Annotated in this window: 51 protein-coding genes (2 of these 51 cut by a window edge); 30 read left to right on the top strand and 21 right to left on the bottom strand. The window is 42.4% G+C overall.

The features are described 5' to 3' along the window. The 7 genes from infA to rplQ all read left to right on the top strand — a co-directional run. Window positions 1-99: the final stretch of a translation initiation factor IF-1 gene (infA, locus tag GPM24_RS01840; protein ID WP_022833270.1), read on the top strand. The gene continues 120 nt to the left of window position 1, outside the view; only the last 99 of its 219 coding nucleotides appear in the window; its start codon lies beyond the left edge, outside the window; it ends in the stop codon at window positions 97-99. A 7-nt stretch (window positions 100-106) separates the two neighbouring features. Continuing rightward, complete coding sequence (gene ykgO, locus GPM24_RS01835) at window positions 107-223, top strand: type B 50S ribosomal protein L36 (protein ID WP_120181030.1); 117 nt, start codon at window positions 107-109, stop codon at window positions 221-223. A gap of 75 nt (window positions 224-298) precedes the next feature. After that, a complete protein-coding gene (rpsM, locus tag GPM24_RS01830; RefSeq protein ID WP_158825034.1) occupies window positions 299-676 on the top strand; it encodes a 30S ribosomal protein S13 in 378 nt (125 codons plus the stop codon). A gap of 116 nt (window positions 677-792) precedes the next feature. Beyond that, entirely contained in the window at window positions 793-1,182 is a 390-nt protein-coding gene (rpsK, locus tag GPM24_RS01825) for a 30S ribosomal protein S11 (protein WP_158825033.1), read from the top strand. Between the two features lie 67 nt (window positions 1,183-1,249). Continuing rightward, complete coding sequence (gene rpsD / locus GPM24_RS01820; protein WP_158825032.1) at window positions 1,250-1,858, top strand: 30S ribosomal protein S4; 609 nt, start codon at window positions 1,250-1,252, stop codon at window positions 1,856-1,858. A 117-nt stretch (window positions 1,859-1,975) separates the two neighbouring features. Beyond that, a complete protein-coding gene (locus tag GPM24_RS01815; protein WP_158825031.1) occupies window positions 1,976-2,968 on the top strand; it encodes a DNA-directed RNA polymerase subunit alpha in 993 nt (330 codons plus the stop codon). A gap of 136 nt (window positions 2,969-3,104) precedes the next feature. Beyond that, a complete protein-coding gene (gene rplQ, locus GPM24_RS01810) occupies window positions 3,105-3,653 on the top strand; it encodes a 50S ribosomal protein L17 (protein WP_158825030.1) in 549 nt (182 codons plus the stop codon). 64 nt (window positions 3,654-3,717) lie between these two features. On the opposite strand, the gene GPM24_RS01805 is transcribed toward rplQ, so the two are convergent. The 3 genes from GPM24_RS01805 to GPM24_RS01795 form a co-directional block, all read right to left on the bottom strand. Beyond that, window positions 3,718-4,158 (bottom strand): carboxymuconolactone decarboxylase family protein, encoded by a 441-nt coding sequence (locus GPM24_RS01805; RefSeq protein ID WP_158825029.1) that lies wholly within the window; start codon window positions 4,156-4,158, stop codon window positions 3,718-3,720. Window positions 4,159-4,265: 107 nt separating this feature from the next. Further along, on the bottom strand, window positions 4,266-4,835 hold the full coding sequence (locus GPM24_RS01800) for a Crp/Fnr family transcriptional regulator (protein ID WP_158825028.1): 570 nt from the start codon (window positions 4,833-4,835) through the stop codon (window positions 4,266-4,268). Between the two features lie 27 nt (window positions 4,836-4,862). Next, entirely contained in the window at window positions 4,863-5,417 is a 555-nt protein-coding gene (locus GPM24_RS01795; protein ID WP_158825027.1) for a GNAT family N-acetyltransferase, read from the bottom strand. 205 nt (window positions 5,418-5,622) lie between these two features. Between GPM24_RS01795 and dnaK the strand changes: the two genes are divergently transcribed. Further along, the gene (gene dnaK / locus GPM24_RS01790) at window positions 5,623-7,533 is read left to right on the top strand and encodes a molecular chaperone DnaK (protein ID WP_158825026.1); all 1,911 of its coding nucleotides are present in this window, start codon (window positions 5,623-5,625) and stop codon (window positions 7,531-7,533) included. A 110-nt stretch (window positions 7,534-7,643) separates the two neighbouring features. Here dnaK and GPM24_RS01785 read toward each other — a convergent pair whose 3' ends face one another. From GPM24_RS01785 to GPM24_RS01775, 3 genes are all read right to left on the bottom strand, one after another. Further along, window positions 7,644-9,914 carry a glycoside hydrolase family 31 protein gene (locus GPM24_RS01785; RefSeq protein ID WP_158825025.1) on the bottom strand — a complete coding sequence of 757 codons (2,271 nt, stop codon included), beginning with the start codon at window positions 9,912-9,914 and terminating at the stop codon, window positions 7,644-7,646. Between the two features lie 170 nt (window positions 9,915-10,084). Continuing rightward, window positions 10,085-11,440, bottom strand: coding sequence for a BamA/TamA family outer membrane protein (locus GPM24_RS01780; protein WP_233268708.1), 1,356 nt, complete (start codon window positions 11,438-11,440; stop codon window positions 10,085-10,087). Window positions 11,441-11,605: 165 nt separating this feature from the next. Continuing rightward, entirely contained in the window at window positions 11,606-13,996 is a 2,391-nt protein-coding gene (locus tag GPM24_RS01775) for an ATP-binding protein (RefSeq protein ID WP_158825024.1), read from the bottom strand. A 281-nt stretch (window positions 13,997-14,277) separates the two neighbouring features. Between GPM24_RS01775 and GPM24_RS01770 the strand changes: the two genes are divergently transcribed. After that, the gene (locus GPM24_RS01770) at window positions 14,278-14,907 is read left to right on the top strand and encodes a TlpA family protein disulfide reductase (protein WP_158825023.1); all 630 of its coding nucleotides are present in this window, start codon (window positions 14,278-14,280) and stop codon (window positions 14,905-14,907) included. Window positions 14,908-14,954: 47 nt separating this feature from the next. Here the strand turns inward: GPM24_RS01770 and GPM24_RS01765 are convergent, their stop codons facing one another. The 3 genes from GPM24_RS01765 to GPM24_RS01755 all read right to left on the bottom strand — a co-directional run bounded on the left by GPM24_RS01765 (window position 14,955) and on the right by GPM24_RS01755 (window position 17,692). Beyond that, a complete protein-coding gene (locus tag GPM24_RS01765) occupies window positions 14,955-15,854 on the bottom strand; it encodes a nucleotidyltransferase family protein (protein ID WP_158825022.1) in 900 nt (299 codons plus the stop codon). Window positions 15,855-15,936: 82 nt separating this feature from the next. Beyond that, entirely contained in the window at window positions 15,937-17,052 is a 1,116-nt protein-coding gene (locus tag GPM24_RS01760; RefSeq protein WP_158825021.1) for a M42 family metallopeptidase, read from the bottom strand. A gap of 217 nt (window positions 17,053-17,269) precedes the next feature. Beyond that, window positions 17,270-17,692, bottom strand: a complete 423-nt coding sequence (locus GPM24_RS01755; protein ID WP_158825020.1) for a GNAT family N-acetyltransferase — start codon at window positions 17,690-17,692, stop codon at window positions 17,270-17,272. Between the two features lie 219 nt (window positions 17,693-17,911). Between GPM24_RS01755 and GPM24_RS01750 the strand changes: the two genes are divergently transcribed. From GPM24_RS01750 to GPM24_RS01735, 4 genes are all read left to right on the top strand, one after another. After that, window positions 17,912-18,130 carry a hypothetical protein gene (locus GPM24_RS01750; RefSeq protein ID WP_158825019.1) on the top strand — a complete coding sequence of 73 codons (219 nt, stop codon included), beginning with the start codon at window positions 17,912-17,914 and terminating at the stop codon, window positions 18,128-18,130. Window positions 18,131-18,508: 378 nt separating this feature from the next. After that, the gene (locus tag GPM24_RS01745) at window positions 18,509-19,267 is read left to right on the top strand and encodes a YoaK family protein (RefSeq protein ID WP_158825018.1); all 759 of its coding nucleotides are present in this window, start codon (window positions 18,509-18,511) and stop codon (window positions 19,265-19,267) included. A 39-nt stretch (window positions 19,268-19,306) separates the two neighbouring features. Beyond that, complete coding sequence (gene can / locus GPM24_RS01740) at window positions 19,307-19,963, top strand: carbonate dehydratase (RefSeq protein WP_233268707.1); 657 nt, start codon at window positions 19,307-19,309, stop codon at window positions 19,961-19,963. 185 nt (window positions 19,964-20,148) lie between these two features. After that, complete coding sequence (locus GPM24_RS01735; protein ID WP_158825016.1) at window positions 20,149-21,183, top strand: threonine aldolase family protein; 1,035 nt, start codon at window positions 20,149-20,151, stop codon at window positions 21,181-21,183. Window positions 21,184-21,390: 207 nt separating this feature from the next. On the opposite strand, the gene pruA is transcribed toward GPM24_RS01735, so the two are convergent. Together pruA and GPM24_RS01725 are read right to left on the bottom strand one after the other, a co-directional pair. After that, window positions 21,391-23,022 carry an L-glutamate gamma-semialdehyde dehydrogenase gene (gene pruA / locus GPM24_RS01730; RefSeq protein WP_158825015.1) on the bottom strand — a complete coding sequence of 544 codons (1,632 nt, stop codon included), beginning with the start codon at window positions 23,020-23,022 and terminating at the stop codon, window positions 21,391-21,393. Window positions 23,023-23,113: 91 nt separating this feature from the next. Continuing rightward, window positions 23,114-23,749, bottom strand: a complete 636-nt coding sequence (locus GPM24_RS01725; protein WP_158825014.1) for an immunity protein Imm33 domain-containing protein — start codon at window positions 23,747-23,749, stop codon at window positions 23,114-23,116. 177 nt (window positions 23,750-23,926) lie between these two features. On the opposite strand from GPM24_RS01725, the gene GPM24_RS01720 reads away from it, so the two are divergent. From GPM24_RS01720 to GPM24_RS01700, 5 genes are all read left to right on the top strand, one after another. Then, window positions 23,927-24,487, top strand: coding sequence for a hypothetical protein (locus GPM24_RS01720; protein WP_158825013.1), 561 nt, complete (start codon window positions 23,927-23,929; stop codon window positions 24,485-24,487). A gap of 62 nt (window positions 24,488-24,549) precedes the next feature. Next, window positions 24,550-24,804, top strand: coding sequence for a hypothetical protein (locus GPM24_RS01715; RefSeq protein ID WP_158825012.1), 255 nt, complete (start codon window positions 24,550-24,552; stop codon window positions 24,802-24,804). A 213-nt stretch (window positions 24,805-25,017) separates the two neighbouring features. Beyond that, entirely contained in the window at window positions 25,018-26,082 is a 1,065-nt protein-coding gene (gene lpxK, locus GPM24_RS01710) for a tetraacyldisaccharide 4'-kinase (protein ID WP_158825011.1), read from the top strand. Then, a complete protein-coding gene (locus tag GPM24_RS01705) occupies window positions 26,045-26,872 on the top strand; it encodes a purine-nucleoside phosphorylase (protein ID WP_158825010.1) in 828 nt (275 codons plus the stop codon). Before lpxK ends, GPM24_RS01705 begins: the two co-directional genes overlap by 38 nt. Window positions 26,873-26,917: 45 nt before the next feature. After that, complete coding sequence (locus GPM24_RS01700) at window positions 26,918-29,050, top strand: putative porin (protein WP_233268706.1); 2,133 nt, start codon at window positions 26,918-26,920, stop codon at window positions 29,048-29,050. Between the two features lie 89 nt (window positions 29,051-29,139). Here the strand turns inward: GPM24_RS01700 and GPM24_RS01695 are convergent, their stop codons facing one another. Next, window positions 29,140-30,399, bottom strand: coding sequence for an asparagine synthetase B (locus tag GPM24_RS01695; RefSeq protein ID WP_158825009.1), 1,260 nt, complete (start codon window positions 30,397-30,399; stop codon window positions 29,140-29,142). Between the two features lie 146 nt (window positions 30,400-30,545). Here GPM24_RS01695 and GPM24_RS01690 point away from each other — a divergent pair, with 146 nt between their 5' ends. Continuing rightward, on the top strand, window positions 30,546-30,983 hold the full coding sequence (locus tag GPM24_RS01690) for a peptidylprolyl isomerase (RefSeq protein WP_158825008.1): 438 nt from the start codon (window positions 30,546-30,548) through the stop codon (window positions 30,981-30,983). An 85-nt stretch (window positions 30,984-31,068) separates the two neighbouring features. Next, window positions 31,069-31,509 carry a DUF5606 family protein gene (locus GPM24_RS01685; protein WP_158825007.1) on the top strand — a complete coding sequence of 147 codons (441 nt, stop codon included), beginning with the start codon at window positions 31,069-31,071 and terminating at the stop codon, window positions 31,507-31,509. A 19-nt stretch (window positions 31,510-31,528) separates the two neighbouring features. On the opposite strand, the gene GPM24_RS01680 is transcribed toward GPM24_RS01685, so the two are convergent. Beyond that, a complete protein-coding gene (locus GPM24_RS01680; RefSeq protein ID WP_158825006.1) occupies window positions 31,529-32,464 on the bottom strand; it encodes a cation diffusion facilitator family transporter in 936 nt (311 codons plus the stop codon). A gap of 69 nt (window positions 32,465-32,533) precedes the next feature. Beyond that, complete coding sequence (rlmH, locus tag GPM24_RS01675) at window positions 32,534-33,007, bottom strand: 23S rRNA (pseudouridine(1915)-N(3))-methyltransferase RlmH (protein WP_158825005.1); 474 nt, start codon at window positions 33,005-33,007, stop codon at window positions 32,534-32,536. A 67-nt stretch (window positions 33,008-33,074) separates the two neighbouring features. Here rlmH and GPM24_RS01670 point away from each other — a divergent pair, with 67 nt between their 5' ends. Continuing rightward, entirely contained in the window at window positions 33,075-34,988 is a 1,914-nt protein-coding gene (locus GPM24_RS01670; protein ID WP_158825004.1) for a MutS-related protein, read from the top strand. Window positions 34,989-35,062: 74 nt separating this feature from the next. Here GPM24_RS01670 and GPM24_RS01665 read toward each other — a convergent pair whose 3' ends face one another. Both GPM24_RS01665 and GPM24_RS01660 read right to left on the bottom strand, forming a co-directional pair. Next, window positions 35,063-37,633 (bottom strand): TonB-dependent receptor, encoded by a 2,571-nt coding sequence (locus tag GPM24_RS01665; RefSeq protein ID WP_158825003.1) that lies wholly within the window; start codon window positions 37,631-37,633, stop codon window positions 35,063-35,065. Between the two features lie 307 nt (window positions 37,634-37,940). Next, window positions 37,941-40,901: a leucine--tRNA ligase gene (locus tag GPM24_RS01660; protein WP_158825002.1), complete on the bottom strand. Its 2,961-nt coding sequence runs from the start codon at window positions 40,899-40,901 to the stop codon at window positions 37,941-37,943. 544 nt (window positions 40,902-41,445) lie between these two features. On the opposite strand from GPM24_RS01660, the gene GPM24_RS01655 reads away from it, so the two are divergent. From GPM24_RS01655 to GPM24_RS01615, 9 genes are all read left to right on the top strand, one after another. Further along, window positions 41,446-42,723 (top strand): dicarboxylate/amino acid:cation symporter, encoded by a 1,278-nt coding sequence (locus GPM24_RS01655; protein WP_158825001.1) that lies wholly within the window; start codon window positions 41,446-41,448, stop codon window positions 42,721-42,723. Between the two features lie 88 nt (window positions 42,724-42,811). After that, a complete protein-coding gene (locus GPM24_RS01650) occupies window positions 42,812-43,378 on the top strand; it encodes a PPC domain-containing DNA-binding protein (RefSeq protein WP_158825000.1) in 567 nt (188 codons plus the stop codon). Between the two features lie 83 nt (window positions 43,379-43,461). After that, window positions 43,462-44,340: a succinate--CoA ligase subunit alpha gene (gene sucD / locus GPM24_RS01645; protein ID WP_158824999.1), complete on the top strand. Its 879-nt coding sequence runs from the start codon at window positions 43,462-43,464 to the stop codon at window positions 44,338-44,340. A 254-nt stretch (window positions 44,341-44,594) separates the two neighbouring features. Then, window positions 44,595-45,167 (top strand): hypothetical protein, encoded by a 573-nt coding sequence (locus tag GPM24_RS01640; RefSeq protein ID WP_158824998.1) that lies wholly within the window; start codon window positions 44,595-44,597, stop codon window positions 45,165-45,167. A gap of 383 nt (window positions 45,168-45,550) precedes the next feature. Next, window positions 45,551-47,764, top strand: coding sequence for a putative Ig domain-containing protein (locus tag GPM24_RS01635; protein WP_158824997.1), 2,214 nt, complete (start codon window positions 45,551-45,553; stop codon window positions 47,762-47,764). A 178-nt stretch (window positions 47,765-47,942) separates the two neighbouring features. Continuing rightward, complete coding sequence (locus GPM24_RS01630; protein WP_158824996.1) at window positions 47,943-48,323, top strand: methionine-R-sulfoxide reductase; 381 nt, start codon at window positions 47,943-47,945, stop codon at window positions 48,321-48,323. A 557-nt stretch (window positions 48,324-48,880) separates the two neighbouring features. After that, window positions 48,881-49,855 (top strand): ribonucleoside-diphosphate reductase small subunit, encoded by a 975-nt coding sequence (locus tag GPM24_RS01625; RefSeq protein WP_158824995.1) that lies wholly within the window; start codon window positions 48,881-48,883, stop codon window positions 49,853-49,855. 63 nt (window positions 49,856-49,918) lie between these two features. Further along, the gene (locus tag GPM24_RS01620; RefSeq protein WP_158824994.1) at window positions 49,919-52,297 is read left to right on the top strand and encodes a ribonucleoside-diphosphate reductase subunit alpha; all 2,379 of its coding nucleotides are present in this window, start codon (window positions 49,919-49,921) and stop codon (window positions 52,295-52,297) included. Window positions 52,298-52,374: 77 nt separating this feature from the next. Beyond that, window positions 52,375-52,587, top strand: coding sequence for a cysteine-rich CWC family protein (locus GPM24_RS01615; RefSeq protein ID WP_158824993.1), 213 nt, complete (start codon window positions 52,375-52,377; stop codon window positions 52,585-52,587). 150 nt (window positions 52,588-52,737) lie between these two features. Here GPM24_RS01615 and GPM24_RS01610 read toward each other — a convergent pair whose 3' ends face one another. From GPM24_RS01610 to GPM24_RS01590, 5 genes are all read right to left on the bottom strand, one after another. Next, window positions 52,738-55,593 carry a S9 family peptidase gene (locus GPM24_RS01610; protein WP_158824992.1) on the bottom strand — a complete coding sequence of 952 codons (2,856 nt, stop codon included), beginning with the start codon at window positions 55,591-55,593 and terminating at the stop codon, window positions 52,738-52,740. Window positions 55,594-55,680: 87 nt separating this feature from the next. Then, a complete protein-coding gene (locus GPM24_RS01605; protein ID WP_158824991.1) occupies window positions 55,681-56,502 on the bottom strand; it encodes an energy transducer TonB in 822 nt (273 codons plus the stop codon). 8 nt (window positions 56,503-56,510) lie between these two features. Next, a complete protein-coding gene (locus GPM24_RS01600) occupies window positions 56,511-56,909 on the bottom strand; it encodes an ExbD/TolR family protein (protein WP_158824990.1) in 399 nt (132 codons plus the stop codon). Beyond that, complete coding sequence (locus tag GPM24_RS01595; RefSeq protein WP_233268705.1) at window positions 56,906-57,619, bottom strand: MotA/TolQ/ExbB proton channel family protein; 714 nt, start codon at window positions 57,617-57,619, stop codon at window positions 56,906-56,908. Before GPM24_RS01595 ends, GPM24_RS01600 begins: the two co-directional genes overlap by 4 nt. After that, on the bottom strand, window positions 57,616-57,671 hold the end of the coding sequence (locus GPM24_RS01590) for an HU domain-containing protein (RefSeq protein WP_158824989.1). Its footprint extends 1,261 nt past the window's final position; only the last 56 of its 1,317 coding nucleotides appear in the window; its start codon lies beyond the right edge, outside the window — the gene reads right to left on this strand; it ends in the stop codon at window positions 57,616-57,618. Before GPM24_RS01590 ends, GPM24_RS01595 begins: the two co-directional genes overlap by 4 nt.

The raw sequence follows: 57,671 nt of genomic DNA, 5'->3' as shown, positions 1-57,671 counted from the left end.
CGTATGCACTACATTAAAATCTTACCTGGTGACAGGGTTAAGTTGGAAATGAGTCCGTATGATTTAACCAAAGGTAGAATAACTTACAGATATAAATAAACAAGCGATGAAAGTTAGAGCATCCATCAAAAAACGTAGTGCTGATTGCAAAATCATCCGCCGCAAAGGTAAGCTTTACGTTATTAACAAAAAGAACCCTAAGTTCAAGCAACGTCAGGGTTAATTAAAAACATTGGAACGTTATCCGTACAACGGTGGCCCGCCGTTCGGTCGTTCATCTTAAAAACAATTTACAAACATGGCAAGGATTTCAGGTATTGATTTACCAAGAAACAAAAGAGGAGAGATTGGTCTTACTTACATTTATGGTGTTGGCCGCTCAACTGCACAAGCAATTTTAGATCAGGCTGGTATCTCTCGCGATACTAAGGTACAAGATTGGAGCGACGATCAGTTAGCTGCCATTCGTGGTATTATCAACGATCAAATCAAAGTAGAAGGTGCTTTACGTTCAGAAGTTCAACTGAACATTAAACGTTTAATGGATATCGGTTGCTACCGTGGTACCCGTCACCGTAAAGGATTACCTCTGCGTGGTCAGCGTACCAAGAACAATTCACGTACCCGTAAAGGTAAACGTAAAACAGTTGCTAACAAGAAAAAAGCTACTAAGTAATAAATGATTAATGACTGGAGTTTGCTCCGGTCATTAGGAATATAACAATTATCCAACGATCAATGAGTCCTGATTATTCGCTAATCCAGTAATTCATTGAGTCAATAATTAAAAAAATGGCTAAAGCTAAAAAAGTAACCAAAAAGCGTATTGTGATTGTTGAGCCTGTGGGTCAAGCACACGTAAACGCTACTTTTAACAACATTATCATCACTTTAACCAACAGCCAAGGTCAGGCAATATCTTGGTCTTCAGCTGGTAAAATGGGTTTCAAGGGTTCTAAAAAGAACACTCCATATGCTGCTTCACAAGCTGCTGCCGATTGCGGTAAAGTTGCTTATGACTTAGGCTTACGTAAGGTAGAAGTATTTGTTAAAGGCCCGGGTGCTGGTCGTGAATCAGCTATCCGTACACTGCAAACTTCAGGTATCGAAGTTACTACTATCCGCGACATCACACCATTGCCACACAACGGTTGTCGTCCGGCTAAAAGAAGAAGAGTTTAATTAATATATTTTTTAAAGCTAAGATTCTGCAACTACAGGTTGTATGATACTTTAAAAACACAACAAAATGGCTAGATATACCGGACCAAAGTCCAAAATTGCACGTAAATTCAGAGAGCCGATCTTCGGTCCTGATAAAGTGTTAGAAAGAAAAAATTATCCTCCAGGTATGCATGGCGTGTCTAAACGTAGAGGTAAACAATCTGAGTACGCTGTTCAGTTACAAGAGAAGCAAAAAGTTAAATACACTTATGGTGTATTAGAGCGTTACTTCGAAAACTTGTTTCACAAAGCTTCTGCTCGTGAAGGCATTACTGGTACTAACTTGCTTCAATTATTGGAAGCTCGTTTAGATAATGCTGTATACCGTTTAGGTATTGCGCCTACACGTTCAGCTGCACGTCAGTTGGTAGGTCACAAACACATTACAGTAAACGGCGAAGTGGTGAACATTCCTTCATACACTTTGAAAGCTGGTGACGTAATTGCCGTTCGTGAGAAATCAAAATCTTTAGAGGCTATCAGTAATTCAGTGGCTGGCCGTAAAATAAACAAATATAGCTGGTTTGAATGGGATGCAGCTGCGCTAAGCGGTAAGTTGCTTAACTATCCTAACCGCGATGAGATTCCTGAGAATATCAAAGAAAACTTAATCGTCGAGTTATACTCTAAATAACAATTTGGATTTGAGATATGGGATGTTAGATTTGGGAATTTTCCGAAAGGAAGCCTCATATCTGACATTCCATGTCTTATATCTGTTTAATAAGTAACCAATAAACAAAGCATATAAATGGCAATATTAGCATTCCAAAAACCTGACAAGGTTATCATGCAGAAGTCGACTGACTTTGAGGGTACGTTTGAGTTCCGTCCGTTAGAACCAGGCTTCGGTGTAACCATAGGTAATGCTTTACGTCGTATCTTACTGTCATCACTGGAAGGTTATGCTATTACTTCTGTTCGTTTCTCAGGAGTAACTCATGAGTTTTCAACTATCAAAGGTGTGGTTGAAGACGTAACCGAAATCATCTTGAACCTGAAACAGGTTAGATTTAAAAAGACTGGTGAATCAGGCGATTTAGAAAAAATCTTTGTAATTATCAATGGTCAGGATACATTCAAAGCCGGCGATATTACTAAGTTCTCTAACAACTTTACCGTATTGAACCCAGATTTGCTGCTTTGCAACATGGATCCTTCAATCACATTAGAAGTTGAGCTGACTGTTAACAAAGGTCGTGGTTACGTACCGAGTGAAGAGAACAAAAACCCGGATGCTGCTTTAGGTGTAATTGCTGTAGATTCTATCTACACGCCAATTAAAAACGTAAAATATACCATCGAAAACTATCGTGTTGAGCAAAAAACTGACTATGAGAAATTAGTTCTGGATATTGCTACTGATGGTTCTGTTCATCCTGAAGACGCTTTGAAAGAAGCTGCTAAGATCTTGATTCAACACTTCATGTTGTTCTCTGATGAGAACATGATGCTGGAAGCTCAAGCTAAGGAAGAAACCAAAGAAGTTGATGAAGAGATTCTGCATATGCGCAAAATCTTGAAAACTGAATTAGTTGATCTTGATTTATCAGTTCGTGCGTTGAACTGCTTAAAAGCAGCCGATATTCGCAGCCTAGCTGATTTGGTTTCTTACGACGTGGCTGATATGTTAAAATTCAGAAACTTCGGTAAAAAATCACTGACAGAGATTCAAGACCTGGTTAAATCAAAAGGCTTATCTTTTGGTATGAACCTGTCAAAATACAAACTCGACGAAGAGTAATCACTTGGTGAGTAGCGAAGGCAACATGAGGTTGTTTTTCACTACTCACTTTTTATTTCTATAATCTGGCGTAATTCCGCGGGCTTGACGATAATACGCCGCCCAACGGTATGCACGTGCCACAACAAACAAAACAATGAGACACGGTAAAAAACACAACCACTTAGGCCGTACAGACAGTCATCGTAAAGCGATGATGGGTAACATGGCTTCATCGCTTATCTTGCATAAGCGTATCACTACAACACTGGCAAAAGCAAAAGCACTGCGTGTTTATGTTGAGCCTTTGTTAACCAAATCTAAAAGCGATACTACTCACTCACGTCGTACTGTATTTAGCTATTTGCAAAACAAAGACGCGGTTACTATTTTGTTCCGTGAAATTGCAGAGAAAATCGCTACCCGTCCAGGTGGTTACACTCGTATCATTAAATTAGAAAACCGTTTAGGTGACAACGCTGAGATGGCGATCATCGAGTTGGTAGACTATAACACTGTATACGGTGCTAACGCTGCTGCGGCTCCGGCTGCAACCCGTCGTTCACGTCGTGGTGGTAAAGCTAAAGTTGCTGCTCCAGCTGCAACTGCAGAAGTTACTCCAGCTGATGACGCAGTTGTTGCTGATGATACTACAACTGTAAATGCACCTGCACAAAATGAGGAAAACGCTGAAAAAGGCGAGTAATTTTTAGATTACACAAACAAAAAAGCCCTGCTCAAACGAGCAGGGCTTTTTTGTTTGTACCGTTTTACGCTAATGCCGGTTGTAATTGCGTTGTGATAGCAATGCGATTCCAGGCGTTGATAGTTACTGCTGCCATGATTACCTGAGCGGTTGTATTTTCACCTAATACTTTTACAGCGTTGCTGTAAGTTTCCGCGCTTACACCGTTCTGTATTTTTGTTATTTCTTCAGTGAGTGAAAGAATTGCTCGTTCTGTTTCTGTAAAAAGCGTCGTTTCGTGCCATGCGTTAAGTAAATAAATACGCTGTTCGCTTTCACCTAATTTGCGCGCGTCTTTAGTATGCATATCCAGGCAAAAGGCACAGCCATTTATTTGTGAGGCTCGTATTTTAATGAGTTCGTAATGGTTGCGGTTCAACCCGCTTTTATGCACATAAGTTTCTAAAGTCATCATAGCTTTGTAAGCCTCGGGATCTACCTGGTTAATATTGATTCTGGTTTCCATGATTTTTGATTTGTTGTATTAATTGATCAGCTGGCCAGCCATTGTATTAGCAAATGTCAACATACAACGGCACAAAAATCTTGATCATGATCAAGAAACGATATAAGCTACTGTTTTGCCCTTAAACGACTTAGAAACTCTGGCGAGAAGCCTAAGTAGGATGCGAGCATGTACTGCGGTACACGCTGCACAAATTCAGGAAATCGGCTGGCAAAATGGTGATACTTTTCTTCACCTGAAAGGTCTGTAAAAAAGATTAACCGGGTTTGCGCCGCGGCATAAGCACGTTGATATATACGCCTGAAATAATGTTCCAGCTTAGGCAATATGCTCAGTAATTCTTCTTGCTTATCCTGCTTAAGTATTATTAGTTTACTCTCTTGTACCGCTTGCAGGTAAAATGCTGTAGGGGTATGTGAAGTAAAACTAGTATAATCGGTTATCCACCAGTTATCGATACCAAACTGTACAATTTGTTCTGTACCGCTTTTTTTAACGAAATACATTCTTACACATCCTTCAATTACGAAGTATTGTGCATTGCACTTGTCGCCTTCGCTAAACAAATAATGCTTTTTATTTATCTCCTCATATTTAAGATAACTTATAACAAGTTTTTGCTCATCATTAGTGAGTTGAACAAACTTTTGAATATGGTTAAGCAGTGCATTGTACATATGTAAATTAGAGTTTTTTAGTGCGAGTTACAGAGCTTTTAAAAAGTCCTTTAGAAGCAATTGGCGTTTCTGTAGTTTATAAAACAGCAATTTCGTTCCTGCTCTTACTTGTTTAAAACCAACCTTTAATAATACTTTTTGTGATGCGATATTATCAACTGATGTATCAGCAACAATCGTTTTCAGCACACTAAAAGAAAACCCCCATTGTAATATAGTAAGTAATGCCTCTGTAGCATAACCTTTGCCCCAGTGGTGCTGGTCTATCATATAACCAACGGATGTTTCGCCATAATCATCAGGGTAACCGCCAAATCCAATACTGCCTACGGCTGTATTAATGCTTTTATCAATAATTTCCCAATTGGTATACCAGGTATACAGGTCAGGATATCTTAAGGTATCAGGCAGCCATATATTTTGCATGGCTTCGGCCATTTCCCTTTGAAATAGGATCGGGACCTTCAAGTTCGATTGCTTTAAACTCAGCGATTTTTCAAGCGCAGCCCGATTAGCCCGGCACAGTAATAACTGCTGGTGGTTTAAGGCTATCAATTTCAATCTGGCCGATTCTAAGAACATGTCTAAAGTTATAAAGTTATATGCTAAGGCATCTAACAATCACGTCATAATCTGCCAAGCTGTCATCGGATTGTCTGCCTGCACTGACGAAAGTATAACCTGTGTCTGATTTTAAATAATATTTTCTGCCATTAGCGCCTTGGCACAAGGGTTGATAAATAAGAGTAGTTAATCACAAGGTTTAATCAAAGGAAAAATCAATCATATGTCTAAAATCATTGGAATCGACTTAGGAACAACAAACTCCTGTGTGTCCGTAATGGAAGGTAACGAGCCGGTAGTTATTGCCAACAGCGAGGGTAAACGCACTACACCATCCGTAGTTGCTTTTGTTGATAATGGTGAACGTAAAGTAGGTGACCCTGCTAAACGTCAATCTATTACCAACCCTAAAAAGACAATTTATTCAATTAAGCGTTTTATGGGTAACCAATTTAGTGAGGTTACCACCGAAACTGGTCGTGTGCCTTACGCTGTAGTAAGAGGCGACAACAATACTCCACGTGTTGAAATTGACGACCGTAAATATACGCCACAAGAAATCTCAGCAATGATTCTTCAAAAAATGAAGAAAACTGCCGAAGACTTTTTGGGTACTGAAGTAACCGAAGCGGTTATTACCGTTCCGGCTTACTTTAACGATGCTCAGCGTCAAGCTACTAAAGAGGCTGGTGAAATCGCCGGCTTGAAAGTACGTCGTATTATCAACGAACCTACTGCTGCTGCTTTGGCTTACGGGTTAGATAAAGCGCACAAAGACATGAAAATCGCAGTATTTGACTGTGGTGGTGGTACACATGACGTGTCTGTATTAGAGTTAGGTGATGGCGTGTTTGAAGTAAAAGCTACCGACGGTGATACACACTTAGGTGGTGACGACTTTGACCAGGTTATTATCGACTGGCTGGCCGACGAATTTAAAAGCGATGAAGGTGTTGACCTGCGCCGCGACCCAATGGCCTTACAGCGCTTAAAAGAAGCTGCTGAGAAAGCTAAAATTGAGTTGTCAAGCTCTACTCAAACCGAGATCAACTTACCATACATTACTGCTGCCGATGGTATGCCTAAACACTTGGTTAAATCATTAACCCGTGCAAAATTTGAGCAATTGGCTGACAGCTTAATTAAACGTACTATTGAGCCTTGCCGCACTGCATTGAAAAATGCTGGTTACAGCACTTCAGATATCGATGAGATCATTCTGGTAGGTGGTTCAACCCGTATTCCTGCTATTCAGGAAGCGGTACAAAAATTCTTCGGTAAAGCGCCTTCAAAAGGTGTTAACCCTGATGAGGTCGTAGCTATCGGTGCAGCTATTCAAGGTGGTGTATTAAGCGGCGACGTAAAAGACGTATTGCTGTTAGATGTTACGCCTCTTTCATTAGGTATCGAAACTATGGGTGGTGTGATGACTAAGCTTATCGAGTCAAACACTACTATCCCAAGCAAAAAGTCAGAAACTTTCTCTACTGCGTCTGATAACCAGCCATCTGTAGAGATCCACATTTTGCAAGGTGAGCGCCCAATGGCTTCTCAAAACCGTACCTTAGGTCGCTTCCACCTGGATAGCATTCCGCCAGCGCCTCGTGGTGTGCCTCAAATCGAAGTAACTTTTGATATTGATGCTAACGGTATCCTGCATGTATCAGCTAAAGATAAAGCTACTGGTAAAGAGCAAAAAATCCGTATCGAAGCTTCATCTGGCTTAACTGATGCCGAGATTAAGAAAATGAAAGAAGAAGCTGAAGCTAATGCTGATGCTGACAGAAAGGCAAAAGAAGAAGTTGAAAAACTGAACTCTGCTGATGCCCTGATCTTCTCAACTGAAAAACAACTGAAAGAATACGGTGATAAAATCCCGGCTGACAAAAAAGCACCTATCGAATCTGCTTTAGAGCGTTTGAAAACTGCTTACTCAGCTAAAAACCTGCCAGATATTGAAGTAGCTCAAAGCGAGCTGAACAACGCCTGGAGCGCTGCTTCTGAAGACATGTACAAAGCCACTGCCGATGGCCAGCCACAAGGCGGTCAGCCAGGTGCTGATGCCGGCGCAGGTGCAGGCACTCAAAACGGTGGTGATGCCGTTACTGATGTTGACTTTGAAGAAGTAAAATAAGTAATAGTTTTGTAATAGATGAAAGCCTCTGACCGTTATGGTTAGAGGCTTTTTTGTTTTGAGGCTTTCAGTGTTGTTGAGAAGAGGAAAATACTGCCAAACAAATAGCACTACTGTATTTTATAAACAATCACAATCTTATCTTGAACATTATCCACTTCCTGAATAGCAATTCTGTTATCAAACCCATGCCAAACCATGGTTATCTTATTATACTTTGATACAAAAGAACCTTCAACAGCACATATCGTAACCTCTTGATTAGCCGGATCAAAACTGATAGTACGTTTATAAAAAGCACCATGCTCATAATCATACGTATTACCATCATCTTCGTAATATATAAAGCTGGTAGGTTTGTCACCCTGCCATACATGCAGTTGCATTACGCCATCGCCAGCATCAGCGGTACTTTGTACAATATTTTGCATGGGGATGATGGCACCGGCTTTTACAAATACCGGTAAGTCGGTCAAAGGAGCATCAACTTCATATGTGTTTCCTCCAGTGTAACGCTCGTCACTGCTTAAACGGTACCAAGCACCTTGTGGCAAATAGACTTTTGCTGTATGGGCATAGCTTACAACCGGTGCAACCAATAAAGCATCACCAAACATAAACTGGTTTTGATAATCTTCAAAATACACACTTTTATCATATGTATAATCTATGGCCAATGTACGGCTTACCGGCATACCGGTTTGGCTGGCTTCATAAAATGTTGAATACAGGTAGGGTAGCAGGCGATAACGCTGCTCAATATCCTTTTTAATAATGGCTTCATTTTCGGGCCCGAAGCGCCAGGGCTCACGCATATCAGCCTCTTTCATGGCATGGTTACGGAACATAGGTGTATAAGTGCCTAATGAGTTCCAGCGAACCATCAGTTCGGGCGATGGGTTGCCGGCAAAGCCACCAATGTCTACGCCTACAAAGGCCATCCCGGTAAGTCCTAAACTGTTCACCAGGCGATGGCCTAGCAATAGATGTTCATCAGTAGCGGCGTTATCACCCGTCCATACGGCCGAGTAGCGTTGCATGCCTGAATATGCCGCACGGGTAAGCACAAACGGACGCTTGTTGCCTAAGAGTTTGCGCGTACCTTCATAAGTAGCGCGCGCCATTTGCATGCCATATGCATTGCGTACCTCGGGCATGAATTGATCGCCAAATTTTACAATTGGGGGAATGTTCTGGTTCCAGGCCGAAGGTTCGTTCATGTCGTTCCAAAAACCGTCTACACCAGGCTCGGTCAAAGTATTGAATGATGTTCCCCACCATTCGCGCACGTCCTCTCTAAAAAAGTCGGGGTAATGGCAGCGGCCGGGCCATACTTCGCCTACATAATTTTCGCCATTAGGGTAAGTGGCAAAGTAACCCTTTTCAACCCCTTCATCATATTGCTGATAGCCTTGCTCCACTTTAATACCGGGATCAACAATAGTTACCAGTTTAAAGTTGATGTCTTTTAGTTGGTTGATAAAATCTTTCGGCCTTGCAAAGGTTTCTTTATTCCAGGTAAAAATTTTAAAGTCCTGCATGTAATCAATATCGCAGTAAATTACATCGGCAGGTATTTGCCTGTCCCGAAAGCCCTGTGCTATTTCCAGCACCTCATCGGCACTCATATAACTCCATCGGCATTGCTGATAACCCAGGCTCCATAACGGCGGCATTTCCATTCGGCCAGTAAGCCAGGTGTAATCTTTAATAATCTCGGCTACGGTTTGAGCTCCAAAAAAGTAATAGTTCAGGTCACCAGCATCAGCGCCAATCCACATAAACTGATTGTCGGTAGACGCCGCAAAGTCAAAATAAGAGCGATGCGTATTATCCAGAAACAAACCATAAGTTAATCCGCTGTGAATGCCTATGTAAAATGGGAAGGTTTTATATAACGGATCGGTTAAGAGTTGATAATCTGCAGCGTCGGTATTCCAGTTTACGTAAGCACTACCTCTGCGATTGAGGTTACCTACTTTTTCGCCCAAGCCAATAAATTTTTCGTCGGGTTGTACAGAACGGTGGTTTATTACTTTGGCATCCTGCCAAGCGGTAGCAAAACGGTCATCATCTTTGCTTAACAACACACCATCAGCCGTATAAAAAGCAACGCGGAGCGGGTCTTTTTGAATACGAACCTGTAAGGCAGTGGTGTTGATAACAATCTCTTGCAATGTTTCCTCATAGCTCAAATCAGGTAACGGTTCGCGAATAACTGCAAAAGAAGTATCCGGTTTATTAGCTTGTGTAGTGATGTTTACCCGTATTACCGTAGAACTGTAAACACTTACCTGTACCTGCGCTTCGGCAGTGTTCAGCAATAAAGTGTCGTTGTGCTGATTGATGCTTTGGGTGTTACTAATAATCTTAAATTCCATAAGGGTGTTATATTAACCTCGCTTAATAACCTTTTAATTAGTTAGGGAACAGTTACACAATTTTATAGTTTGCCGTTACTTGCTTTGTGAGTTAGTAAAAGCATAGTGTACTGACACGGATGGTAGTATCCACAGTTTTTAATTAATTTTATGCGTAAGTAAAAGGGTTTTTAAAAAGCCTCATTCAATCCCAAAAAGAAGCCTTTTGCACCATATCGGCCAAAGGCATAATCCAGGCATAAATTGGTGCGGGTTGCTTTGTTAAACAACACCCTTAAACCACCGCCGGCCCCAGGCTGCCATTGCTGAAATATTTTAGTGCCGGTTTCATCATTAGCAGTTTGCACATTAGCGAAAGTTACGCCGCTTAAAAATTTGTTGCGGGTGATAGGAAAGCGGTATTCCAGTTCAGAATAATAAAATTGCGGCGCCTTAAAATAGCCAACGGTATAGCCCCGGCCACTTCGCAAACTAGGGTCTTTAGCAGTACCCGGTAATTCCAGGTAAGGCATTGCCCCGCTTAATACGGCGGCTCCCCAGTTCCAGAAGGCTAATACGTGTTCGGGGTTGCGTCTTGATAGGCTCCAGTATTTTCGCATGTCTGCTGTAAATACGGTAGCGTTGCGCGTACTGCCCAGCCAGGTTTGGTTAATACGTATACCCGCATCAGCATAAATGCCTTTATAAGCACGGTTCTGATTGTCACGGGAAGTATATTCTACGTTAAACATTAATCCGTTTGATGAATAGCTATTGGGATTAAACCCATACCTTTCGCTGTAAATATAATAGGGTGTAGATGGCACCGACTGGTCGCCAGCGGCACGATCTTCAATTTTTCGACGGATATCAAAAGACACCCCGGCACCTACAAAAAGATCATGCGCTACCTGCTTATACACTCTTTCCCTAAAATTATAATACTGTGAATGTAATGCGTAACCTTTGCGTTGCGGATCGTTTAAAATCTGGTCGGTGGGGTTGTTGCTGGGGCTGCGGCCAATACCCAATCCAAAATCAGGTGTAACGGTTTTGGCAGCCACTAAGCTGCCTTGCAAATTCCATTTATTGCCGGGCGTAAAAACATTATGATTTACATAAAAGTAAATAATGCCTTTGGTGGTGATGGAAGCAGATGTAGCAGCCACCGACATGAGTGTATTAGGCGTACTACCCAGCACTCTTCCGGCTACCGCTTTAATGCCGATTTGAAACCCAATACTAGGGTTGGCCCCTACGTTGGGGATAACGGTAATGCCCGAAGGTTTTTTTTGAACAGAATCGGCCTTACGGTGCGGATGAAAAATATCTTTGAACAAATTACCTATGTCATACTGGTTCTGCAAAGAATCGGTACGTGGCCTTACGGGTTTAGGCTTTATCCGTAACGAATCTTCTTTCAAAGAATCAGCAGGCGCGGCCACTTGACTATATACATAGCTAGGTAAGCCTGTCAGTAAAATGCCTGATAAAAGAATCCCCCAAAAAGTAAATTTACTACAGGTGGTATGATGCTTTTTTGCCACGGTACAAGTGCTTAATTTGGGGATATGAAATCGTTTATATCCTCTAACACTGAACTATCAATTACTCAAAATGTTTGAAGTATAACGTTAGCACAATTTTGCATAGTAACGCCAGCGAGCCTATATGTTACCAGAATGAGTATGGGCAATGTGAAGCCTGAAAATTTAAATGATTACTTCAGGCGGACTATTAAAAATGTATTGATATACCTTGCTGTACAGTTCATCGGGCAAAAAGGGTTTTACAATAATATCATCCATGCCTGCCAGTTCTACCTGTGTTTCTATTTCAGACGGAAGGGCTGCAGTAAGGGCAATAATAGGGGTGTTGATACCTTTAGTACGCATGGTTCTGGCCGATTCGTAGCCATCCATCACCGGCATATGAATATCCATTAGTACCAGTTTGTGAATAGCGGTATCAATTTTATTTAAAGCTTGTTGCCCATCGGTAGCAACATCAACCAATGCCCCCCAGCGCTTTAGAAAAGATTGAGCCACCATAATGTTCATCGGGTTGTCGTCTACCACCAACACCCGTAAACCGGTGAACGGTTTTTCGTCTTTTAACTTATTGGGTTCTATTGAGGGCAGCTTAGATAGGTTGCCACCTTTTTCAAAAGTTTGTACAAAACAAAAAGTAGACCCCCGTCCTTCTTCACTTTTTACCCGCAACGTAGAGTGCTGTAGCTCCAGTATTTTTTTACAGATGGCCAGGCCCAATCCGGTACCACCAAAGCCCCTGGATATAGAAGAATCGGCTTGTGTAAAGCGGTCAAAAATTAAAGCCTGCTTTTGAGCCGAAATGCCAATCCCTGTATCGCTCACCTCAAATAACAAGGTAACAAAATTTGCATTTTGCTCTTGCACCCGGATAGTAACCTTAACCTCGCCAACCGATGTGAATTTAATGGCGTTGTGAACCAAATTAGTTATCACCTGCGATGTACGGGTTGGATCGCCCAATATTTTGTTTTGTAGCGCTGTATCTGTCGCAAAGTTTAATTGAAGGCCCTTATCTTGTGCCGAACTAAGCAGGCTGGTAACCACGCTTTGCGCAATACCCATTACATCCATCTCGATGTTTTCCAGCTTGATCATACCTGCTTCAATTTTACTGTAATCCAGTATGTCGTTAACAATGTTAAGCAGGTTGTTGGCAGAAAAGATCATAGCGTTCAACTGCTCGCGTTGATCGTCGCGCGGATTGTTTTTCAGCAACAAGTGGCTCATGCCCACTACCGAGTTCAATGGCGTTCTAATTTCATGGCTCATGGTGCTCAAAAACTCCGACTTGGCTTTCAAACCCTCTGCAGCCTGCTCGCCTGCTTTTTTGAGCAGATAGGCTACCCGACCAGACAGGATCATGGATTGTAAAAAGAAAAAAGCGATGTAGCCTGCAAAGCTAAAAAGGGTAAAGGAAGAAATGATTGCCCAGTAATGCAGCAAGCTGATCGTAAACAACACCATCAGCACCAAAGCACTTGCCAATGAATACACTGAACCTTGGCGTTTGTTACGATAGGCCTTGATGTATAAAAATGGTACATATGCAATGCAAAACACCGCCACAAGTAGAAAAGGATCCATTAGTTGTGTAAAGTACAACGGAGGAAGCAGGAGTGTAGCAACTGAAAAAAGAAGACTAATGCCGCCTACTGTAAAAACAATACGCGTGTTCTGATCTTGCGGATACAGGTAACGACAATAAAAACCAAACAGGCCAATGCTGGCATATAAGCTGATGTATTCCAATCGTGCCGCTAGGTCCCAGTCAAAATTGGGCAATATGGTGTGTAGCTCATAATTACCTGACCCTATAATACGGTAGCTATAGGCAAGGGTAAACAAGGCAAAAAACAGAATAGCTTTATCGCGGTTGCCAAACAGGTATAAACCAAAAAAGAACAGGCCGCCCATCATCAAGCATCCGGCCAAAAGTAGGTCGGCTGCATATGCACGCTTTTGCTGTAATTCGATAACCTCTTTTTTGCCGATAACAATAGGCTGGTTAATGCCACCTTTTGAATGGACAAAGTTGGCCACTTGCAAAATAAGTTTCAAAGTATCGGTATGTAGCGGTACATCAAAGGTTTTGCTTTCCCAATGCGGTTTAAAGCCTTTTGCCGAAGTGCTCACTTTGCCGTTTTCGGCTACTATTTTTCCATTAGCATATAAACGATATGCACAGTATACATCAGGCACTATCACTTGAAGCGGGCCGGCAGTTTTAGGCAATAATACGGTGGTGCTATAACTGGCGTAACCAAAGGCAGGTAACGGTTTATTATTGAGCAAATGACCATTCCATAATTGAGGAAATTGTATAAGCTGACCTGTTTGTTTGTCAGAACTTTCGGAGTTTACCAACTGCCCCCAGGTAAACAACCACCTGCCGTTTAGATTGATTTTGGTTGCGAAGCTTTGCTTGCGCAGGTCTAAAATGCTTTGCGGCGTTTTATTTGCGTGGCTACTGCCTGATGCCGCACAATAAGCCGGAGAGCTGTTGAGCAGCAAAATAGTAATAAGCCAGAACAAGGGCCGAAAGAAGTTCATGAGTATCAATCAATAGTTACACCTCCGTATCTGGTGGGTTTATGGGTGATGCTACAATAGCTGTTGCAGCCCTATCCAATAATTAAACCAGAGCCGGAAATTAAATCAGGATAAACAAAATTACGCCATATTACAATGAATATGAAATATAATGGCTTGAACGTAAATACTTAATAAAAAGTTAAGCTAGTCAACTTATAAAATATCTTTAATGCAATAACTGTTAATTGGTAGTAATGTATTTGTTAACCAAAGGTTATCTTTAGTTAACTAAGTAAACCATGAAAAACCTTTTGCACATTACGTTCTTTTTAATTGCATCTATTTTAGGTGCTCACGCGCAGCCAAAACGGCAGCATAATACACTGAAAATCCCCAACCTTCGGGTGCTTGACTTGAATGGGAAGTATGATAATTTGAAAAGTATGGCAGCTGGTAAAATCACGGTGCTTGATTGCTGGTTTATTCCATGCCCGCCTTGCTTTCGTGAATTAGGAATGTTGCACAAATTATATTTTAAGTACCGCAGCAATTCACGAATTAATTTTGTTACCCTGTGTCGTACCGATCCCGCCTTGGTTAAAGATTTTTTGGCAAAAGATGCGTCCATGAGCAAGTATCAGGCTATGTATGAAAATTTTAGCGGACGTAAAGATTTTAAAATGCCTGTTTATTTTATTCCTGGCTGCAATCAAAAAATATATAACGGTAAGTTTTTTGCAAGTTATAAGCCGGATAATGAGCGTGCCTGCCCTAATGTTTTATTTAATTTTAAAGGCTATCCAACACTGATGATTTTCAATCAGCAAGGAAAATGCATTTTCTTTAAAACTGGTTACGATGCCAGTGAGGAAAAAGCGTATTTAGGTAAACTGGAAAAAATATTAAATCAAGAACTTCGTAAAAAATAAAAAGCCTGCTCACAAGAGCAGGCTTTTTATAATGGGTGATTAAAAGCTTATGACCACAAGTTGCTTGGGTAAGTGCCATTTTCAACCAGTTCAGAAATGCTTTGCTGCACAATTGGCTTATCTTCTTTGTAAGTAACACCAAACCATTTGTTGCCGGTTGGAATTACTTTGAATGAAGCCGTACCGGTTTTAATCAGTTCGTCTGCCACCAGCGGAATAAAGAACTCAGCTTTAGGGTTGTTTTCGTTAGCTTCAACAAAACGTTTGAACATAGCTTCGCTTTGTTTGAAAACAGCAGGAGTAAAGCCCCAGAAATTCATCGATACACGGGTATCAGGCGCTAATTGGTGTTCACCTTCAGTATCTTTGTAAAATACATCGCCGTCTTTGAAGTAAACTTCAGTACGTTCGTTGATTTCAACCATATTACCGTTTTCATCTACTTTACATACACCGCGAGATACAGAACCGTAGTCAGATAAAGTACGGTCAATCTGGTAACCCATTAATGAATAATTATCATCGGCAACTTCAGTAGTTAAAAACTGAGCCATTTTTTCAAAGGCTTCGTAACCATAAAAGTCATCAGCGTTAATTACACAAAAAGGCTCATTTACTTGGTTGCGGGCTGCTAAAACAGCATGTGCAGTACCCCAAGGTTTAGCACGATCAATAGTTTTGTCTATACCAAACTGGGTTAAATCGTAGCTTTGAAATACGTAATCGGTTTCTACCCGACCTTGTAGTTTAGGCTCAAATTTAGCTTTAAAAGCCTCCGCAAATTCTTCGCGAATGATAAAGCTTATTTTACCAAAGCCAGCTTTAATAGCATCATATATAGAATAGTCAATGATGGTTTCGCCATTTGGGCCAAAGCCATCCACTTGCTTCATACTTCCGTAGCGGCTGGCCATACCAGCGGCCAGGATAAGTAGTGTAGGTTTCATATTAAATTGTTAAAGTAAGCGAATATAAGCTTAGTGGAAAGCCTATAAACATGTTAAAGGTTGAATTGTTTTGGATTGCGTATTATTTGATATACCTGAAATCTTGTCCGGCTTCTAAGTTCAGCAAAGTTTCATAAATCAGGCGAATCACATTGTCTACATCTTCTTTATGAATCATCTCTACTGTAGTATGCATGTAGCGTAGCGGCAAAGAAATAAGGGCAGATGGTACCCCATCATTTGAATATGCAAATGCATCAGTATCTGTTCCGGTTGAGCGTGATGACGCCTGGCGCTGGAACGGAATATTTGCTTTTTGAGCCGATTCGATCAACAAACGGTTTAAATTATTTTGAACAGCAGGTGCGTATGATACCACCGGACCACGACCGCAAGCCAAATCGCCTTGCACTATTTTATTGATCATTGGTGTTTGTGTGTCATGCGTAACATCTGTTACAATAGCTACATTCGGTTTAATGCGATGTGCAATCATTTCGGCACCGCGTAAGCCTATTTCTTCCTGAACGGCATTTACAATATATAAGCCGAAAGGTAATTGCTTGTTGTTTTCTTTCAGCAAACGTGCTACCTCGGCAATCATAAAGCCGCCAGCACGGTTGTCCAAAGCACGGCCAACATAATAGCGGTCGTTCAGTACGGTAAACTCATCTTCATAAGTAATTACGCAACCTACATGGATACCTAATTTTTCTACCTCTTCTTTGGATGTACAACCGCAATCCAAAAAGATATTTTTAAGGGTAGGTGCTTCTTCCTTTTCGCCACCCGAACGTGTGTGAATAGCAGGCCAGCCGAACACGGCTTTTACAACGCCATTATCAGTATGGATGTTTACGCGTTTGGATGGTGCAATTTGATGATCGGAGCCGCCATTGCGAATTACGTAGATCAGGCCATCACTGGTGATGTAATTTACAAACCAAGATATTTCATCAGCGTGGGCCTCAATTACTACCTTGTATTCGGCCTGTGGATTAATAACGCCTACGGCAGTGCCATAGTTGTCTACAAAGTATTCGTCAATATAAGGCTTTATGTATTCCAGCCAAAGTTCCTGACCTTTCCATTCAAAACCGGTAGGCGAGGGGTTATTGATGTATTTCTCGAAAAATGCAAGAGAGCTGTTTGTTACCACGGCCTGGTGCTGTGGTTTTTCATTTTCTTGTTCAGCCATATTCAATTATAAAATAAAGATGTTTTTGATAAGCATGATGAGCAAATATAATAAAGCTGCTGTAAGTGCAATATTTTATCCCAGCTTTGTATCGGATAATTATAAAGTTGTTAATGCTTTAATATAAAGTTCATATCAGAAGCCTTGTTTTGGGTAAGTAAAATTTTTTCAAGAGTTAATGACTGAACCGGTTTTGGGGAAAACCGGTTCTTTTATTTTACAGCTCTTTTTCAAAAACCTCAAAGGTAATATTGTTGCGGGTAAAAGTATTGCCCGTGGTGCGGAAGCCGGCTTTCTGATAAAAGTTTACAGCAGACAGGCGTGCGTTGCACCATAACCGTGTACCGCCCTGTAATTGCGCAAATTCTGTAATGTATTGCAGCATCAGTGCACCGATGCCTTGGTTTTGAAATGCAGAAGAGATAGCGAATTTTCGGAACTGAAAATCGTTTGCCTTTTGAAAAAGTGAAATAACGCCCACCAGTTTGTCGGCTGTAAAAGCGCCAAAGTGCAGGCCCTGGTTGTCTTCGTCCATTGCCATGGCATGCAATGGCTCGTTGGGGTAAAGTACCTCGTTGCGCAAACGCCAGGTAAGTTGGGGCCTTATTTGTTCAATAGTAACATTGTTTCTTATAGCCATCAATAAATAAAATTCAATTCGCGCGTTAAAGTAAAAACTTGTTAAAAGCCTGACAATATTATTTGATAATATTTGTTATACTTGCGTAGAGTGAAAACGCAGAGTTACAAAATAGGAATTAGCCTCTTATTTATAACCATCTTTTTTATAAAGATGGTTATATCGGTTGCCCCTGCGTTTTTAAGTTTAAGTAATAATAAAACTGTAAAGGCTGTAATTATGCAGTTAGAACAGGAAAATAAAAACGAAAAAGATACTGCGGAAAAAGATGCAGCCAAAGAAAAAAAGTTTTGCGACGAAAACTTTGTGCACATCTACGCTCATCAGCATATCATTCAAATAATTGAAACCAATTTATTGCTGATTCATGAGCATGCTTTTTCTCCGCAGGTGTATCATCCTACCGTACCTACCCCTCCTCCAAACACACTGGTATAACTATATCCTGGACTAATACTGTCCACACATAGTTGTTGTTATTGTTTACCGTGTTTTAATTTCATTGTTTCATAATCGTGCAGCAAGGGTATGCATCAGGCGTTTTGCATCTGCACTTTTATTTCATGTACAATAATATAAAAAAATCTGGCAGATAATATGGCACCTTCAACTCATACTACGTCTTTTTTGCTGAACGACCTTTTTAAGTTGTTATAAGTTTGGTTATCACATCTGCATTAAAGGAAGTTTTGATATGATGTATGTACGCTTTTAAAGCGCTGGTTTATAAAAGATAAATGAAGTTACTTAAGAAATCTAATTTAAAAACAAGTTAAACACCCCCTGCGTATTACAGGCAGTTGATTGTTATATATTATGCTCAGAAATTTTAAAGACGAACGTACACTGAAAGAGAACCTGATGCTGGCATCTTCCACAGCTTTTGTGTCAGGCGTGACGAATGTAGCTAGTGTGCTCGCCTTTTTGGTGTTTACTGCTAATGTTACCGGGCACGTAGCAACACTGGCCAAAAACATTGTTGAACAGGATTTGCATGAAATTAAAGTATTTGCCCTTTGGCTTTTGGCTTTCTTTACCGGAACATTTCTGGCCAATTTTTTAGTACGATCCATACGCGATACCAGCCGGTATAAGGCTCATGCAACGCCTATTATTATTGAAACGGTTGTCTTATTACTGGTAGCTGTTTATGGGCACCATTTTTACGAAGAAACAGAAACCGAGCGGATATTTGTTATTACCGCTCTGTTGTTTTCAATGGGTTTGCAAAATGGCTTGGTATCTAATATATCAGGCGGGTTAATTAAAACCACGCACCTTACCGGCTTATTTACTGATCTAGGCAGTGATGTGGCCGAACGGCTGCATACCCAGGTAGATAAGGCAAAGGCAGTAAATGAGCGCATTTATGTACGCATTACTATTCTGGCATTTTATATCATCGGCGGATTGGTTGGCGGTTACTTCTTTAATAAGTATGATATGTTGATATTCTATTTTATACCAGCCATATTATTAACAATTTTGTACTACGATCTGTCGCCATTGGCTTTGCATAAGTTAACGCAATGGCTATCCGGAAATAACCGTAAAAAGCAAACAACCAGCATTTAATCAACTCACTTTAAAAATACAATAACTATGTGTGCTCAAATGAATAATGAAATTCACGACACCAGCCATATTTCTTACGAAAGTTTGCTGGAAGGTAACAAACAGTTTGTTGCTAAATCATTAGCTGAAGACCCCGAATTTTTTGACAAGCTGGCTAACGGCCAAAAGCCACCAATTTTATGGATAGGTTGTGCCGATAGCCGCGTACCAGCCAACCAAATTACCAATACTAAACCAGGCGAGATATTTGTTCACCGCAACATTGCCAATGTGGTAGTGCATACCGATATGAACATGCTGTCGGTATTGGACTATGCTGTAAATGTATTGCAGGTAAAACATGTAATTGTGGTAGGGCACTACGGCTGCGGCGGTGTGCTGGCGGCCATGAGTAACCAACAGGTAGGCCTGATTGACAACTGGCTGCGCCATATTAAAGACGTTTATCGTTACCATACCAAAGAACTGGATGCCATAACCGACGAAAAAGAGCGTGGTAACCGACTGGTTGAATTAAACGTAGCCGAAGGTGTGCAAAATTTATCCAAAACTTCTATTGTGCAGAACGCCTGGAAAAATGGACAAAATCTTAGTATTCATGGGTGGGTGTACGCTTTGGCTACCGGCGAAATTACAGACCTGAAAGTGAGTTGCAGCAACAACACCAACTTAAACGAGGTGTTCCGTTTTGAATAATTGACCTTCCCAATATATTCTCAATTAGTGTTTAATTAATGTTTAATCCAAAAAGCGGGCGCGAGGCCCGCTTTTTTTATGGATGATGGCATATGCGGTTTGTACCGCCGGCATGTAAAAAAAGCGTTGCGTTTTAATCTACTCAAGCAACAATAACCTAAATTCGGCGCAAGTACTCAACAATAATGAAATATAGTTTTAAGAACGATTATAGCGAAGGCGCTCACCCTGCAATACTGCAGGCACTGGTGGATAACAACCTGAAGCAGCAGCCCGGATACGGAGATGATGAATACACACAAGAAGCGGTAGCATTGATACGTAAAAAGATTGGTAACCCAGCGGCAAATGTTCATCTGGTATCGGGTGGTACACAGGCTAACCTTATTGTAATTGCCTCCATACTTCGCCCGCATGAGTCGGTTATTGCTGCATCAACCGGCCATATTAATGTGCACGAAACAGGGGCTATCGAAGCTACAGGTCACCGTATTGAAGCTGTGCCTACAACCGATGGTAAGCTAAAGCCCGAGCATATATGGGGCGTGCTTAGCAAGTTTGAGGAAGTGCATATGACGCGGCCTCGACTGGTATACATATCCAACTCTACAGAAATTGGGACCATATACACACGTCAGGAACTAGTTGATTTATCCAATTGCTGTCGTGAAAATGGCTTATACCTTTTTTTAGACGGTGCCCGACTGGCATCGGCCTTATGTGCCGAAGGGAGTGACATGACTTTAACCGATTTAGGCACTTATACAGACGTATTCTATATTGGTGGTACAAAAAATGGAACCTTACTGGGCGAAGCTATTGTGATTAACAACCCTGCCCTGCAAACCGATTTTAGATACCACCTGAAACAGCGTGGTGCGTTGCTGGCCAAAGGCCGTATTTTAGGTATCCAGTTTGCGGAATTGTTTAGGGGTGATTTGTTTTTTGAGATGGCCCGCCATGCCAACCAACTGGCCGCCCGCTTGTCTGACGCATTTGTGCGCCTAGGCTTTCCGTTGCTTACCGTATCTACTACCAACCAAATTTTTCCTATCCTTACCCAAACCGTTATTCAGCAGTTGTTGGAACAGTTTGAGTTTTACCAATGGCAAAAGATTGATGAATACCATGCGGCTATCCGTTTGGTAACTAGCTGGTCAACGCCTGATGAGGCGGTAGATAAGTTTATTGAAACGCTGGAGACTATTGCGGCAAAGTAACAACACTCTATTTTTCAAATAAAAAAGCCGACTGCATATTTTTACCGTCGGCTTTCTTATTTTATAAGTTGTCATTGCGAGGAACGAAGCAATCCCGTCGAATGGTTACAAACGCGAGTGGATTGCCACGCTATCGCTCGCAATGATAAATGTTAAATCCAGCAACCTCTTAGCTCCTGGTTCTTGACTCTAATTTTTATTGCCAACCTATTCCTTCACCAAAAACGGATAACGATAGTCTTTTGGCGGATCGAAAGTTTCTTTAATAGTTCGCGGCGATACCCAGCGCAACAGGTTCAGCATAGAACCGGCCTTATCATTAGTACCCGAGCCGCGTGCACCACCAAATGGTTGCTGGCCCACTACGGCACCTGTTGGTTTATCATTAATATAAAAGTTGCCGGCTGCATTACGTAAGCGGTAGGTGGCTAATGAAATGGCGTAACGGTCTTGTGCAATGATAGAACCGGTTAGGGCGTATGGCGATGTTTTGTCAACAATGTCCATGATTTTTTCGAATTCATCATCCTCATAAACATAAACCGTTAGTACCGGGCCAAACAGCTCTTCGCACATCGTCAGGTAATAAGGGTCTTGCACCTGGATAACAGTTGGCTCAATAAAGTAACCTGCTGATTTATCGTATTTACCACCTGCTATAATTTCTACACTATCATCAGCCTGAGCTTCATCAATGTATTTAGCCAGTTTATCAAACGAAGCTTCGCTGATTACGGCATTCACAAAGTTTTCGAAATCCTCAACCGGACCAACTTTAAACGAAGCGATATCGCGTTGCATTTTTTCTTTAACAGCCGGCCATAATGATTTTGGTACATAAGCACGTGAAGCTGCTGAACATTTTTGTCCCTGGTACTCAAATGCACCACGCACCAGCGCTGTAGCTACCACGTCAGCATCGGCACTGCTGTGGGCTAACACAAAGTCTTTGCCGCCGGTTTCGCCTACAATGCGTGGGTAACCACGGTAAAGGTGAATATTAGAGCCGATGATTTTCCACAAGTTTTGGAATACATGGGTTGAACCGGTAAAGTGTAAACCGGCAAAGTCAGGGTGACTGAAAATAACATCGCCCGCAACAGGACCGTCAACACTAATTAAATTAATTACACCTGGAGGCACGCCAGCTTCGTTGAAAATCTGCATCAAAACATTGGCTGCATAAATTTGGGTAGGCGCAGGTTTCCAAACCACCACGTTACCCATTAGGGCAGGAGCGGCGCACAGGTTGCCGGCAATGGCCGTAAAATTAAACGGTGTAATGGCAAACACAAAACCTTCCAGCGGGCGTTGCTCTAAACGGTTCCAGGTGCCTTTACCCGATTGCGGTTGCTGTGCATAAATCTCGGTCATGTAATGCACATTGAAGCGCAAAAAGTCTATCAGCTCGCAAGCCGCATCAATTTCGGCCTGGTAAGCATTCTTAGACTGGCCCAGCATGGTAGCTGCGTTGATTTTAGCGCGGTACGGACCGGCTACCAAATCGGCAGCTTTTAAAAAGATGGCAGCACGCTGTTCCCAAGGTAAATTTTCCCAAGCCTCTTTAGCAGCCAAGGCAGCATCAATAGCAGCTTTTACATGGCTGGCATCACCTTCATGATAAGTAGCCAGTAAATGTTTATGATCGTGCGGCGGATGCACTTCCAGCGTTTTGCCGGTGCGCACTTCCTGTCCGCCAATGTACATGGGTATATCTATCACCTGTCCGCGGGCTTCATTGAGCGCGGCTTTCAGGGCGGCACGCTCTGCACTGTGCGGGCCGTAGTTGAGTACCGGCTCATTTATAGGCTCCGGCACATTAAAAAATCCTTTTAGCATAGACGCAGTTTTTTTCGCAAAGATAGGGGTTTAAGAGGAGATGTGCGAATAGAGGATGAGGTTGAAAAGGCAAGCTGTTAAGCTAAAAATCTTATTCTTCAAACAAGTAAAAAGTCCCTGTGGCTTTGTCTCTTTCAAACTCAGAACCAATAGGCGCCTCCAAAAGGTGAATAAAACTATCATCAAGATTGAGAACTGTACCTATTGCAATGTACTGAAGGTTGTTTGGGTCGTCTACATATTCTTGTGTTTCATATCCACTCATAAATATCCAGCCTGTATATTCTTTTTCGTCTAGCTCTTCTCTATATAATCTGCCAACTTTGTAACCCTCAAGCATGATGTGATTGGACACAAAACACTTTTTTAAGTATTGCTCAACTTTTTCAGCATTAATATCTTCAACGTCTAATTCATCCAGTGTGTCGTACTGAATTATATGCTCTCTTCTAAAAGTAATCTCATCACCAGCTTTAAGGTCTTTAATATAATAAGGATCGTTGTCTAAAGTGCCTTTATAAGTGCCATCTTTATTGACAGAGGTAATAATTACCCACATTCGTTCGGCAGAGGGTTGTCCTTTCTCATAAGGATCAAAACGGAATATTAACTTTACAGTAGCTGCTTCCGGTTTCAGTCTTTCTATAACAGCGTCCGACGGTCTATAAAACGTATAAGGAAATTCATTTTGCAACTCTATAGCATTATCTAATGACCAACTTGACATAATTGTAAAGGTAATTATTATCGATGCTTGAAGCAAAAATCATGGAACTAACCCGTTCTAGTAACATCATATTATCGCAATAACGTTTAGTACCGCTTGTCCTTTAAGTCCATTACATATTCCAAATCCCTTGAAAATCTGTTATTTTTGTATCTAATTAATCCGCCGCCCTAATTTATGCGCAAAGCTTTCCTCATTATTATCAGTATACTATTAACTCATTTAGCTTTTGCCCAGAACAAAGCCGAGCCGGCACTTGACGTTGATCGCCTTTGGAAATTATATAAAGACACCAGCGAGGTAATTATCCACCTCGACAATCAGGAGGTAACGGCGCATATTGTCATTTCTTACAACGCAGCTAAAAAACCATATTCTGTAATTGCCTACGGCGAAACCGATGCCGTAACCGACTTAACTCAAGCCTTAGAGAAATTGAAAAATGAACTGGGTGCCGAGAAGCTGAAAGCCGGCTACCGTCAGGCACCGGGCACCTACACGGTTAACTTTCATCCGGCAGGCAATAACGAAAATGTCGTCGATGTATCACTGTTTCAAAAGGGCACACAGTCGGCTAAATATGGTGTCAAAAAAGTAACCTATTCCGATCCGGGCACCAACGGACAAGGCGCTGTGCAGCGTTATGTTGGCAACTTCTTTTATTTTGAAGTATGTGATGAAGGACGGCGGAATGTTAGTGTTGATAAGAGTGTGAAAGAGGAACGTTTTATTTTTTAACGATTGTTTTTGATTGTACTGCTATTATTGTTGGGTTTGTGCTGTTAGTTTAACATCCTGTAGTGGTCATTTACTTACTTCGTCTGCTCATTGCCGCAGGGGCTAGATACTTTTGTCATAGCCACAAAAGTATCCAAAAAGGCCTAGCTGTTGCGATCACCTCTCCGCCCGCAAGGCCATCGCTGGCCCGGGCGCAACAGCGGGCCTTTGCGCTTCTTTTTATTTTCTTTCTCGATCCTTATTCAACAAAAGCACTGTCAGAACAAGATCTCAAAAAAGAATCGGCATTCAGCTTCTTTCGGCAGCTTCTAACTTAAGTGCAAGCACTGTCTTAAGTAGAAAGAAGGTGCAGCCGAGAGCTTTCTTTTTGGTTTCTTTTGCGGTAAAAGAAAAAGGAACATCCACAGGCTGTAATATAAGTACATCACTATCCTAACAGGGCACAGCAATAACATACAGCACCAACTTAAAATAAACTAACAAACGCATCCGTACCTAACAACTCATCATTTCGTATCTTTACAGGCTTTATGAAATACCTGCGTTGGTTATTACTGCCTTTCTCGCTCATTTACGGCTTCATCATCATTATCCGTAACTGGTGTTTTGATGCGGGTATTTTTAAAAGTAAGGAGTTTGATTTTCCCGTGATCTCGGTAGGTAATTTAAATGTAGGTGGGGCGGGCAAAAGTCCGATGACGGAATACTTGGTAAGGTTGCTCAAAAATGACTACCAACTGGCTACCTTAAGCCGGGGATATGGCCGTACAACCAAGGGGTTCGGAATAGCTAATACCGAAAGTACCGCTGCAACGGTAGGCGATGAACCTGCACAGTTCAAACAAAAGTTTCCGGAACTGACCGTAGCCGTGTGCGAAAAAAGGGTATTTGGTATCGAAAAATTAATGTCCAATCATGATGTTGTTATTTTGGATGATGCTTACCAGCACAGGGCGGTTAAGCCGGGTTTGAGTATTTTGCTGTTTGATTATAGCCAAATTAATCAACCGAACCTGATGCTACCCGCCGGTAACCTGCGCGAACCTTTGAGTGGTCGTAAACGGGCTAATGTACTAGTTGTGAGTAAATGCCCATCTAATTTACCTGAGCAACGGCAACAGGATATTGCCAATAAACTACGTCCGTTTGCATACCAGCAGGTGTATTTTACAACCATCAGTTATTTGTCTTTTCAGGATTTGAAAAGTAACCCGGTAGGGGCAACGTTGGATGCTGATACTACTGTGTTTTTGCTGACCGGCATCGCTAATACACAACCTTTAGTGCAGCATCTCCAAAAATACTCCTCGCAGCTGGTGCAGCATAAATATGCCGATCATCATCAGTTTACCTTAAAAAATATTACTAAACTTGCCAATGACTTTCGTGTTAGTAAAGCATCTAAAAAAGTAATTATTACTACCGAGAAAGATGCCCAGCGCCTGCGCGAGCCAGGTTTACTGAGCGTGGTACTGACGTTGCCAATATGGGTGCTGCCCATCGGTATACAATTTTTAAATGACGGCGAGCAGCCGTTCAATCAAACTATAAAACAATATGTTAGAAAATATACAACGCACCGCAGCGTACATTAAAAACCGCATTGGCGATTTTGAGCCCGAAGTAGGCATTATATTAGGTACGGGCTTAGGCGGATTGGTTACCGAAATTGAAGTAGTAAAGCAAATGCTGTACGCTAACATTCCTGATTTTCCGGTGGCTACGCTCGAGTTCCATTCCGGTAAGCTGATTTTTGGTTACCTAGCCGGAAAAAAAGTAGTGGCTATGCAAGGGCGCTTGCATTACTATGAAGGTTACAGCATGCAGCAAATTACCTTTCCGGTAAGGGTAATGAAAATGCTGGGCATTAAAACCCTGTTTGTATCTAACGCCAGTGGCGCTTTAAACCCGGCTTTTCAAAAAGGCGACCTGATGGTGATTGAAGACCACATCAATATGCAGCCCGATAACCCCTTGATTGGCGGTAATGAAGATGAACTTGGCCCACGCTTTCCAGACATGAGCGAACCCTACAAATTGGACTTGATTCAAAAAGCGCTGGATATTGCGTCGGCAAACAATATTACCTGCCATAAAGGAGTTTATGTAGCAGTAACCGGACCTAATCTGGAAACCCGGGCCGAGTATCGTTACTTGCGCATTATTGGCGGTGATGCAGTGGGCATGAGTACAGCGCCCGAAGTAATTGTAGCCAACCATATGGGTTTACCGGTTTTTGCTATTTCGGTGCTCACAGATGAAGGTTTTCCGGAAACGTTGAAACCGGTATCTGTAGAAGAAATTATTGAAGTGGCACAAAAAGCTGAGCCGAAGTTAACCCTGATACTTAAAGAACTGATTGCACAATTGGCCCCGGCCCAATAAACCCAGGTACTGAACTGTTGAATGCCTAATACGCTAAATTATATAATGAAAAATACTCCCGAGTGGAGACCAAATGGTTTATGGCTACAAAGGTTTGGCTGTATACTAATTGCGTTACTTAGCTTTGCATGGCAAAACACGCATGCTCAAATGCGGCCTATGCCCATGAATCCTGGCCAAACTGTGCCTATCAATGATACAGCCAGCAGGCGGGGCCGCCAACTAAGCGGCGACGAATTGCTGGATACCCTGCGAAAACGCGAAGAAAATAGAGGAGACTCTGTAGTTTATACATCCAAATTTGTAAAAGTTACCAACGAGCGGTTGCTGAACGATAGCACGCAGGTGTTTCCGCTGGATACAGGTATAGTAGGGTTTGAAAATTACAGCCCGCTATTACAACCCCGCAGTCCGCGCATTTATTTGGGTAGCTTAGGCTTGCCGCAGCGTCCTTTGTTGTTTGAACCTGCCAAAAGCATCGGCTTTGATGTAGGTATACATTCGCTGGATGCCTATATGCTTACCCCGCAGGATATCAATTACTACCGGTCACGTGTTGCATATACCAACTTAACCTATATAGGCGGTATTGTTAATAACCCTACTGCCGAGCAGGTATTCAGGCTGGTGCATACGCAAAACTTAAAACCCAATTGGAACGTCGGTGCTAATTTTAACACCATCGGTTCGCGCGGGTTTCACCGGCGGCAAAATGTGGGTGATATGAACGCAGCGGTGTTTACCTGGTACGAGTCGCGCAGCAAGCGGTATAACCTGTTGGCCAATGCCTTTTTTAATAACCTGAAAGTGCCCGAAAGCGGTTCCTATACTGATGATTTATTCAGTTCAACCACTACGGCAAGTTTTAACCGGTATTATGAAAACGTAAGGCTTGCCAGTTCTAACATCAACCAGCGTAATAATGGCCTTTACATTAAACAGTTTTATTATTTAGGGCGTATTGATACCATACAGGGCACTGGTAAAGAAGCTGCTAAAATATTGCCTACACAGCGTATTGCCCATACGTTGTTTTACAATGTACGTAAATACAAATTTACTCAAAACGAGGCCGACACCTACAAGGTGTTTCCCGACGCGTATTACAGCAACAATCTTTCTACAGACTCGCTGGCATTAACCGACATCCGTAACGATTTTTCATACAGCTTCTACCTGCGGGGTAAATCGGTAAGCTTTGTAAAAAACGAGGTGAAACTGGATGTGGGTTTAACGCACGATTTATACCATTACAAACAGCATGTGCTCGATTCAGTATTGGTTAACTCGGTATACACTACACAAAAGGTTAAGCTTAAAGATGAAACCTTTCAGAACGTAAAACTGAATGCTCGTTTCAGTTACCGCTTTAGCGACCGCGTGGGTTTGGAGGGCGATTTTCAGCAGGTGGCACAAGGCTACAATTTTGGCGATTACTTGTACGATGCCCGCTTAACCGTATCTGGCGGTGAGCGTGCCGGTCGTATTATACTGGGTGCTTACGCTCAAAATAATAAAGCACCGCTTATTTTTACCGACTGGATATCCAACCACTATATTTACCAGAACACAGATATCGGTAAACAAAAAACCAACAACGTATCATTCAATTATATAAATGATAAGCTGCAATTGGATTTAAAAGCCGAATACTTTTTAATTACCGGTTACCAATACTTTAGATCATTAACGCCCGGTGGTATAGACGCAGTGCCTGCACAACTGAGCTCGGCAATTAACCTGCTCAAAATAAGTGTGGGCAAAACTATCAATTGGGGCCGCTGGCATTTCGAAGACTTTTTCGTGTACCAGAAATCTGACTATCAAACTACGTTGCGCACGCCCGAGATATATAACTTTGCTAATTTGTCGTACACTAAAAAGTTTTTTAACGTACTTAATACCACGTTGGGGGTTAATGTGCGCTATAATACTACTTATGTGGCGCCTTCATATGCCGTAGGTATCAGCCAGTTTTATAATGGTGCCGACGTTACCTTTAACTCTTACCCCATTATTACACCGTATATTAAAGCTACGCTGTACCGTACCAACCTATTTGTGCAGTATGATTATGCCAACCAAGGCTTGCAGAGTAATGGCTACTATACCGTTAACCGGTATCCCATGCCCGATAAGCTGATTAAGTTTGGCGTGTCATGGACTTTCTATAATTAAAGTTCTAATGATTTTATAAACGTAAAAAGCCGGTTGCTAGCAACCGGCTTTTTACGTTTATATGCAAGGTGCAATATTATGAGGTAACATCAGGTTTTCTGTTTTTTCTTCTTTGCCGCTGGAAATAGTACATTATTCAAAATTAGCCGGTATCCCGGCGAATTAGGGTGCAGTTTCAAATCGGTAGGTGGGTCGCCAACGGCGTGCTGATAATCTTCCGGATCGTGGCCGCCGTAAAAAGTCCATTGGCCTTTGCCGTATTCGCCGTGTATGTAGCGGGCTTCGTTTTGTGTTTTCATTTCGCCCATTACGGTTACGCTGGGTTTAAGCAGGCTTTTGTTAAAAGCGGTAGTCAATCCCATAAAACCTTTAATAACCTTATCGTGGTTTTGGGTAAGCATACTGGGCACTACATCCCACTTAGCCGAAAAATCAAACAGTGTAAAAAAATCGCGCGAACGCTCTACCTGTCGTCCGGGTGTTACGTCGATATTGCTGAACGAGTGCGACATGGGGTTCATATCCAATGTGAAATTTTGAAAGGCAAACGTTTGGCTGAAATCCAACTTAGATTGGGCTTGATAATCGGCGGCATCACCATCAAACATGTTTTCACAAATGTCGGTACCTGCTGCCGATAGGGCAATGTCAAACGTGTCGGTACCCGAGCACATGGCAAATAAAAAGCCGCCACCTTCACAAAAATCATGAATGTGCTGCGCTACGGCCAGCTTCATTTGTGATACTTTTTTAAAGCCCAACTTACGGGCCGTCGCCTCCTGGCTTTTTACATCTTCTACGTACCAGGGCATCATGCGATAAGCACCGTAAAATTTGCTGTACTGACCGGTAAAATCTTCATGATGCAGGTGCAGCCAGTCGTATTTAAGCAAATCGCCGTGTATGACCTCTTCATCATACACCACATCATAAGGTATTTCTGCATATTTTAAAACCAGCGTTACGGCATCATCCCATGGTAACTTACTTTTTGGGGAGTACACTGCCATCTTAGGTGCTTTTTCCAACTTTACCATGTCCATATTTGCAGACGGGTCCGTTACTTCTGATAGGATAGCGGTAACCTTGGCATCGGCAATTACTTCATAGCTGATGCCACGAATTTTGCATTCGTCTTCGGTAGCTTTGTTGTATCTAGTCATAAAACTACCGCCACGGTAATTGAGCAACCAGTCAACCTCTTCGCTATGACTTAATACCCAATAAGCAATACCGTAAGATTTTAAGTGGTCTTTTTGCGTTTCATCCATCGGTATTAAAATAGAAGCTGCCCGGAGGAAGAAAGGAGAAAAGATAAAGGCGAAGGCTAAAAAGTATTTGAATTTCATTTAAGATGTTGAATGGTCAACTTATAACCGTTGTTGCGTAAATACGTTATTACCAAATATAACGATTAATAGCATAAGCTATTATAAGTTTACGGGAATGGCAGAAATGATTAACTTTGCGCCTCAGTTTTTAAACTTAGAAAGAAATGAGCAAAGCAATAATGAAAACCGAAAAAGGTGACATGACTATCGAATTTTACGATAAAGATGCGCCTAATACCGTAGCTAACTTCCTTGAACTAGCTAAATCGGGCTTTTACAATGGTGTAACTTTTCACCGTGTTATTCCTAACTTTGTTGTTCAGGGTGGCGATCCAACCGGTACCGGTGCAGGTGGCTCAGGTAAACGCATTGATTGCGAATTAACCGGCGATAACCAGTATCATGATCGTGGTGTACTTTCAATGGCTCATGCTGGCCGTAACACCGGTAGCTCACAATTTTTTATCTGCCACAGCCGTACCAACACTGCTCACTTAGATCGCAACCACACTTGCTTTGGTAAAGTAATTGAGAACGTAGATGTAGTTGACGCTATCCGCCAAGGCGATAAGATTTTGAGCGTAGATGTAATTGAAGAATAAATAACGTTGTGAGTTGTCAGTTGTGAGTTGTCTGAATTAAAGTTGCACTCACAACTGACAACCCACAACTGACAACTCAAAGAATATGAATTTACAAGGAATAGTATCCGTAGCCGGTAAGCCGGGATTATGGAGAGCACTGGCCCAAAACAAAACCGGGTTTGTGCTGGAGAGTTTGGACGAGAAAAGAACCAAGCTGGTGGTAAACCTGTCTACTGCTAAGCTGGCAGCCCTGGATGAAATCACCATCTTTGGCGAAGATGACGATATTAAGCTAACAGACGTTTTTGAACGTATCAAAACTGCTTCATCAGTACCCGACGCTAAAGCTGATGGTAAGGCACTGCGCGAGTTTTTTAGAGAGGTAGCGCCCGATCATGACGAGGAGAAAGTATACTCATCAGATATTAAAAAGGTTTTATCCTGGTATCAGATTTTGAAGGATATGCCTATCTTCAACAACGAGCCGCAAGCCGTCGAGCCGGTAGTCGAAACCCAAGAAGAAGAAACAAAAGAAGCTGAATAATATTCAGCTTCTTTTGTTTTCACGACTCGGCAATCAAACAATCGTGCTGGGTACACTGCTCGGTTACCAGTTCGGGTTCAAACGTGCAGTGGCTGATGTTCAAATGTTCCAGCCGGTGCCTTAAATCAGCTTTAATTTTGTCAAACGTTAGTAACGTATCTTGTGCTATTACAATGTGGGCGGTAAGTGCGTTATCGGTAGTGCTTAAAGCCCAGATATGCAAGTGATGTATATCCTTTACGCCAGGCGCTTTCAACAACTCCTGATGTACTTTTTCAACATCCATTTCTTTAGGCACACCATCAATCTCCAATCGTAGGCTATCCATCAACAAGCTCCAGGTGCCGGTAATGATTACCAGTACAATGATTAAACTAACCACACTATCCAGCCAAAACCAGTGCGTAAAGTAAATGATTACACCTGATATCACCACACCTAATGATACCAGTGCATCAACAGCCATATGCATATAGGCACCTTTTATGTTCAGGTCTTTTTCTTTATCTTTCATAAAAAGCCAGGCAGTAAAGGCATTAATGCCAATGCCCACAAAAGCTACCCAGGCAATGGTTGTGCCCTGCAACGGGTGCGGGTGATTGAAGCGCATAACAGCCTCATAAGCGATGATACCAATGGCGGCCAGTAATATAGCTGCATTTACCAACGATACCAAAATGGTAGAGCGTTTATACCCGTATGTATATTTACGGTTGGCCCTTACTTTTGATAGCTTAAATGCCAGCAAAGCCAGCGCCAAGCTGGCCACATCGCTCAGGTTGTGACCGGCATCTGTTAATAGCGATAATGAACCTTGGGCAAAGCCTACTACTGCTTCTATAACCACAAAAGCGGAGTTAAGGATAATGCCGATGATAAAGGCTTTATTTAAATGATCCAGCTTTGGGGCATGGTCATGATGATGGTGATGTGAGTGCGAATGATCGTGGCCCATATACAAAATTACGGTTTTACGTACTTAATATTATTTAATGGACAACGAAAGTGCACTTGGGGTTTTATTTTATTGGTGATGATAAGGTTCGCCTTTAATGATAGTAAACGCCCGGTATAACTGCTCTACAAAAAACAGGCGTACCATCTGGTGCGAAAACGTCATGCGTGATAAGGCCAGCTTATCGTTGGCCCGCTGGTAAACCGTGGCATCAAAGCCGTAAGGGCCACCAATTATAAATACTAGATTTTGAACAGAGCTGATGGCCTTTTTATCAATATAATCAGCAAACTGAACAGACGAAAATTCTAGCCCTTTTTCATCCAGCAGTACCACATGGTCGGTGTTGGTTAGCTTTTTTAGTATCAGCTCTGCTTCTTTATTTTTTTGTTGGTCTTGTGTAAGGGCCTTGGTGTTCTTTAATTCGGGCAGGTCTATGATATCCAGCTTAATATAATGTTTAAGCCGTTTTACAAACTTGTCTATTCCATCGCGTATGTAGGCGTCTTCGGTTTTGCCCACTGTCAGCAGCGTAATTTTCATGCTGCAAAGAAAAGCGAAAATCAGGCGGATGCCGATAATTTGATTTAATTTGTTGAAAAATGTAATCATGCCTTCACCTGTAATACCTCAATACCAAAACCATATCACCCATGCCGAGCAGCAAATTGGTTATTATCAAAAAAAGATAAACACCTATTCGGTATTACGGCTTGTTGTATTTGGTGGCTTCTTGGCTCTTATATATTGGTCTATAAAGTGGGATAGCTTGGCGTTGTTTGCCGTAGCTACACTTGTTTTAGGTGTTCTGTTTAGATGGCTGGTGGGTAGGCAAAACTGGTTCGAAAAGCAAAAAAGCTATTTTCAGAATTTTCAAATTGTAAACCAGAACGAGATAGACAGTATTACCGAGCACGTTAATATTTACGACGATGGCTTGGCTTTCAATAACGACAAACATTATTACACCTCCGATTTGGATGTATTTGGTGCCGGTTCCTTATTTCAACTCATTAACCGGGCAGCAACTAATGCAGGGCGTAATATTTTGGCTGGCTGGTTACAAAAGCCTGCCGGCAAGGCTGTGGTTTTGAGTAGGCAGGAAGCCATTAAAGAACTGGGTAATAAAACTGATTGGAAGCTGAATATGCAATCGCTTCTTCTGTTTGCTAATAGTGATGACGACAAACCATCACAAAAAAAGTTTTTTGCGCCCGGGCACCCTATGAATACGCTGGTTAATAGAAAGCTACACAAGGAGAAAAGTAAAGCAACTGATGTCAGCGATGAATTGTCGCGCCTGTTCAATTACCTGCATACCCCATTAAATATAAAAGGCGAAGCATGGCTAAGCAAGTATATCATTATTGAACCTATTGTAATGGTTTTGGCTATTGTAATAGCTATTTATATACCGCCGGTTAAATATGTAGCCATTGGTATTGCTGTGCTCAATTATATAATTAACAGCGCCAATGCTAAATATACGCAGCAAACAGATGTAGTAGCCGGGCATATAGGCACTACGCTTAAAAATTATGCTGATGTATTTGGTAGCATTGAACAAGAAACATGGTCATCTGCCTATTGTATCTCTTTGGCGGCTAGGGTTAAGCCTCAGGATGGCAAAAGTATGTCAGCTACAATCAGGCAGCTGTCTAGCCATATCACTAACCTAAATGCACGGTTGGTGATGTTTTTGGGCGCTATCTTAAACGGCTTGCTGCTCTGGAATGTACGATATGTGCTGGCCATCGAAAAATGGAAACGCGATAATCACCACAATATAGAGGCTGCATTCGGCAGCATAGCCGAGTTTGAAGCATTATTGAGCTTAACCAGCTTACATGTCAATAATCCCGAATGGTGCTTTCCCGAAATTGCAGAAGGCGACACGTATACTTTAACAGCCCAATCTATTGCTCACCCGCTTATTAAAGCTACTATTCGGGTAGCCAACGATTACGAGCTGAAAGACACTTTCAAGATAGACCTGATTACCGGATCTAACATGGCCGGTAAAAGTACTTTTTTGCGTACGCTGGGCATTAATACCGTATTGGCTTTAGCCGGTGCGCCGGTATGTGCAACGGCTATGCAGGTGTCGGTTGTGCAGCTATTTAGTTATATGCGTATTAAAGATTCATTGAACGAAAGTACATCTACCTTTAAAGCCGAGCTGGACAGGTTGCAGATGCTGCTCGCTGCAGTGAACGGGCAAAACAAGATATTCTTTCTGATTGATGAAATGTTACGGGGTACCAATTCTGTTGACAAATACCGTGGTTCTAAAGCCGTAATAGAGCAGCTGATTGCCCGGCAGGGGGTGGGCTTGGTAGCTACACATGATTTGCAACTGGCCGAACTGGAAACAAAGTACCCTAACTATGTACGGAATTTTTATTTCGATATACAAGTGCAAAACGGCGAAATGCTGTTTGATTATAAATTGAAACTTGGTGAATGTAAAACGTTTAATGCCTCGCTGTTATTAAAGCAAATAGGGATACCACTAAATGATTAAAAAATTGAGGTATAAAAAAAGCCGGAGATAACTAATCTCCGGCTTTTTTGTGTAAGGTTTAGGTTGTTGAATTCTTATTGTCTTGGACTGCCGCCACCGCCTTGAGGGCTGCCACCCATACCGCTTTGGTCGCCACCTTGCAGTAAGTCGTCGTTGTTAACGCCTTTCTTTTTAGTTTGCTGACCGTATGTGATTTTACCAAAGTTGTAGCTAAAGGTAAGACCAAATGAACGGATTGGGTAAGAAATCTTCTGTGTTTGTTTGAAACTTGGTCCGTTAATATCTGAGTTCAGTCTTAAGTATTTTGAGCTAGGTTGCAACACATTCAAGCCCAAAGTGAATTTCTTGGCTATGATATCTTTTTTCACACCAAAGCCATAAATGTTAAAGGCCGGGTTAGTACCTTGTATGCTGCGGCGTGGTGAATTGAACACACCAAATGCTTCCGCCGAAAAACCTTTAGGTAAGGTTAATGACGCACCTGAAAAAATGTTGTATTGGATGTAGGTATCGTTGCTGGTTTGTTGTTGAGATAACGAGCCAAAAGATGTTGGGCTGTACGTATAAACGTTGGCACTTCCTCTAATGGTCAGCGCTTTAAACGGACTGAATGATCCAAAAGTACTAGCGCCAAATGATTTATTGTTGCCAATATTTAAGTAATTGGTACGGGTAACCGATCTGTCTTGTAAATCCGGATCGTTGATATAGGTTAGAATACCCTCAATTAGATTGCTGGTGCGCTTGTAATAAGTTGAAAAGCTTATTACCGAACTTTTGATGAAAGCAGTATACCCTAACTCAACAGTCTGCGTAATTTCCGGTGACAAACTAGGATTACCTTGCGTTTGATTATCAGGATTGCCTTTGTTTATGAAAGGATTTAAATACTGCAAGCTTGGTCGCTGAATACGTTTACTATAAGTAAGTTTTAATGTGTTGCCACCTTTTAAGCTTTTTGACAGTATAAAGCTTGGTATAAATGTAGTATACGAATTTGAAAACGGTTCCAGGCTTTGTTGTGTATTGTTACGGGGGTCACCTTTAATTTGGGTGTTTTCAACCCGGGCACCTACTTGTAATGAATAGCTTTTAGGTAAAGTAAAAGTCCATACAGTGTAACCGGCATATACATCCTGGTTATAGTTATATTTATTTGAAGCAGTGTCATTCAAAAAATAGTTCTCATCACCACCCATGTTGTTTGGTTGACGGAAAACATCATACACACTGTTTAATCTGCGGAAAATAGACTTACCACCTGCTTCAAACTTTATTTTTTCGCCAATAGGTAATGCATAGTCAACCTGTAATGTGTATTCATCGTTTTTGCCATCGTTATTACCTTTTTGGTTTGGCGACGCTTTAATATCATCAAGAGTTGTAAGGGCAAAGTAAGTGCTATAATAATCGCTTGTAACAGTGCTATGGCTCCACTGACCTGCAAAGGTTAGCTCTTCACCTTTCTTTTTGAATTTCCGTGTATAATCGGCATTCCAGTCAAAGCCGCCGAAAGAAGCTTTACTGCCATTACCACTGATGAAATTTTGCAAGTCATAATTGCTGTTGTAATTATTGGTAGTACCATTGGTTTTGAAACCGCCGCCGTTAACACGAATGGTAGACGTGATAGAATTATACTCATTAAAATCATAACTACCGTTAACTGAGCCAATGGTGCCAAAACGTTTAGTTTCAGACTCAGTATGTTGTGTACGGGTAAGGTTGCCAACAGATTTGTCGCGTAGAACAGCTCGGGAATTGAAACTGTTGAAATCAACCAGTGACGTTTGCGGCCATGCAAAGTTAGTACCTACGTTGGCCGTTAAGCTTAAGCGATTTTTACGATAGTTGAGGTTGGCATTACCATTGTTTTGACGGGTGCCGATACCACCGCTTACCGAGCCGCTAACACCTGATGCACTGCTGCTTTTAGTGATAATATTGATGATACCGCCTGAACCTTCTGCATCATATTTAGCAGATGGTGAAGTAATTACTTCAATGCTTTTAATCTGGTCGGCAGGAATGGTGCGCAGTACATCAGCCAAGCTGGTAGATAATGCACCTGATGGCTTACCGTTAATCAGTACGCGCACGTTTTGGTCGCCACGTAATGATACATTACCATCCATGTCTACAGATAATAGAGGTACTTTGCGTAATACGTCGGTAGCATTACCACCTGCCGAGGTTAAGTCCTTTTCAGCGTTGTATACAATTTTGTCAATACGGTTTTCCACCAGCGATGCTTGTCCGGCAACCACTACTTCTTTTAAAGCACGGCTGCTTGGGGCTATCACCACAGTTCCCATATTATTATCAGGCTTGCCTGGGGTGGTTTCTACCGGATCAATCACTTTGGTAGGATAACCAATAAAGGACACCGCAATTTTGTATTTACCGGGTGCAATGTTATTTAAGCTAAACTTTCCTTTTTCGTCGGTTAACACACCATTCAATGGTGCTTTACCGCCGCTTCTAAAAATACTGATGGTAGCATAGTCTAACGGTTTTTTAGTTACCGAATCAACCACGGTACCTGATATTTTGCCCGTTATGGATGAGCCGCCACCGCCAGGGATTTGTGCGTGGGCAGCCATAAAGGCGCAAAGTAGTGCAAGAAGTGTAAAAATACGTTTCATTAATAATGATTTTGGTAATAAGATTTAAATGTTGTTCAAATGTTACAGCGAAAAATTGAATTCTTTTTGCATTTGCTGTAAAGTGCGGGTTTGTAACCAGGTTGTTGCAAAGCAACGTGTTCGTTCCCTTATTCAGGCGGACGGATAATTGTGTATTGCAGTACTCTGTTTAGCGGATGCGTTCAACTTGACGATGTGTTTGATAATGCACTTGTAAAGTTTAATGCCGGATAAAAATACCCGGTACAACCAGTGCTGTTTACGTCTGGTTATACCGGGTATGGTAATTAGCAAAACGTTATAAACGTTATACTACAATATTTACAATACGGCCTTTTACCACGATTACCTTTTTAGGAGTTTTGCCATCCAGGTACTTTTGTACATCGGCACTGGCCAGTACAAAAGCTTCTACTTCTTTAGGCTCCATGGTTAAAGCCATGTTTAAGTTTAGTTTGGTTTTACCATTGATGGAAATAGGATAGGCAAACTCATCCTCTACCAAATATTCCGGGTTGAATTTCGGATAAGCGGCGTATGATAGGGTGCCTGCTTCATTGCCTAACAGTGCCCAAAGTTCTTCGCAAATGTGCGGCGCATAAGATGATAAGATAATTACCATATCCTGCAAAATAGAACGCTTGTTACATTTTAAATCGGTAAGCTCGTTCACGGCAATCATAAAGCTGGAAACCGACGTGTTGAACGAAAAACGTTCAATGTCTTCTTCAACCTTGCGGATGATTTTGTGCAATGATTTAAGTTCGGCTTTGGTAGGGGCTTCGTTAGATACTGTAAACTCCCATTGATCGTTATGGAACAAACGCCAGAATTTGCGCAGGAATTTGAATACGCCTTCAATACCGTTAGTATTCCAAGGCTTGCTTTGCTCCAGCGGACCTAAGAACATCTCGTACATGCGCAGCGTATCAGCACCATAACGTTCAACGATATTATCAGGATTAACCACATTGAATTTAGATTTTGACATTTTTTCAACCTCAAAATCACAGATGTATTTGCTTTCCTGCTCGGTACTATCGTTAGGATAAATTACGGTACCATCTTCTAGGATGATAATGGCATCCTTGTTTTCTGATCGCCAGTTGCGGAATGCTGCTAAATCAAGTGCATCGTTGTTAACAATGTTTACATCCACATGCAGTTTACTAAATTCCATTTCGCCCAGTTCGGCACCTTCCGGTAACAAGTCTTTATAAAATAGCGCAATTTGCTCGATAGTGTCAAAATCCCCCTCTTTATAAAGTTCATAAATGCCTTTAGAAACATAGACCTCCGGTTTAACAAAGTTCTCATCTACATTGAGCAGAAGCGGTGCTAAACGATAGGTAAAGTTAGACCGCCCCTGGATCATGCCTTGGTTGATAAGCTTTTTGAAAGGTTCTTCTTCAACCACCAAGCCCATATCTTTCATAAACTTGTTCCAGAAACGGCTGTACAGCAGGTGACCGGTAGCATGTTCAGATCCGCCAATGTACAGGTCAACATCTTTCCAATATTCAACTGCTTGTTTATCGGCAAAGGCATTACTGTTTTGCGCATCCATATAGCGGTACCAGTACCAACTGCTGCCGGCCCAACCCGGCATAGTGCTCAGTTCATACTCATATTCGTCTTGATATTTCCAGCCTTCGGCACGGCCTAGTGGTGGTTCGCCGCTTTCAGTTGGTAAATACTTATCAATTTCTGGCAATACCAATGGCAGTTCGCTCTCATCTATCAGGTAAGGTAACCCGTTTTTAAAGTAAACCGGAACCGGCTCGCCCCAGTAACGCTGACGGCCAAAAATGGCATCGCGCATACGGAAGTTTACTTTGGCCTTGCCGGCGCCAATGCTTTCCAGTTTGGCAACCACGGCTGCCACAGCTTCTTTATAAGTTAAGCCGTTAATAAAGTCGGAATTTATGTATTTGCCTTCCTTAGTTGGGTCGGCTTCTTTCTCGATATTTTGAATGTCGATGATGGGAACAATCGGCAAATTGAAGTGCTTGGCAAACAGGTAATCACGCTGATCACCCGATGGTACCGCCATTACCGCACCTGTTCCGTAACCAGCCAGTACATAATCAGCAATCCATAACTGTATTTTTTCGCCGTTTAATGGGTTTAGCACATAGCTACCTGTAAACGCACCTGATACCGTTTTGGTATCGGCCATACGGTCAAGCTCCGATTTCTTTTTGGTTTGCGCAATGTAAGCTTCTACTTCGGCTTTTTGCTCCGGCGTAGTTAGTTGTGCTACCAATTCATGTTCTGGTGCCAACACCACAAACGTTACACCAAAAATAGTGTCTACACGGGTAGTGAAAACCTCTATATAGTTGTCGGTTGTGAGTTGTGAGTTATCTGATAACTGATCACTGACAACAGATAACGGAAACCGTACACTCGCACCAACGCTTTTGCCAATCCAATTGCGTTGCATCTCTTTTAGCGGTTCGGGCCAGTCAATGGTATCTAAACCTTGCAGCAGGCGCTCGGCGTAGGCCGTAATACGCATGCTCCACTGCATCATTTTCTTTTGCTCAACTGGATAGCCACCACGCTCAGAAAAGCCGTCTTTTACTTCGTCATTAGCCAAAACGGTACCCAAGGCAGGGCACCAGTTTACGGTGCTTTCGCGCAGGTAAGTAAGGCGATATTTTAACAGTTCGGTTTGCTGTGCTTCTTCGCTCATGGCATTCCACTCATGGGCAGTAAAGCTTAGTATATCTTCGTCGCAAACGGCATTGATACCATTTGAACCGTTAGCTGCAAAATGAGCTTTCAGCTTTTCAATAGATTCAGCTTTCTCGTCGGCTTTATTATACCAGGAATTGAACAGCTGCATAAAAATCCACTGCGTCCATTTATAATAATCGGGCGAACTGGTGCGCACCTCGCGGCTCCAGTCGAACGAGAAACCCAACTGATCCAGCTGACGACGATAGGTATCTACATTATCCTCGGTTGTAATAGCGGGATGCTGACCAGTTTGAATAGCATACTGTTCGGCCGGTAAGCCAAATGAATCATAACCCATAGGGTGCAGCACGTTGAAACCTTTTAGGCGTTTGTAACGCGAAAAAATATCAGAAGCAATATAACCCAGCGGGTGACCTACGTGTAATCCGGCGCCTGATGGATACGGAAACATATCCAGCACATAATATTTAGGCTTGGATGACTGATTGTCGGCTTTATAGGTCTGATGGTCAGCCCAAAACTGCTGCCACTTGTTCTCGATGTCTTTAAACTGATAATCCATTGCGCAGGTGCTAAAAAATAGTTCGCGAAAGTACGAAAAAGAATAAAAGCATGCTATTTTTTAGCGGATTGAGCATTAATGGAAATAAATGGCTACATTGTAACTGGTTTGTTACAATGTAGCCATTTTGTATATAAACCTAAAGATTGTAACATTCTTATTTATGCCTGCGTTTTTGAATTCGCTTTTGCAAGAAGGATATTTTTATTGTCATATTTTGTAATATTTGTAATTTCAATATTTTCCGATAGCTATGGAACAAGCCGATACTAATAAACAAAGACGAAAAGTAAAAGCCAACATTCGTTTCCCAATATGTCCAACCTGTGGCGAAGAATTTAAGTATCGAGCAAAGCGCAACGTGCTCGTCCGAGCCTTTTTCTTTTGGTATCCGGTTAAGCGTTATTTTTGCACACGGTGTTTGGTATGCCGTCATATCTTTTTACCACAATACGCTCCTAAATCGTAACTCAATCAACCGGAGTAAACGTTACGGGGCAAAAAATTAATATCATTGTACCTTAACACTAAGGCTGCCCATTTAATGAAGCGTTTATTTTCCAATCTTACCTTTCAGGTAATTGCTGCTATACTTTTAGGTGTGCTGGTAGGTTTATACTTTCCTGCATTTGCCCCGGTAGCACAGCGTATCAGTAAAATGTTTATCAGCTTAATTAGTATGCTGATAGCGCCTATTATATTTTTTACCATTGTGCTGGGTATTGCCGGCATGAGTGATATGAAAAAGGTGGGTCGGGTAGGTGGCAAAGCGCTATTGTATTTCGAAATTGTAACCACGTTTGCATTAATTATAGGCGTGGCCGTAGCTAATTTGGTAAAACCCGGTGCTGGCCTGGCACCCAGTCATGGGGCCGACGTTGGTAAAGTAGCCCAATACCAGCAGCAAGCTGGTGAAATGAATTGGGGCGACTTTTTTACACACATCATTCCCTCCAATTTTGTAGAAGCCTTTGCCAAAGGCGATATTTTGCAGGTATTACTGATTGCCATACTTTTTGGTTTTGGCTTGAGCCGTATGGGCAGCGTAGGGCAGTCGCTAACGCAAAGTTTGGATAAACTGGCAAAAGTGTTTTTCAATATTATGTATATCGTGATGCGGGCTGCGCCTATAGGCGCATTTGGTGGTATGGCTTACACCATTAGCACGCATGGGTTACAAACCCTTAAGCCGTTAGCTATGCTGATGGCATCAGTTTACCTAACTATGGCACTTTTCATATTCGTGGTACTTAACCTTATTTGTTACCTGTTTAAGTTCAGCCTGTGGAAATACCTCAAATTTATCCGTCAGGAACTGCTTATTGTATTAGGCACCTCATCTTCCGAACCGGCCCTGCCGCTGATGATGGACAAAATGGAGCGATTGGGCTGCGCCCGTTCGGTAGTGGGTTTGGTTATTCCTACCGGTTATTCATTCAATTTGGATGGCACCACTATTTATTTATCCATGGCAACTATCTTTTTGGCGCAGGTGTTTCACGTACCGTTGTCATTAGGTCAGCAGCTTACTATCATTGGTATCTTGATGGTTACTTCTAAAGGTGCAGCGGGTGTTACCGGTAGCGGATTTATCGTGTTGACCTCCACACTGGCCGCTATTAAGGTGATTCCGGTTGAGGGTGTGGCTTTATTATTAGGCGTGGATCGTTTTATGTCTGAAGCCAGGGCCATCACTAACGTAATTGGCAATGGCATCGCTGCCATAGTGATTGCGATTAGCGAAAAGGAGTTTGATAGAGAGAAATATAAGCTTGCCATAAGCGGAGCAGCATCCGAAATAGGGGAACAAACTCATCATTGATATAAGCTGTTTGATACACCCACAATCAGCAATCAATATAAACTTTTGCTTTTCAAGGTGGTTACTTAAGCAGATTAAAATAACCATCATGAGGAAGATATTTAAATACGCTACGGCGTTAATAATAGGTTGCTTTATCGCTGGCGTTGCCTACGCACAAGAGTATGTATCACCCACTAATCCGGCCCAAACCGGTAAATCGCCGGGCGTGAAGGCGCAACTGCTGAGCCAAAACGGTAATGTAAAAACTTATATCCTGGTGTTTGCCAAAGAGGATGAGATTATGTCAGGTCTTACTGAGTTTGCCCAAAAGAACAATATTACCAGCGCCCACTTTACGGCCATTGGCGATGCTTTGCGGGCAAGAGTAGGGTGGTATGATCAAAGCCGCAAAATGTTCAAAGTAATACCCATCACCGAGCCTGCCGAAATTACCTCATTGATAGGCGATATTGCCATGTATAACGGTAAACCTGTGGTGCACGCCCACATCAACCTAGCTACATCAGATGGCATGGTTCATGGCGGCCATCTGCTCGAGGCGTATATTTTCCCAACCCTTGAAGTTCGCCTTACTGTAGAACCCGAAGCCATGTATAAAAAGCTGTATCTTGAGGCTGGCGCAACAATTATAGATGCAGGTGCCAAGCCATAAAGTTGGCCTAATACGCATCTAACTTAAAAATAATTTGATAGTATAAGCAATAACTTTAGCTTTGCCGTACAAAAGCAAAAACCATGAGTGTTCTCGTAAATAAAGATTCAAAAGTTATTGTTCAGGGTTTTACCGGTAACGAAGGTACTTATCATGCTTCGCAGATGATTGCCTACGGAACCCAGGTAGTAGGTGGTGTAACGCCGGGTAAAGGCGGACAGCAGCACTTGGAGCGTCCGGTGTTTAATACCGTAAAAGATGCGGTAGACCAAACCGGTGCCGATGTATCTATCATATTTGTGCCTCCTGCTTTTGCGGCTGATGCCATTATGGAAGCTGCCGAAGCTGGTATCAAAGTAATTGTATGTATCACCGAAGGTATCCCTACTAAGGATATGATTCAGGTAAAAGAATACTTGGTGGGCAAAGAGTCTCGCCTGATTGGCCCTAACTGTCCGGGTGTAATTACCGCTGATGAGGCTAAAATTGGTATTATGCCAGGCTTTATCTTCAAAAAAGGTAACGTAGGTGTAGTATCAAAATCAGGAACTTTAACTTACGAAGCGGTTGACCAGGTGGTTAAAGCTGGTTTAGGTATTACTACTGCTATCGGTATCGGTGGCGACCCTATTATTGGTACCCCAACCAAAGAAGCTGTAGAATTGCTGATGAACGATCCTGAAACACACGGTATCATCATGATTGGTGAGATTGGTGGTGGTATGGAAGCAGAAGCTGCCCGCTGGATCAAAGAACACGGTACTAAACCTATAGTAGGTTTCATCGCTGGTCAAACTGCGCCTCCAGGCCGCCGTATGGGTCACGCTGGTGCTATCGTAGGTGGTGCCGACGATACGGCTGCTGCCAAAATGAAAATTATGGCCGAGTGCGGTATCCGCGTAGTAGAATCTCCAGCAGAAATTGGCGCTGCCATGGCTGAAGAGCTGGCTAAATTAGCGTAATTTTAAGAGCCAAGATCCGAGAATCAAGAGCCAAGGCTTTTGGTTATTTGGGTGAAGGTTTAGATATAAGAAAATCCCGGTCAGGTTGGCCGGGATTTTTTTTGTTTGTTATAATTTGTTTTTATTTAGATGAGATGTTCGCTTACAAAAAAAGATATTTAATCTCATCGAAGTTATTAGTGTTATTTACTTGCATGGATTTCAAAATACTAATTGATTAACTTGTGTTGTAATAAACATATACTCTAATTTATATGCGAAGAAGTAAGATAATCAAAGATAGACAGGAGTTCTTATCATTAATTCCTCTTATTCAGACGTTTCCATTAGTTCATAATAAACTTAAAGGCGATTTTAAAGAATTGCTTGATATGACTAAGTTGTGTATAAATGGAGGACAGAAATTTGAAGTTTTGGGGAGATTATGCATTAAAAACTTTTTTGCTATGATTGAAGCGGATATACATTATTATAATTTGTTTGATAGATATGAAGGATTCGATGAGAAAGATAGATTTATTGATCAATTTAAGGAAACCTTTAAACAGGTTGCGAAAACATTCGATGCAGAAACTTTGCAAAAGGAGTATTTTAGTACAAAATTACAGACGCTTAAGAAACTTAAGCTTTTGAGAAATAATCTAATGCATCCAAAGTCACTTGAAGATATTTTTGATCCAACATATGATGATATATCAGACGTTGAAACAGCGTTTGAAGATTATAATAAATTTATTGCCGGGTTAATGAGTGATTTTTTCTTTCAGTATGAAGGTGATGATAAGCTTGAGGTGTATAGGATGCTGGTAGAGACCACTAGCAAATAGGTTCAATTCTGATAGTTTATATTTGTAGTATTTAGTACTTAGAAGGAGAAAACGAAGAAGCGCAAAGGCCCGCTGTTGCGCCCGGGCCAGCGAGGGCCTTGCGGGCGGAGAGGTGATCGCAACAGCTAGGCCTTTTTGTTTCTTTTGTGGCTATGACAAAAGAAATAGCCCCTGCGGCAATGAGCAGACTAGCTTAAGTCAATAAACACTATAGATGTTAAGCTAATAGCACAAACACGTTTATGCAGCCTTCCATACAAATATTACGAGGTTCAAGAAACTAAGAGAGCACCCGCTATCCTGCTTCTATTCGTAATCAATAATATTTAAACGTTTAATTAATATTTGAAATTTTAGTATGTTGTGCTACCAATTATAAATCGATGCACAAATTACTAATCACGTTTTGCTTACTGGCTGCTGTGGCAGCCAAGGCGCAGGGTAAGCTGTTTATGACCCAGGCCAAGTTTAAAACTGGCGATGATGCCGCTTGGCTGAACCCTAAGTTTAATGATGCGGCCTGGCAAACGCTTAAAACTACCGTATACTGGGAGCAACAGCTGGGCGCCGAGTACAATGGTTTTGCCTGGTATCGTTTTCATGTAACCATCCCATCTTCATTAAAAAAGCAATCGGTACTGAAAGATACACTGGTAATTTACCTGAGCAATATTGATGATTGCGACGAAAGCTACCTGAACGGAACGTTGATTGGTAAAACGGGTAGTATACCTGCATCCAACGCCGAGTATAAAACAGCGTATGACGCAGAGCGACGCTACCGCATACCACTCAATCAGGCAAAAATTAACTGGGATGCAGATAACGTTATCGCCGTTAGGGTGTATGATGGCGGTGGTAACGGTGGTATCAATAATGCCGCGCCTTACATCAATATTATGGATATTATTGATGGCGTAGCTATCAACAACAGCAAAGGCTTTGCATTTACGGCCACCACTGCATCAAAAGATATCGCGGTGCTTAATCATAACAAAACGGCGGTTAACGGTACACTAAATGTGCTTACGCATGATGACCGTAGCGGTAAAGTAATCAGTCAAAATCAGTATAGCATCAGTTTACCTGCCGGCAGTAGTAAAACCTTGAATGTTAAGGCAGAAAACCGTGAAGGTATCACCCTGTCCTATATTTTTACAGAAAAGCTGACCGGCAAAAAAATTACGGTAACCGATCCGATGCCTTACATCCTTACGCCTCCGGTATCGGCTATGCCACGCATCAATAGCGCACGGGTAAGCGGCGTACGTCCGGGTTCGCCATTTTTGTACAAAATAGCGGCTACAGGAAAAAGGCCATTGCAGTATAGTGCGGCAATGCTTCCGGAGGGTTTAACTTTGGATAAAGTCACCGGTATCATCAGCGGTACAATCACAAAAGCCGGCGATTATCCAGTAAAGCTTACCGTAACCAATGCACTAGGCAAGGCCGAGTGTACGCTTACCGTAAAAGCCGGTAATCTATTGGCTCTTACGCCGCCTATGGGATGGAACAGCTGGAACTGTTGGGGTTTATCGGTAACTACAGACAAGGTAAAAAGCTCGGCGCAGGCCTTGATTGATAAAGGGCTTATCGAGCATGGTTGGTCATACATCAATATTGACGATGGATGGGAGTCGGATAAAAGAAATGCCGATGGCACTATCGGTACTAATCAAAAATTTCCGGATATGCGGGCACTGAGCGATTGGTTGCATGGACATGGTCTTAAATTTGGCATCTATTCATCACCCGGCCGGCTTACTTGCGGTGGTTATTTAGGATCATTAGGTCATGAGTTGCAGGATGCAGAAACGTATAATGCCTGGGGCGTTGATTACCTGAAATACGATTGGTGCGCCTATGCCGAAGTGGCCGGTAGTGATACCTCGATCGCTACCTACATGAAACCTTACCAAGTTATGCAAAAGGCGCTCCGCTCGCAACCGAGGGATATATACTACAGCCTTTGTCAGTACGGTATGGGCGATGTTTGGAAGTGGGGTGCCGAGGTGGATGCGAACAGCTGGCGCACCACCGGCGATATTACGGATACCTGGTCCAGCCTGTATGATATCGGCTTCCGCCAGTATAAAGTTTCGGACTATGCACAACCCGGAAGATGGAACGACCCGGATATGCTGACAGTAGGCAAAGTAGGTTGGAGTGGTAACCTGCGCACCACAAGGCTTACACCTAACGAGCAGTACACGCATATCACCATGTGGAGCTTGCTGGCATCGCCGTTGCTGATAGGATGTGATATTAGCCAGATGGACGACTTTACGCTCAGTCTGCTTACTAACGACGAGGTGATAGCCGTTAATCAGGATATACTGGGTAAGCAGGCGCACTTGGTTTCCAAAGGTGAGGATTACCAAGTATATGTCAAAGAGCTTTCCGACGGCAGCAAGGCGGTGGGGGTATTCAACCTTTCAGAAAAGTATAAGCCTGTAACCATTAATTGGGCTGATCTTCATATCGGTTCGGTAAAACAGGTGCGGGATGTGTGGCGACAAAAAAATATAGCCGCAGCTAAATCAGCTTTTAGCTATACGTTGGCACCGCATGGAACGGTGATGTTAAAGGTGCAGTAATTTGCTTAAATATTTATTTACGTTGCTTCGTCAGTTATAAGTGTACTATCCATAAATAGAACACGTGTAGCAGCAATGCGTCAGTGGTATGTAAATAGCGCCCGTATTCAAAACCAAGCCATCATAAAATCGTATATTTATACAGCGGTGACCAACCATCACCCTAAATAAAAACATTATGGCTGATCAAAAATATAACGACTTAACACCCGAAGAAGAACGCATTATTTTATACAAAGGTACCGAGCGCCCCTTCACCGGTGAGCTGTTGAACAACAAAGCACAGGGCTTGTATGTATGCCGCCGTTGCGATGCGCCGTTGTACCGTAGCGAGGATAAATTCGAATCATTTTGTGGCTGGCCCAGTTTTGATGATGAGATAGCCGGTGCGGTGCACAAGGAAACTGATGCCGACGGTAGCCGAACCGAAATATTATGCGCCAACTGCGGAGCGCATTTAGGTCACGTGTTTACGGGCGAGCGTTTTACGGCTAAAAATACCCGTCACTGTGTTAACTCTGTTTCTATGAAATTTGTACCCATTGAGGATGTGAAATAATCACTATTTACAAATACTGAAAGCCTTGCCGTATTAATTTATAGGCAAGGCTTTTTTGTGTGTTAGCTATTGCAATGGTGTAATATTAAATTGGATGGGGACTTAAGCCTTATAAGTCTTAAGTCATTGAAAAGTCACGGGTTTAAAGGGTTTTAAATTGCAATTATTGTTTCGATTAGTTATCCACTTTTACTAACAATGTTGGTTAATACGCTGATTTACAAAACACTTTTATGTTTATAACTTTTTGATGGAAAAAGTTCTATACACTAATGTTAATAACTATTTCTTTCATGTGAAAAACTACATTAAACCGGAGTAAAATCAGAATGTACTTAGTATGTACATTTGGTACATAAGTTCTTTACAGGATTTATCGACGCCAAATTGTAGCGTCGGTTAGGTAGCCCAACGATCTGTCTGGAGCTGGCCACGAAAGGTGTAGAGGGATAACAAACCTATACCATACAGCTGATTTAAAAGCTCAATAAAAAGGTTGAGCGGTTTGGCTGTCTGTGAGTTTTTGAGCGAATTTAAAATATTAAAGAGGTAAGCATATGAGTCAGGAAAATGAAGTATTATTAAGAGAGAACAAGGATCGGTTTGTTATTCTGCCTATTAACTATCCGGCCATTTGGGAGATGTACAAAAAGCATGAAGCCAGCTTTTGGACAGCCGAAGAGATTGACCTGTCAGACGACTTGAAACATTGGGAAAGCCTGAACAGTGGCGAGAAACACTTTATTTCGCACGTGCTTGCCTTTTTTGCAGCCAGTGATGGTATTGTTAACGAAAACCTGGCCGTAAACTTCATGAGCGAGGTTCAGGTACCCGAGGCCCGTTGCTTTTACGGTTTCCAGATCATGATGGAAAATATCCACTCCGAAACCTACGCGTTATTGATTGATACTTACGTAAAAGACGCTGTTGAAAAAGACCGCTTGTTCCACGCTATTGATACCGTACCATGTGTAGGTAAAAAAGCAGAGTGGGCGTTAAAATGGATCAACAATGGCACTTTTGCACAGCGTTTAGTAGCTTTTGCTGCGGTTGAAGGTATCTTTTTCTCTGGTAGTTTCTGTTCTATCTTCTGGCTTAAAAAACGTGGCTTAATGCCGGGCTTAACCTTTAGTAATGAATTGATTTCGCGTGATGAAGGTATGCATTGCGAGTTTGCCTGTTTGCTGTACAGTATGTTAGAAAACAAGCTGAGCAAAGAAGAGGCTACTCAAATTATTACCGATGCGGTTGAAATTGAGAAAGAATTCATCACCGATGCTTTACCGGTAAAATTGATCGGCATGAACGCTGCCTTAATGAGCCAGTATATCGAATTTGTGGCCGACCGCTGGTTAGTAGAACTGGGATACGATAAAGTATACAACGCTACCAATCCGTTCGACTTTATGGAAATGATTTCGCTGCAAGGCAAAACCAACTTTTTTGAAAAACGCGTAGGCGATTATCAAAAAAGCGGTGTGTTGAATTCGCAACCATCCAGCCAGGCATTTTCACTTGACGAAGATTTCTAAAAAGCATATTAATATTATCTATCTATAAATAAAAACATTATTCATCCATAACTGCTCACTGCCATGTTTGTAATAAAAAGAGACGGAAGAACGGAGTCGGTAAAATTTGATAAAATTACCGCACGTATAGAGAAATTGTGCTACGGACTAAATCCTAACCTGGTTGACCCGGTGGACGTAGCCAAAAAAGTAATTGAAGGTTTATACGATGGCGTAACCACCTCCGAGCTGGATAACCTGGCTGCCGAAACTGCTGCATCGTTAACCACCAAGCACCCCGATTATGCTTTGCTGGCTTCGCGTATTGCGGTATCTAACCTGCACAAAAACACAGTAAAATCGTTTTCCGAAACGATGCGTAAACTGTACAACTATAAAGATCCTAAAACAGGCAAAAATGCAGCGCTGCTTGCTGATGATGTATGGGATATCATTGAAGCTAATGCCGATATTCTGGATAGCAGCATCATTTACGACCGCGACTTCGGTTTTGATTATTTCGGTTTCAAAACCTTAGAGAAATCATATTTGCTGAAACTGGATGGCCGTATAGCCGAGCGTCCGCAGCATTTGTTTATGCGTGTATCAGTTGGTATTCACAAAGCCGATATCGAAAGCGCAATCAAAACTTATCACCTGATGAGCGAGCGTTGGTTTACTCATGCTACACCTACCTTGTTTAATGCCGGTACGCCAAAACCGCAAATGTCGTCATGTTTTTTGTTGACAATGAAAGATGACAGCATTTCGGGTATTTACGATACTTTGAAACAAACTGCACAAATATCACAAAGTGCAGGTGGTATTGGTCTAAGCATTCATAATGTACGCGCCACTGGTTCATACATCAGCGGTACTAACGGTACCAGCAACGGTATCATTCCAATGCTGCGTGTGTTTAACGATACTGCCCGTTATGTAGATCAAGGCGGTGGTAAACGTAAAGGTGCATTTGCTGTTTACCTGGAGCCATGGCATGCCGATATTTTCGAATTTTTGGACCTGCGTAAAAACCACGGTAAAGAAGAAATGCGTGCCCGTGATTTGTTTTACGCCATGTGGGTTTGTGATTTGTTCATGAAACGTGTTGAGGCAAATGAAGACTGGAGCTTGTTCTGCCCGCACGAAGCACCTGGTTTAGCTGATTGCTTTGGCGCTGAGTTTGAAGCACTGTATGAAAAATACGAAAAAGAAGGCCGTGCACGCCGTAAAGTAAAAGCACAAGAATTGTGGTTTGCTATACTGGATGCACAGGTAGAAACCGGTACACCTTACCTGCTGTATAAAGATGCTGCCAACAGCAAATCAAACCAGCAAAACCTGGGTACCATCAAAAGTTCAAACTTGTGTACCGAAATTATGGAATACACCTCTGCCGATGAGGTAGCGGTTTGTAACCTGGCTTCGCTGGCGTTGCCACGCTTTATCCGCGAGGGTAAATTCGACCACGAAAAATTATACGAAGTAACTTATCAGGCTACTTTGAACCTGAATAAGATCATCGACAATAACTACTACCCAGTTCCGGAAGCTGAGTATTCGAACTTGCGTCACCGTCCGATTGGTTTAGGGGTGCAAGGTTTGGCCGATACTTTCATTTGCTTGCGTATGCCTTTCGAAAGCGACGAGGCTAAACAGCTAAACAAAGAGATTTTCGAAACCATCTATTATGCTGCCATGACCGCTTCAAAAGATCTGGCTATTAAAGATGGTCCGTACGAAACCTTCAAGGGTTCGCCACTATCGCAAGGTAAATTCCAATTCGACCTGTGGGGTGTTAAGCCAGAAAGCGGCCGTTGGGATTGGGAAAACCTGCGCCTGGATGTAATGAACCACGGTGTGCGTAACTCTCTGCTGGTAGCGCCAATGCCTACTGCCTCAACTTCACAAATTTTGGGTAACAACGAGTGTTTTGAGCCTTATACCTCAAACATCTACACCCGCCGTGTATTGAGTGGTGAGTTCATTATTGTAAACAAACACCTGCTGCGTGACTTGGTTGATCTAGGTTTATGGAACGGTCGCATAAAAAATCAAATTATCAGCGCTAACGGTTCTATCCAGGATATCCCTGAAATTCCGCAGAACATTAAAGACCTGTACAAAACCGTATGGGAAATTAAAATGCGTAACATCATTGATATGGCTGCTGATCGTGGTGCTTATATTTGCCAGTCGCAATCATTGAACCTGTTTATCAATGCGCCTAACGCTTCTAAACTAACATCAATGCACTTCTATGCATGGAAAAAAGGTTTGAAAACTGGTATGTATTACCTGCGTACTCAGGCTGCATCACAAGCGGTTAAGTTTACCATTGAAAACCAAGGTGGCAAAAACATGGATCCGGTTATTCCGGCCGAGGTTGCTGCTATGGCCGACGACGTACCTGCTGGCCCAAGCTGCTCAATGGAAGAAGGTTGCGTAACCTGCTCTGCATAACAAGAAATACCTTTCTCAATTTAAAATGACTAAGCCCTGAAGCTTTATGCTTCGGGGCTTTTTATCTTTGTACTGTTATGTCAGTAATCTTTCAAAAGCACGAAATTGTACAATGCGAGCGTTGCCGCACCGCTTTTGAATGCAAAGCCAACTCGTACACCAAATGTCAGTGCAGCAAGGTGCAGCTTACCATTAATGAAGTGCAGTATGTAAGCGAGCTGTATGATGGTTGCTTGTGTGTGAATTGCCTGATAGAACTTCAAAAAGAATATCAAGAATCCGGATATTAAAAAGGCCTGCTGTAAGCAGGCCTTTTTAATATTATAAGTTTTCGTCATTGCGAGGTACGAAGCAATCTCTGAATTTGCTTAGTTAGATTGCTAGTCTTACGCAGAGGTTGCTTCGTACCTCACAATGACGTTTAGACGATTATAAAAGGATTAATTCTCGTCAAACGCCCGTGCTTCCAGATACTTATCCATATCAATACGGTTTATACCTTTGCTCCACCATAATGGGGCAGGTTTATCTTTCAGCCAGTAATCAAAATATTCCATCATGCGTACGGCATAATCTTTACGGTTAGGCATTTTAGCAATACCGTGGTTTTCGCCTTTGTAGGTAATCATCACCACCGGTTTATTCAAGCGACGCAGGCCATTGTAGTATTCAATACCTTGGGTGAAATCAACCGCACCATCTTTATCATTGTGTAGAAGCAACAAAGGTGTTTGTACGCTTTTGATGTGATGGATAGGGGAGTTGCGCACATAAGCATCCATATTATCCCAATAGCCACTGGTTAAACGGCCCTGGCTGGCTTCGAAAATAGCTTGATTTGTACCGCCCGAATTCCAATAAATCAAACTGTACATGCTGATTAAATCCGTTAAAGGTGCGCCGGCAGCAGCGGCTCTAAAAATATTGGTTTGCGTTATCAGGAACGAGGTTTGGTAACCACCCCACGAGTGCCCATGAATAGCCACGCGTTTAGCATCCACCACACCCGTATTAACGGCAGCTTGTACCGCCGGAACCACACAGGCTACCGCCGACATACCCGGATCGTTCAGTTTGTATTTGATATCCGGCATCAACACCGCATAACCGTTACTGGTGTACATAGCTGAATTGAAGCCGCCACCCGGAAAGCTTGGCATGTTATAACTGTTCAGGTTATCCGTTAAACGCTCGTAAATGTAGGTAATAGTAGGATAGGCCTTGCCTTGCTCGTAGTTGGCTGGCAAATATAAAGCGGCCTGTAAGCTATCGCCATTAGCGCTGATGTAGTTAATTAGCTTTACACCCGATGTCCAGGCATACTTGCTTTGATCGGGCGTATTATGGGTAACTTGTTTAGCTGAAGATAAATCGCCTTGGACAGATACAAAGGTTTCAGGAGAATGATCGTAGTTTTCTTTGCTGTAGGCAAATACTGGTACGTTATCAGCTTTGGTTAGGCTGTTATAAGCATTGTTATCCAAAAACAACACCTTCAATTTTCCGCCCGATAAACGCGCAATGCCATTTTGCTTGGTACTGGTGTTGCGAACGCTAAAGTACTGTGGCTTGGACAGATCGGTGCCTTTATCATCCGGGTATAGAAAGAACTTGTAACCAATTGTCAGTTTTCGGCTTTTCCAGTTATCGGTCAGTTCCGTAGCCGATTTGCCGTCGACACTGATGCGCCATAAATCGTTGTTATCTTCAATCAAAGCATACTTTGAATCGGCCGACCAGCCGAGGTTGTCGGTAGCTGGTTTTTGAACATTATGATCGTCCAGCGCATCCACAAAAGATGATTTGATTTTGCCGGTTAAGTTATATTTTTCGCTGGTTTCAAAGTTGATGGCATAAAAATTACCATTTTGGTAATAGCTGGCCAGTTTACCGTTAGGCGCAAAGCTAATACCCCGGTTGCCGGTTTGATAGAACTTTTCGAAAAGCAGTTTTTTGGTGCCGGTTTTCAAATTGATCAGATAAATGTCTACATAGCTCTGGCCGTTCAGATTGCTCATTAACTCGTATTTGCTGTTGTCGATTCCAACCGCATACATTTGCTTGGGTGCTACCATTACCTGGCGCATGTTGCTATCGGCCAATTGCATAAAGCGTTTGGTGGGTACATAGTAGGCACTCAGGTAAGTGAAAGTTTTATCCATATTCTCTTGCACCTGCTGAACCGATTGTAAACGGCGGTCCTGCCAGTTCCAGATAATCATATCCGGTTTTTCGACGTCGTCTTTATTGGCTGCAGCCATGGTGGCAGGGCGCGGTTTGGCAGTTGAATCTTTCTTAGCAGTGCCGGCTTTGACCGAATCTGTTTTAGGCTTATCGGCTTTATCCATACTGTGGATGCCGAAGAACAATGTTGACAAATCATCAGACCAATAAGCGCTTCTGTCGCCGTTAATGCCTTGCCCAGCAGCAAAGGCCTTGTCATCCAAGCTGCGGTATATGGTTTTTACTGAAGCGTTATCTGCCAACTTGGTTACGCCTATTACGCTGTATACCTCATTTTTGTAAGCAGGGTCTTTTTTTGATTTCAGCAAAGCCAGCGCTTGTCCGGCTTCTGTCCAGTTGATGGATTTGTAGGCTGCCTTGTCGTTATCTACGGCCGAGGTAACGCCGGTTTTCATATTACGCAAGTATATGCCATTGCCGTTCTGTCCGTTGGCATCAACGGTGTAGGCTAACCAAGTGCCCGGTTTGTTAAAGGCATACTCATTAACGTTGCCTAAATTGAAGCTGGTTTTGCTGGCAGCGTTATACAGCAGCATATCTGTTCCTTTAGCAGCATCTTTATCTTTTGAAGCTGTTTCGGGCGCGGCAAACTGTATGGCTATCCAGTTGGGTAATTTAGTGGCAAAGGCAAAGCTACGTACCTTATCAAATTCTGCTTGTGTATGATTGCTTAGATCTACAATCACTAATTTATCATATACCGGCTTATTGGCTTTGCGAGATGCTTTAGCATCAGCCTCTTTGGTTGATACTTTGAAGGCAATAAACCGGCCGTCATCAGAAAAGGATGGTTTACCTGGCGTTGCGCCAACAGGGTAGCGGTAGGTAGTGGTATCACTCACCCGGCGAATTACCACTTCCTGATCACCCTCCACCGGACCGGTAACATACGCCATCCATTGCCCGTTAGGCGCTAAAGTGTTAAAAGGAGATTTAATGTAACGCCATTTGGAAACATCTTTCCAGGTTAAGGCCGGCTTTTGCTGTGCCTGCACCTGTTGGCCCAAGCAAACGGCCGACAAGAACAAGGTAACAAGGCTAAGTTTTTTCATACGCTTAAATTACTCAAAAGTTGAGAAAGCGCAGAAAAATCAACTGAATTTCATCGGTCTTAGGAACGTACGTGAAGTATAGGGGGATTACTGCGTTTTAAACACAAATACGATAGTGCCTTGCTGCATATCCGGGGCCGATTCTGATGAATTGATGCGTGCACGTTTGGCTGCGTCTTCGCATTTGTCTATCAGATCCTGATCGGTTATAGTAGTACCACGGGCACCGCCACGGGCATAGGTAATATTGCCGTCTTTGTCTACCCGTATATCAACCACAATTTTACCGTCATGGCGGCCATTATCACTAACCGACGGTTTGCTTACAAAGCTGCGCTGCGGCATGCCACTTAGATTGCCACCATTGCCTGATCCTGTACCGTTATAATTGTTGGTTAAAGTAGTACCTGTAGTTTTACCCTGATTGCCTGGCGTACTGCCGGTACCATCGCCAGCGCCGGTACCATTATTGGTTTTGCCTTTATACAAGGCGTTTTGGTTAACCGATGGCTTAGGTGGCGTTTTGCTTACCTCTTGCTGCGTGGCTACGTTGGCACTTGGTTTTTTGTTGGCCGTAATTTCGGGAGCGTCTTCCGTGTTTTGGGTAACTACATCTTTACTGGTATTTTCGGTAGGTGTAGGCTGCTCGGTAGGAGGGGCAGGGGTAACCTTATCTGGCTTGGTATGGTTAGCATGTTCGGCTACCGAGGGTTCTTCAGTGCTCATGTAGTCGCTGCCCATACCTTCGTCTACTGTGCCATAGTTTACCAATATACCGCCGGTGCCGTCTTCTTCTTTAGGCGGGGTTTGGAACACAATAAAGTAGCTTAAGCCAATCAATACAGCCAGTACAATACCGGTTGCTGCAAAAGCTTTAGGATAATTATTATCTTCCTGACGGTAATTCATAACACTAACTATTTGGGCTCGGTAGCCAGTACCAATTTAATGTTTAACTTTTGGGCAATGTCCATTACCTGCACCACATCCTGTATAGCTACTGTGCGGTCTACATGTAATACAATGGTCAATTCAGATGCCAGGTTTTTGTAACCGGCCAGCGTGCTTTGCAGGGCATCAACACTCACTTCCTTCTTCTCTACGTAGTAACGTAAATCCTGCGTTACCGATACGGTAATCGTTTTTTTGGACACCGCCTGACCGGATGACGATTTAGGCAGCATCAGCTTAATAACGTTGGGATTAGTAACGGTAGACGCAATCAGGAAAAACAGCAGCAAAAAGAACATGATATCGTTCATAGCCGAGGTATGCACCTCGGCTGATGCCTTGCCGCGTTTGGTTCTTAAATTCATTTGCTTGGCTCTTCTAACAGGTCAATAAATTCAATAGCGTCGGTTTCCAGTTTCAAGATTACTTTCTCAACCATCATGTTCAGGATGTGGTAACATACGTAAGCTACAATACCCACAAACAAACCTGCTGCCGAGGTAACCATTTTTACATATAAACCACCCGAGATGACACCCATGCTGATGTTATCGGTTTTAGAAATATCGTAAAAAATTTTGATAACCCCTGCGATGGTACCCAAGAAACCAAACATAGGTGCAATACCAGCCACAATACCGATGATGCCAATGTTTTTTTCGAGTTTGGCAACCTCAATTTTGCCTATGTTTTCGATAGCGCCTTCAATATCTTTGATAGGGCGACCAATACGCAGTAAGCCTTTTTGTAACATGCGGCCCAGCGGCGAGTTGCTATTACGAGCTACCGCAATAGCCGAATCTAATTTACCGGCTGTAATGCTGCTACGAATTTGATTCATCAGGTTAGATTCGTCTTTAGCTGCCTTGCGGATGGTAAAATAGCGTTCAAAAAATATCACCAAGCCTAATACTGCCAAAATACCGATTGGAATCATTACCCAGCCACCTTTAATCAAAAGGTCGCCAAAATGTAAATCATCAGCCGGAGCTGCAGTGGTAGCGGTTTGGGCAGCGCGGTTAAGCGTATCATTCACTTTTTGAGCAGTGTCGGTAATCTGCAGTAATAACATCATTTTTTAGGGTTTTGTCTGATTTTTTCTACGTATAATTTTGACCTTTCCAGGT

Source organism: Mucilaginibacter lacusdianchii (assembly GCF_009770985.1).
Taxonomy (GTDB): Bacteria; Bacteroidota; Bacteroidia; order Sphingobacteriales; family Sphingobacteriaceae; genus Mucilaginibacter; species Mucilaginibacter lacusdianchii.
Note: the sequence above shows the minus strand (reverse complement) of the source record. Positions and strands in the feature narration are given on the sequence as shown.

Excerpts from the sequence above, each read along its gene's own strand:
- ykgO (WP_120181030.1), top strand. The coding sequence starts at position 107 with ATGAAAGTTAGAGCATCCATCAAAAAACGTAGTGCTGATTGCAAAATC.
- rpsM (WP_158825034.1), top strand. The coding sequence starts at position 299 with ATGGCAAGGATTTCAGGTATTGATTTACCAAGAAACAAAAGAGGAGAG.
- rpsK (WP_158825033.1), top strand. The coding sequence starts at position 793 with ATGGCTAAAGCTAAAAAAGTAACCAAAAAGCGTATTGTGATTGTTGAG.
- rpsD (WP_158825032.1), top strand. The coding sequence starts at position 1,250 with ATGGCTAGATATACCGGACCAAAGTCCAAAATTGCACGTAAATTCAGA.
- GPM24_RS01815 (WP_158825031.1), top strand. The coding sequence starts at position 1,976 with ATGGCAATATTAGCATTCCAAAAACCTGACAAGGTTATCATGCAGAAG.
- rplQ (WP_158825030.1), top strand. The coding sequence starts at position 3,105 with ATGAGACACGGTAAAAAACACAACCACTTAGGCCGTACAGACAGTCAT.
- GPM24_RS01805 (WP_158825029.1), bottom strand. The coding sequence starts at position 4,158 with ATGGAAACCAGAATCAATATTAACCAGGTAGATCCCGAGGCTTACAAA.
- GPM24_RS01800 (WP_158825028.1), bottom strand. The coding sequence starts at position 4,835 with ATGTACAATGCACTGCTTAACCATATTCAAAAGTTTGTTCAACTCACT.
- GPM24_RS01795 (WP_158825027.1), bottom strand. The coding sequence starts at position 5,417 with ATGTTCTTAGAATCGGCCAGATTGAAATTGATAGCCTTAAACCACCAG.
- dnaK (WP_158825026.1), top strand. The coding sequence starts at position 5,623 with ATGTCTAAAATCATTGGAATCGACTTAGGAACAACAAACTCCTGTGTG.
- GPM24_RS01785 (WP_158825025.1), bottom strand. The coding sequence starts at position 9,914 with ATGGAATTTAAGATTATTAGTAACACCCAAAGCATCAATCAGCACAAC.
- GPM24_RS01775 (WP_158825024.1), bottom strand. The coding sequence starts at position 13,996 with ATGAACTTCTTTCGGCCCTTGTTCTGGCTTATTACTATTTTGCTGCTC.
- GPM24_RS01770 (WP_158825023.1), top strand. The coding sequence starts at position 14,278 with ATGAAAAACCTTTTGCACATTACGTTCTTTTTAATTGCATCTATTTTA.
- GPM24_RS01765 (WP_158825022.1), bottom strand. The coding sequence starts at position 15,854 with ATGAAACCTACACTACTTATCCTGGCCGCTGGTATGGCCAGCCGCTAC.
- GPM24_RS01760 (WP_158825021.1), bottom strand. The coding sequence starts at position 17,052 with ATGGCTGAACAAGAAAATGAAAAACCACAGCACCAGGCCGTGGTAACA.
- GPM24_RS01755 (WP_158825020.1), bottom strand. The coding sequence starts at position 17,692 with ATGGCTATAAGAAACAATGTTACTATTGAACAAATAAGGCCCCAACTT.
- GPM24_RS01750 (WP_158825019.1), top strand. The coding sequence starts at position 17,912 with ATGCAGTTAGAACAGGAAAATAAAAACGAAAAAGATACTGCGGAAAAA.
- GPM24_RS01745 (WP_158825018.1), top strand. The coding sequence starts at position 18,509 with ATGCTCAGAAATTTTAAAGACGAACGTACACTGAAAGAGAACCTGATG.
- can (WP_233268707.1), top strand. The coding sequence starts at position 19,307 with ATGAATAATGAAATTCACGACACCAGCCATATTTCTTACGAAAGTTTG.
- GPM24_RS01735 (WP_158825016.1), top strand. The coding sequence starts at position 20,149 with ATGAAATATAGTTTTAAGAACGATTATAGCGAAGGCGCTCACCCTGCA.
- pruA (WP_158825015.1), bottom strand. The coding sequence starts at position 23,022 with ATGCTAAAAGGATTTTTTAATGTGCCGGAGCCTATAAATGAGCCGGTA.
- GPM24_RS01725 (WP_158825014.1), bottom strand. The coding sequence starts at position 23,749 with ATGTCAAGTTGGTCATTAGATAATGCTATAGAGTTGCAAAATGAATTT.
- GPM24_RS01720 (WP_158825013.1), top strand. The coding sequence starts at position 23,927 with ATGCGCAAAGCTTTCCTCATTATTATCAGTATACTATTAACTCATTTA.
- lpxK (WP_158825011.1), top strand. The coding sequence starts at position 25,018 with ATGAAATACCTGCGTTGGTTATTACTGCCTTTCTCGCTCATTTACGGC.
- GPM24_RS01705 (WP_158825010.1), top strand. The coding sequence starts at position 26,045 with ATGTTAGAAAATATACAACGCACCGCAGCGTACATTAAAAACCGCATT.
- GPM24_RS01700 (WP_233268706.1), top strand. The coding sequence starts at position 26,918 with ATGAAAAATACTCCCGAGTGGAGACCAAATGGTTTATGGCTACAAAGG.
- GPM24_RS01695 (WP_158825009.1), bottom strand. The coding sequence starts at position 30,399 with ATGAAATTCAAATACTTTTTAGCCTTCGCCTTTATCTTTTCTCCTTTC.
- GPM24_RS01690 (WP_158825008.1), top strand. The coding sequence starts at position 30,546 with ATGAGCAAAGCAATAATGAAAACCGAAAAAGGTGACATGACTATCGAA.
- GPM24_RS01685 (WP_158825007.1), top strand. The coding sequence starts at position 31,069 with ATGAATTTACAAGGAATAGTATCCGTAGCCGGTAAGCCGGGATTATGG.
- GPM24_RS01680 (WP_158825006.1), bottom strand. The coding sequence starts at position 32,464 with ATGGGCCACGATCATTCGCACTCACATCACCATCATCATGACCATGCC.
- rlmH (WP_158825005.1), bottom strand. The coding sequence starts at position 33,007 with ATGAAAATTACGCTGCTGACAGTGGGCAAAACCGAAGACGCCTACATA.
- GPM24_RS01670 (WP_158825004.1), top strand. The coding sequence starts at position 33,075 with ATGCCTTCACCTGTAATACCTCAATACCAAAACCATATCACCCATGCC.
- GPM24_RS01665 (WP_158825003.1), bottom strand. The coding sequence starts at position 37,633 with ATGAAACGTATTTTTACACTTCTTGCACTACTTTGCGCCTTTATGGCT.
- GPM24_RS01660 (WP_158825002.1), bottom strand. The coding sequence starts at position 40,901 with ATGGATTATCAGTTTAAAGACATCGAGAACAAGTGGCAGCAGTTTTGG.
- GPM24_RS01655 (WP_158825001.1), top strand. The coding sequence starts at position 41,446 with ATGAAGCGTTTATTTTCCAATCTTACCTTTCAGGTAATTGCTGCTATA.
- GPM24_RS01650 (WP_158825000.1), top strand. The coding sequence starts at position 42,812 with ATGAGGAAGATATTTAAATACGCTACGGCGTTAATAATAGGTTGCTTT.
- sucD (WP_158824999.1), top strand. The coding sequence starts at position 43,462 with ATGAGTGTTCTCGTAAATAAAGATTCAAAAGTTATTGTTCAGGGTTTT.
- GPM24_RS01640 (WP_158824998.1), top strand. The coding sequence starts at position 44,595 with ATGCGAAGAAGTAAGATAATCAAAGATAGACAGGAGTTCTTATCATTA.
- GPM24_RS01635 (WP_158824997.1), top strand. The coding sequence starts at position 45,551 with ATGCACAAATTACTAATCACGTTTTGCTTACTGGCTGCTGTGGCAGCC.
- GPM24_RS01630 (WP_158824996.1), top strand. The coding sequence starts at position 47,943 with ATGGCTGATCAAAAATATAACGACTTAACACCCGAAGAAGAACGCATT.
- GPM24_RS01625 (WP_158824995.1), top strand. The coding sequence starts at position 48,881 with ATGAGTCAGGAAAATGAAGTATTATTAAGAGAGAACAAGGATCGGTTT.
- GPM24_RS01620 (WP_158824994.1), top strand. The coding sequence starts at position 49,919 with ATGTTTGTAATAAAAAGAGACGGAAGAACGGAGTCGGTAAAATTTGAT.
- GPM24_RS01615 (WP_158824993.1), top strand. The coding sequence starts at position 52,375 with ATGTCAGTAATCTTTCAAAAGCACGAAATTGTACAATGCGAGCGTTGC.
- GPM24_RS01610 (WP_158824992.1), bottom strand. The coding sequence starts at position 55,593 with ATGAAAAAACTTAGCCTTGTTACCTTGTTCTTGTCGGCCGTTTGCTTG.
- GPM24_RS01605 (WP_158824991.1), bottom strand. The coding sequence starts at position 56,502 with ATGAATTACCGTCAGGAAGATAATAATTATCCTAAAGCTTTTGCAGCA.
- GPM24_RS01600 (WP_158824990.1), bottom strand. The coding sequence starts at position 56,909 with ATGAATTTAAGAACCAAACGCGGCAAGGCATCAGCCGAGGTGCATACC.
- GPM24_RS01595 (WP_233268705.1), bottom strand. The coding sequence starts at position 57,619 with ATGATGTTATTACTGCAGATTACCGACACTGCTCAAAAAGTGAATGAT.